This window comes from Variovorax sp. OV084 (assembly GCF_900111625.1).
Classification (GTDB): Bacteria; Pseudomonadota; Gammaproteobacteria; order Burkholderiales; family Burkholderiaceae_C; genus Variovorax.
The window spans coordinates 112915-168366 of sequence record NZ_FOII01000012.1 but is presented as its reverse complement, the minus strand read 5'-3'; the positions used below and the strand labels follow the sequence as shown (position 1 = coordinate 168366).

53 protein-coding genes and 3 pseudogenes (2 of these 56 cut by a window edge) are annotated in these 55452 nt (G+C 64.6%); 24 read left to right on the top strand and 32 right to left on the bottom strand.

Annotated elements, in window-relative coordinates; translation table 11 throughout:
* The 3 genes in view from BMW87_RS25040 to BMW87_RS25030 are tightly spaced (at most 55 nt apart) and all read right to left on the bottom strand, a layout consistent with a single transcriptional unit that may run on beyond the window.
* On the bottom strand, positions 1-954 hold the 5' portion of the coding sequence (locus BMW87_RS25040) for an acyl-CoA dehydrogenase family protein (protein ID WP_256216902.1). It extends 192 nt beyond the left edge of the window; 954 of the gene's 1146 nt are visible here — the first part of the coding sequence; it begins with the start codon at positions 952-954; the stop codon falls past the left edge of the window.
* A 55-nt stretch (positions 955-1009) separates the two neighbouring features.
* On the bottom strand, positions 1010-2173 hold the full coding sequence (locus BMW87_RS25035; protein WP_093079384.1) for a CaiB/BaiF CoA transferase family protein: 1164 nt from the start codon (positions 2171-2173) through the stop codon (positions 1010-1012).
* On the bottom strand, positions 2164-3804 hold the full coding sequence (locus BMW87_RS25030) for a carotenoid oxygenase family protein (RefSeq protein WP_218149775.1): 1641 nt from the start codon (positions 3802-3804) through the stop codon (positions 2164-2166). The genes BMW87_RS25035 and BMW87_RS25030 overlap by 10 nt, the downstream gene beginning before the upstream one ends.
* Positions 3805-4319: 515 nt before the next feature.
* On the opposite strand from BMW87_RS25030, the gene BMW87_RS25025 reads away from it, so the two are divergent.
* The gene (locus tag BMW87_RS25025; RefSeq protein WP_093079382.1) at positions 4320-5141 is read left to right on the top strand and encodes an IclR family transcriptional regulator domain-containing protein; all 822 of its coding nucleotides are present in this window, start codon (positions 4320-4322) and stop codon (positions 5139-5141) included.
* Between the two features lie 228 nt (positions 5142-5369).
* Here the strand turns inward: BMW87_RS25025 and BMW87_RS25020 are convergent, their stop codons facing one another.
* Genes BMW87_RS25020 through BMW87_RS25000 form a run of 5 tightly spaced genes read right to left on the bottom strand, consistent with a single transcriptional unit; the run spans position 5370 to position 10515 of the window.
* Complete coding sequence (locus BMW87_RS25020) at positions 5370-6602, bottom strand: CaiB/BaiF CoA transferase family protein (protein ID WP_093079379.1); 1233 nt, start codon at positions 6600-6602, stop codon at positions 5370-5372.
* Between the two features lie 25 nt (positions 6603-6627).
* A complete protein-coding gene (locus BMW87_RS25015; protein ID WP_093079376.1) occupies positions 6628-7599 on the bottom strand; it encodes a Bug family tripartite tricarboxylate transporter substrate binding protein in 972 nt (323 codons plus the stop codon).
* A 31-nt stretch (positions 7600-7630) separates the two neighbouring features.
* Positions 7631-8779 carry an acyl-CoA dehydrogenase family protein gene (locus BMW87_RS25010; RefSeq protein ID WP_093079374.1) on the bottom strand — a complete coding sequence of 383 codons (1149 nt, stop codon included), beginning with the start codon at positions 8777-8779 and terminating at the stop codon, positions 7631-7633.
* A gap of 51 nt (positions 8780-8830) precedes the next feature.
* Positions 8831-9763, bottom strand: a complete 933-nt coding sequence (locus tag BMW87_RS25005; RefSeq protein ID WP_093079371.1) for an electron transfer flavoprotein subunit alpha/FixB family protein — start codon at positions 9761-9763, stop codon at positions 8831-8833.
* A 2-nt stretch (positions 9764-9765) separates the two neighbouring features.
* Positions 9766-10515 (bottom strand): electron transfer flavoprotein subunit beta/FixA family protein, encoded by a 750-nt coding sequence (locus tag BMW87_RS25000; RefSeq protein ID WP_093079368.1) that lies wholly within the window; start codon positions 10513-10515, stop codon positions 9766-9768.
* Positions 10516-10618: 103 nt separating this feature from the next.
* Here BMW87_RS25000 and BMW87_RS24995 point away from each other — a divergent pair, with 103 nt between their 5' ends.
* Positions 10619-11533 (top strand): LysR family transcriptional regulator, encoded by a 915-nt coding sequence (locus BMW87_RS24995; protein WP_093079366.1) that lies wholly within the window; start codon positions 10619-10621, stop codon positions 11531-11533.
* Positions 11534-12042: 509 nt separating this feature from the next.
* Here BMW87_RS24995 and BMW87_RS24990 read toward each other — a convergent pair.
* From BMW87_RS24990 to BMW87_RS24970, 5 genes are read right to left on the bottom strand one after another with little or no spacing between them, the layout of a single operon-like run.
* Positions 12043-13068 (bottom strand): 2Fe-2S iron-sulfur cluster-binding protein, encoded by a 1026-nt coding sequence (locus BMW87_RS24990; RefSeq protein ID WP_093079363.1) that lies wholly within the window; start codon positions 13066-13068, stop codon positions 12043-12045.
* Entirely contained in the window at positions 13065-14015 is a 951-nt protein-coding gene (locus BMW87_RS24985) for a PdxA family dehydrogenase (RefSeq protein WP_093079361.1), read from the bottom strand. The genes BMW87_RS24990 and BMW87_RS24985 overlap by 4 nt, the downstream gene beginning before the upstream one ends.
* A gap of 2 nt (positions 14016-14017) precedes the next feature.
* Positions 14018-14482 carry an aromatic-ring-hydroxylating dioxygenase subunit beta gene (locus BMW87_RS24980; RefSeq protein WP_093079358.1) on the bottom strand — a complete coding sequence of 155 codons (465 nt, stop codon included), beginning with the start codon at positions 14480-14482 and terminating at the stop codon, positions 14018-14020.
* A gap of 36 nt (positions 14483-14518) precedes the next feature.
* Positions 14519-15763: an aromatic ring-hydroxylating dioxygenase subunit alpha gene (locus BMW87_RS24975; RefSeq protein ID WP_093079356.1), complete on the bottom strand. Its 1245-nt coding sequence runs from the start codon at positions 15761-15763 to the stop codon at positions 14519-14521.
* A gap of 21 nt (positions 15764-15784) precedes the next feature.
* On the bottom strand, positions 15785-16765 hold the full coding sequence (locus tag BMW87_RS24970; protein ID WP_093079354.1) for a Bug family tripartite tricarboxylate transporter substrate binding protein: 981 nt from the start codon (positions 16763-16765) through the stop codon (positions 15785-15787).
* Between the two features lie 83 nt (positions 16766-16848).
* On the opposite strand from BMW87_RS24970, the gene BMW87_RS24965 reads away from it, so the two are divergent.
* Genes BMW87_RS24965 through BMW87_RS24955 form a run of 3 tightly spaced genes read left to right on the top strand, consistent with a single transcriptional unit; the run spans position 16849 to position 19048 of the window.
* On the top strand, positions 16849-17670 hold the full coding sequence (locus tag BMW87_RS24965) for an IclR family transcriptional regulator domain-containing protein (RefSeq protein ID WP_093079352.1): 822 nt from the start codon (positions 16849-16851) through the stop codon (positions 17668-17670).
* Complete coding sequence (locus BMW87_RS24960; protein ID WP_093079350.1) at positions 17639-17890, top strand: SDR family oxidoreductase; 252 nt, start codon at positions 17639-17641, stop codon at positions 17888-17890. Before BMW87_RS24965 ends, BMW87_RS24960 begins: the two co-directional genes overlap by 32 nt.
* A gap of 24 nt (positions 17891-17914) precedes the next feature.
* Complete coding sequence (locus BMW87_RS24955) at positions 17915-19048, top strand: AraC family transcriptional regulator (protein WP_218149774.1); 1134 nt, start codon at positions 17915-17917, stop codon at positions 19046-19048.
* A gap of 41 nt (positions 19049-19089) precedes the next feature.
* Here BMW87_RS24955 and BMW87_RS24950 read toward each other — a convergent pair whose 3' ends face one another.
* Positions 19090-20352: a cytochrome P450 gene (locus BMW87_RS24950; protein WP_093079345.1), complete on the bottom strand. Its 1263-nt coding sequence runs from the start codon at positions 20350-20352 to the stop codon at positions 19090-19092.
* Positions 20353-20581: 229 nt separating this feature from the next.
* Between BMW87_RS24950 and BMW87_RS24945 the strand changes: the two genes are divergently transcribed.
* Positions 20582-21685 (top strand): NAD(P)-dependent alcohol dehydrogenase, encoded by a 1104-nt coding sequence (locus BMW87_RS24945; protein WP_093079343.1) that lies wholly within the window; start codon positions 20582-20584, stop codon positions 21683-21685.
* 414 nt (positions 21686-22099) lie between these two features.
* Here BMW87_RS24945 and BMW87_RS24940 read toward each other — a convergent pair whose 3' ends face one another.
* On the bottom strand, positions 22100-22726 hold the full coding sequence (locus BMW87_RS24940; protein ID WP_093079340.1) for a LysR substrate-binding domain-containing protein: 627 nt from the start codon (positions 22724-22726) through the stop codon (positions 22100-22102).
* A 93-nt stretch (positions 22727-22819) separates the two neighbouring features.
* Between BMW87_RS24940 and BMW87_RS24935 the strand changes: the two genes are divergently transcribed.
* Positions 22820-23284, top strand: coding sequence for a helix-turn-helix domain-containing protein (locus tag BMW87_RS24935; RefSeq protein ID WP_093079338.1), 465 nt, complete (start codon positions 22820-22822; stop codon positions 23282-23284).
* Positions 23285-23737, top strand: a complete 453-nt coding sequence (locus BMW87_RS24930) for a PIN domain-containing protein (RefSeq protein ID WP_256216900.1) — start codon at positions 23285-23287, stop codon at positions 23735-23737. It abuts the gene before it with no gap.
* A 481-nt stretch (positions 23738-24218) separates the two neighbouring features.
* Here BMW87_RS24930 and BMW87_RS24925 read toward each other — a convergent pair whose 3' ends face one another.
* Both BMW87_RS24925 and BMW87_RS24920 read right to left on the bottom strand, forming a co-directional pair.
* Positions 24219-26177, bottom strand: coding sequence for an aconitase family protein (locus BMW87_RS24925; RefSeq protein WP_093079335.1), 1959 nt, complete (start codon positions 26175-26177; stop codon positions 24219-24221).
* A gap of 14 nt (positions 26178-26191) precedes the next feature.
* On the bottom strand, positions 26192-27175 hold the full coding sequence (locus BMW87_RS24920; protein WP_093079333.1) for a Bug family tripartite tricarboxylate transporter substrate binding protein: 984 nt from the start codon (positions 27173-27175) through the stop codon (positions 26192-26194).
* A gap of 92 nt (positions 27176-27267) precedes the next feature.
* Between BMW87_RS24920 and BMW87_RS24915 the strand changes: the two genes are divergently transcribed.
* Entirely contained in the window at positions 27268-28155 is an 888-nt protein-coding gene (locus tag BMW87_RS24915) for a LysR family transcriptional regulator (RefSeq protein WP_093079453.1), read from the top strand.
* Between the two features lie 166 nt (positions 28156-28321).
* Positions 28322-28480, top strand: a pseudogene (locus tag BMW87_RS24910) (IS5/IS1182 family transposase); the annotation flags it as partial.
* Between the two features lie 766 nt (positions 28481-29246).
* Here BMW87_RS24910 and BMW87_RS24905 read toward each other — a convergent pair.
* The 3 genes from BMW87_RS24905 to BMW87_RS35555 all read right to left on the bottom strand — a co-directional run bounded on the left by BMW87_RS24905 (position 29247) and on the right by BMW87_RS35555 (position 30538).
* The gene (locus BMW87_RS24905; RefSeq protein ID WP_093079328.1) at positions 29247-29585 is read right to left on the bottom strand and encodes a hypothetical protein; all 339 of its coding nucleotides are present in this window, start codon (positions 29583-29585) and stop codon (positions 29247-29249) included.
* A 375-nt stretch (positions 29586-29960) separates the two neighbouring features.
* Complete coding sequence (locus BMW87_RS24895) at positions 29961-30284, bottom strand: helix-turn-helix domain-containing protein (RefSeq protein ID WP_371258853.1); 324 nt, start codon at positions 30282-30284, stop codon at positions 29961-29963.
* Positions 30281-30538 carry a hypothetical protein gene (locus BMW87_RS35555; RefSeq protein WP_256216907.1) on the bottom strand — a complete coding sequence of 86 codons (258 nt, stop codon included), beginning with the start codon at positions 30536-30538 and terminating at the stop codon, positions 30281-30283. Before BMW87_RS35555 ends, BMW87_RS24895 begins: the two co-directional genes overlap by 4 nt.
* On the opposite strand from BMW87_RS35555, the gene BMW87_RS24890 reads away from it, so the two are divergent.
* The 4 genes and pseudogenes from BMW87_RS24890 to BMW87_RS24875 all read left to right on the top strand — a co-directional run.
* Positions 30468-30989, top strand: coding sequence for a helix-turn-helix domain-containing protein (locus BMW87_RS24890; protein ID WP_256216899.1), 522 nt, complete (start codon positions 30468-30470; stop codon positions 30987-30989). The genes BMW87_RS35555 and BMW87_RS24890 overlap by 71 nt on opposite strands.
* A 361-nt stretch (positions 30990-31350) precedes the next feature.
* The gene (locus BMW87_RS35550; protein WP_256216898.1) at positions 31351-31932 is read left to right on the top strand and encodes a hypothetical protein; all 582 of its coding nucleotides are present in this window, start codon (positions 31351-31353) and stop codon (positions 31930-31932) included.
* Between the two features lie 55 nt (positions 31933-31987).
* A complete protein-coding gene (locus tag BMW87_RS24880; protein ID WP_256216897.1) occupies positions 31988-33031 on the top strand; it encodes a relaxase/mobilization nuclease domain-containing protein in 1044 nt (347 codons plus the stop codon).
* A 370-nt stretch (positions 33032-33401) separates the two neighbouring features.
* A pseudogene (locus BMW87_RS24875) lies at positions 33402-33605 on the top strand (3-keto-5-aminohexanoate cleavage protein); the annotation flags it as partial.
* A gap of 141 nt (positions 33606-33746) precedes the next feature.
* On the opposite strand, the pseudogene BMW87_RS35755 reads toward BMW87_RS24875, so the two are convergent.
* From BMW87_RS35755 to BMW87_RS24855, 5 genes and pseudogenes are all read right to left on the bottom strand, one after another.
* Positions 33747-33839, bottom strand: a pseudogene (locus BMW87_RS35755) (prephenate dehydratase); the annotation flags it as partial.
* Between the two features lie 181 nt (positions 33840-34020).
* Positions 34021-34470 carry a low affinity iron permease family protein gene (locus BMW87_RS24870; RefSeq protein ID WP_093079323.1) on the bottom strand — a complete coding sequence of 150 codons (450 nt, stop codon included), beginning with the start codon at positions 34468-34470 and terminating at the stop codon, positions 34021-34023.
* 284 nt (positions 34471-34754) lie between these two features.
* Entirely contained in the window at positions 34755-35186 is a 432-nt protein-coding gene (locus BMW87_RS24865) for a hypothetical protein (protein ID WP_093079443.1), read from the bottom strand.
* Between the two features lie 147 nt (positions 35187-35333).
* Positions 35334-35744, bottom strand: coding sequence for a PaaI family thioesterase (locus BMW87_RS24860; protein ID WP_093079320.1), 411 nt, complete (start codon positions 35742-35744; stop codon positions 35334-35336).
* Between the two features lie 73 nt (positions 35745-35817).
* Entirely contained in the window at positions 35818-36600 is a 783-nt protein-coding gene (locus tag BMW87_RS24855; protein ID WP_093079318.1) for an IclR family transcriptional regulator, read from the bottom strand.
* 108 nt (positions 36601-36708) lie between these two features.
* Between BMW87_RS24855 and BMW87_RS24850 the strand changes: the two genes are divergently transcribed.
* Genes BMW87_RS24850 through BMW87_RS24830 form a run of 5 tightly spaced genes read left to right on the top strand, consistent with a single transcriptional unit; the run spans position 36709 to position 41090 of the window.
* Positions 36709-37719 (top strand): TRAP transporter substrate-binding protein, encoded by a 1011-nt coding sequence (locus BMW87_RS24850; protein WP_093079314.1) that lies wholly within the window; start codon positions 36709-36711, stop codon positions 37717-37719.
* A 22-nt stretch (positions 37720-37741) separates the two neighbouring features.
* Positions 37742-38188: a type II 3-dehydroquinate dehydratase gene (locus BMW87_RS24845; protein WP_093079312.1), complete on the top strand. Its 447-nt coding sequence runs from the start codon at positions 37742-37744 to the stop codon at positions 38186-38188.
* A gap of 15 nt (positions 38189-38203) precedes the next feature.
* On the top strand, positions 38204-38785 hold the full coding sequence (locus tag BMW87_RS24840; protein ID WP_093079440.1) for a TRAP transporter small permease: 582 nt from the start codon (positions 38204-38206) through the stop codon (positions 38783-38785).
* Complete coding sequence (locus BMW87_RS24835) at positions 38782-40062, top strand: TRAP transporter large permease (RefSeq protein WP_093079309.1); 1281 nt, start codon at positions 38782-38784, stop codon at positions 40060-40062. The genes BMW87_RS24840 and BMW87_RS24835 overlap by 4 nt, the downstream gene beginning before the upstream one ends.
* Positions 40063-40082: 20 nt before the next feature.
* Positions 40083-41090 carry a TRAP transporter substrate-binding protein gene (locus BMW87_RS24830; protein ID WP_093079307.1) on the top strand — a complete coding sequence of 336 codons (1008 nt, stop codon included), beginning with the start codon at positions 40083-40085 and terminating at the stop codon, positions 41088-41090.
* A 29-nt stretch (positions 41091-41119) separates the two neighbouring features.
* On the opposite strand, the gene BMW87_RS24825 is transcribed toward BMW87_RS24830, so the two are convergent.
* Complete coding sequence (locus tag BMW87_RS24825; RefSeq protein WP_093079303.1) at positions 41120-41815, bottom strand: aspartate/glutamate racemase family protein; 696 nt, start codon at positions 41813-41815, stop codon at positions 41120-41122.
* A 43-nt stretch (positions 41816-41858) separates the two neighbouring features.
* Positions 41859-43277 (bottom strand): MFS transporter, encoded by a 1419-nt coding sequence (locus BMW87_RS24820; protein ID WP_093079300.1) that lies wholly within the window; start codon positions 43275-43277, stop codon positions 41859-41861.
* Between the two features lie 252 nt (positions 43278-43529).
* Here BMW87_RS24820 and BMW87_RS24815 point away from each other — a divergent pair, with 252 nt between their 5' ends.
* The 4 genes from BMW87_RS24815 (at position 43530) to BMW87_RS24800 (ending at position 48653) form a co-directional block, all read left to right on the top strand.
* Positions 43530-44891: a dicarboxylate/amino acid:cation symporter gene (locus tag BMW87_RS24815; RefSeq protein ID WP_093079297.1), complete on the top strand. Its 1362-nt coding sequence runs from the start codon at positions 43530-43532 to the stop codon at positions 44889-44891.
* A 93-nt stretch (positions 44892-44984) separates the two neighbouring features.
* A complete protein-coding gene (locus BMW87_RS24810) occupies positions 44985-46838 on the top strand; it encodes a sensor histidine kinase (protein ID WP_093079294.1) in 1854 nt (617 codons plus the stop codon).
* Between the two features lie 7 nt (positions 46839-46845).
* Positions 46846-48213, top strand: coding sequence for a sigma-54-dependent transcriptional regulator (locus tag BMW87_RS24805; RefSeq protein WP_093079292.1), 1368 nt, complete (start codon positions 46846-46848; stop codon positions 48211-48213).
* 53 nt (positions 48214-48266) lie between these two features.
* Positions 48267-48653, top strand: coding sequence for a hypothetical protein (locus BMW87_RS24800; protein ID WP_093079289.1), 387 nt, complete (start codon positions 48267-48269; stop codon positions 48651-48653).
* Positions 48654-48657: 4 nt separating this feature from the next.
* On the opposite strand, the gene BMW87_RS24795 is transcribed toward BMW87_RS24800, so the two are convergent.
* The 5 genes from BMW87_RS24795 to BMW87_RS24775 form a co-directional block, all read right to left on the bottom strand.
* Positions 48658-50058, bottom strand: a complete 1401-nt coding sequence (locus tag BMW87_RS24795) for a coniferyl aldehyde dehydrogenase (protein ID WP_093079285.1) — start codon at positions 50056-50058, stop codon at positions 48658-48660.
* A gap of 279 nt (positions 50059-50337) precedes the next feature.
* The gene (nadE, locus tag BMW87_RS24790) at positions 50338-51177 is read right to left on the bottom strand and encodes an ammonia-dependent NAD(+) synthetase (protein ID WP_093079283.1); all 840 of its coding nucleotides are present in this window, start codon (positions 51175-51177) and stop codon (positions 50338-50340) included.
* 25 nt (positions 51178-51202) lie between these two features.
* The gene (locus tag BMW87_RS24785; protein WP_093057216.1) at positions 51203-52378 is read right to left on the bottom strand and encodes a phospholipase A; all 1176 of its coding nucleotides are present in this window, start codon (positions 52376-52378) and stop codon (positions 51203-51205) included.
* Complete coding sequence (locus tag BMW87_RS24780) at positions 52378-52839, bottom strand: hypothetical protein (RefSeq protein WP_093079280.1); 462 nt, start codon at positions 52837-52839, stop codon at positions 52378-52380. Before BMW87_RS24780 ends, BMW87_RS24785 begins: the two co-directional genes overlap by 1 nt.
* Positions 52836-54941, bottom strand: coding sequence for an ATP-dependent helicase (locus BMW87_RS24775; protein WP_093057218.1), 2106 nt, complete (start codon positions 54939-54941; stop codon positions 52836-52838). Before BMW87_RS24775 ends, BMW87_RS24780 begins: the two co-directional genes overlap by 4 nt.
* A 148-nt stretch (positions 54942-55089) precedes the next feature.
* Here BMW87_RS24775 and BMW87_RS24770 point away from each other — a divergent pair, with 148 nt between their 5' ends.
* Positions 55090-55452: the start of an AEC family transporter gene (locus BMW87_RS24770; protein WP_093079438.1), read on the top strand. 663 nt of this gene lie beyond the right edge of the window; only the first 363 of its 1026 coding nucleotides appear in the window; its start codon is at positions 55090-55092; the stop codon falls past the right edge of the window.

Below are 55452 nucleotides of genomic sequence, written 5' to 3'. Positions count from 1 at the left end.
GGCCATCGCTGCGGTCGGCAGATCCAATTCGCCATTGAGTAGCTTGACCGTGCAATGGTCGATGAAGACGGCCGCCAGGCGGGTCTTGGTTTCGCATTCGGCGAGCGTGAAGCGGGTGTTCTGCATGTCCAGCACGGTGCTGCCGAAGACCTGGCGCTGCGAGGTGTAGTTCAGCGTCTCCTCGATAGCGCGCTCCATCGCCCCCAGCGCAGCACAAGCCGTCACCAGTCGCTCTCGCGGTAACTCCTTCATCAGTTGCTTGAAGCCTTCTCCCTCTTTCGGCCCCAATAGGTTGGCGCATGGCACGCGCATATCATCGAAGAAGAGCTCGGACGTGTCTTGCGCGTGCAGGCCGATCTTGCCCAATGAGCGGCCGCGACGGAATCCTTCGACCTTGTCCGTTTCCACCACCACGATGGAGATGCCCTTGGCTCCCGCGTCCGGGTCCGGATTCGTCTTGACGACCACGCATACCAGGCCGGCATGCTGGCCGTTGCTGATGTAGGTCTTGGCGCCGTTGATGACATAGTGGTCGCCGTCGCGCACTGCGCGCGTGCGGATGCGCTGCAGGTCGCTCCCCACGCCCGGCTCTGTCATCGCGATCGCACCGACCAGTTCGCCGCTGGCCATCTGGGGGAGCCAAGCGCGCTTTTGTTCTTCGCTGGCCCAGTTGTCGATGTAGTGCGCCACCATGCCGCTGTGCACCGCGTTGCCCAGACCGGAGGCGACCATGCGTGCCTGCTCCGAAAAGGCAACGGCCTCGTGCAGGAAGTTGCCGCCGCCGCCGCCGTATTCTTCAGAAATGCCCGGGCACAGCAGTCCGCTCGCTCCGGCCTTCAGCCACGCCTCACGGTCCACCATGCGCTGGGCGGCCCAGCGCTCTTCATTGGGAAGCAACTCTTTTTCGCAGAAACGTCGTACGGTGTCGCGAAAGGTTTCGAGTTCTGCGGTCATCCAACTGGGTCGGTACATGGTCTGTGTCTCCAATATGTCGTTGTGGGTTATCAGTTCAAATCGCACCGGACTGGCGCAACTGTGCGATCGCTTCGGGCGACAGACCCAGTTCGGCCAGGACGTCTTCCGTGTGCGAACCCGGCCGTGTCGGTGGCCCCTGCACCGCCCCTGGAGTGCGGCTGAAGCGCGGCGCTGGTGCAGGTTGCGTGACGCCAGCCACCTCGGTGAAGACGCCTCGAGCGCGGTTGTGGGCGTGGTCGGGCGCCTCGTCCAGGTCAAGCACCGGCGCAAAGCAGATGTCGGTACCCTCCATGAGGGCGCACCATTCGTCGCGCGTGCGCGTTGCGAAACGGTCCGCGAGCAATGCTCTCAGCTGTGGCCACCCGCTGCGATCCATCTGAGGCAGGCTCGCTGCCTGCTCCTCTAATCCAACGGTCTTCATCAACAACGCATAGAACTGCGGTTCTATCGATCCGAGTGCGAGCCACTTGCCATCCGCGCATTCGTAGCAGGCATAGAACGGCGCGGCGCCATCGAGCACGTTGCTGCCGCGGGCTTGCCATCGTCCACGTGCCTTCATGCCGTAGAAAAAAGCCATCAACAGCGCGGAGCCGTCCACCATCGCTGCGTCAACCACTTGGCCCAGGCCGGAGCGCTGCGTCTCAATGACAGCGCATGCGATGCCGAAGGCCAGCATGGCGGCGCCTCCGCCGAAGTCGCCGACTAGGTTCAGTGGCGGCAGCGGTGGCCCTTCCGCATTCCCGATCGAATGCAAGGCGCCTGTCAGCGCGATGTAGTTGATGTCATGGCCGGCTGCCTTGGCCAGTGGACCGTCCTGTCCCCAGCCAGTCATACGGCCGTAGACCAGGCGAGGGTTGCGCGTGTGGCAGTCCTGTGGGCCCAGACCCAGACGCTCCATTACGCCGGGGCGAAATCCTTCGATCAGCACGTCGGCGCTGGCGATGAGGTCACGGGCAACCTCCAGCGCCGTCGGCTCCTTCAGGTTGAGTGCGATTGAACGGCGGCCCCGACCCATCACGTCGGTTGCGGGGTCGCCGGTGGTATCCGACCCACCCTTGCGGTCGATGCGGATGACATCGGCCCCCATGTCCGACAGCATCATGGCGCAGAAGGGGCCCGGCCCGATCCCGGCCATTTCGACAACACGGAACCCTCTCAGCGGTCCTGAGACCGTGCGCTGCGACTCCGTCACACGCATAGTGCAGCCAATCTGGACTTGTTGATCCAGCAGGCGTGCACGCCGAACGGTACGCGACGCGGAAGGTGCACGCGTGCTAGTTCTGTCATGCTCTTCGCGTCGATGATCACGAAGTCAGCGGTCTCGCGGCCCATCAGCAATTCGAGGAGGTAGCCATCATCTTCCCCCGTGCTCCCCTCGCGCGGTACGAAGAGCGCCTCCCCGCCGTAAAAATCGCCATAGTCGAAAGTGGCGATTTCCTTTTCCTCGAGCTGGTCGTACTTCAGGACGCCGCGGCCCATGTACCCACTCTTCTCCTCGTCCAGCAGATAGGCGTAGCGGTTCTTGCGGCCTACGTAATCGAGGTTGAAGCTCGGGCGCTCGTAGCCATGCTCTATCAGTGTCTTGTCCACGGTGCATCGGCCGCTTTCAAGGTCCAGCACCCACTTGTTCAGTTTGCTCGGTGGCTCCTCAGGGGTATGAATGGGCATGTGGTCCGGATACTCGTGGAACATCGGCGCGTACAGAACGATCTCGCGGCCACCATCTGCCCGCGTCTGCTCCCACGCGTTGATGTTGTGCCAGACGAAGCCGGCACGATGGGTCTCGAACCAGCGTGCCTCGGTCTCCGGACCGAAGTTTCGCGGTATTACGCCGAAGCGCAGTTTGCGGTTTGGATCGAAGCGGAACATGCTGCCGGAAGGACCGGCAATCCAGTCGCGCGACTGGCGCAGCGATGCATCTGCGAAGATGATGTAGTTCTCTGTCAGGAAGCAGTCGTGCAGGTTTGCCATGCGCCCCGTGCTTTCGTCCTGCCGATAGACTGCGGCAGCTTTGGCGATCTCATTCTTGGATAGGTGCGTGAGATTGACGCTCCCGGTCAGTCGGTCCACGGTCGCGCTGTAAAAGTCGCCGGTTTCTGGATCGATTCGGCAATGCGCCGAGAACGCTGTTTTCAGTTTTCCGCCCCAGTCCTCAAAGTGCCCGGTTCCGTCTAGCGTCAGAAGCCCGCTGTCTTCGCGCTTGGCGTTGAGCACGAAAGGCAGCCCCACCTCGGCCAGGGCCATGATTCGACCCTCGTGGACCTGCACTGCAGTAGAGGCCTGCACGGTTTCCAGATAGCCGATATTGGGAATGCGACCCTCTTTCTTCTTGCGCTCGATGTGCTCGATTTTCTTGAGCGCTAGCTTCCCGCCGTTGGCGATATCGCTGAAGCAGGAATAGAGTTCTCTGCCGGCGTGCTTCTCTGCCTCGTACACCGGTGTGCGGATGTATGTATTCGAGTAGGTAGCTGTGCCATTGAGGAACTGCACCTGGTGCAACATGCCGGCACCGTTGAAGCAATGCAGGTACTGATGGGTCTTGTCGAACTGGGTGTTCGTGCCGTTGCGAAGATAGACTCCGGTCAGATCCTTGGGAATCATGCCAGTCACACTTAGCGGCACATGACGCAATTCGTCCTTGACCGGCTCGTAACCGTAGTAGTTGTACGGGCTCTTTTCGTTGTGCGCGTCGATCTCCATGGCCTGCTCGATCGCCAAGTCTTCAGTGTCGATGGCAGCGGTGGGATCAAAGGAAAAGTTAGTCATCGCAATGTTTCCTGTAAGTCCGTGGGTGTCCTTTTGCCAGTGTGACGCGGCAACGGCTGCCATGGCCGTGGCTTTTTCTGACACCCCTGTGATCTCATGCTGTGCGCTTCAAACTTCCCGCGCATCGTGCATGGCACGCGCAATCGATCGTCGGCGTCCTCTGTGTGAATTGACGGCCCAAAGCAATCGGCAGCCAGGACTCCACAAACGAACTGGCAGGCTTGATACGCATGGCGCGCAGCCATTCACTCAGCGGCACATCGGCCGGCGGCCGCTCAGCTCAGCGTCACCTTGGCTTGGGCGCTGCTCATCGGCGGTGCGTGCCCATGAGCGCGGAGGGTTTTCTGCCCGCCTTTACGGGCTCAATTAGCCAGCATCCTCTTTTCGACTTCTACATTTGCAGCCAATTGGCGGTCAGGGTGAGGTGCCGGAGGAAGACCATTGGTTCGGGCCAATTGCGCGGCGCGCCTGCAGTTTGGGGCAGGGGAGGCGCGTGTCCGATCATCGGCTAACATGCCCGATTCATCCGCTGTGCGGTTGCGCGCGGCGTCATCATCCGAGGACTTAATTCTGCTTGCATGGTCACTTCCAAAAAGAAAGCAGCGCCCTCCAGGCCCGTCGAACCTGCACCGCTGCTGATCGACGAACTCGACGCCTACGAGGGCGATCCGAACTTTATGACCTCGTTCGCCCGCGGTCTCGCCGTGATCCGTGCGTTCGACGAAAGCCACTCGCGCCTGACGGTCGCGCAGGCGAGCGAGCGTAGTGGTCTGCCGCGTTCGGCAGCGCGGCGCTGCCTGTACACGCTGCAGTGCCTGGGTTACGTGGGTGTGGACGGCAGTTCCTTCTATCTGAAGCCGCGCATCGTCACGCTCGGCCATACCTACCTGCTCGCTGTCCCCCTGACCGCGACTGCACAGCCGATCCTTGATCGTCTTGCACGCGAGGTGCAAGAGACTTGTACGCTGGCGGTGCTCGATGGCGAGGACATCCTGTTCGTCGGGCATTCGTCGAGGGTGCCTATGGTTTCGGTCAACATCGCCGTGGGCAGTCGCCTGCCGGCGTACTGTACGGCCAATGGGCAAGTGCTTCTCGGGACGCTGCCCGCGGCCGAACTCGATGCTTACCTGACCGACGTACGCCTGGTTCGCTTAACGCCCAGCACCCTCACCACGCGCAAGCAATTGCTTGCACGTATTCAGCAAGTGCGCGAAGTCGGGTACTCGATCGTGGATCAGGAATTCGACGAGAAGGTGCGATCGGTCGCAGTGGCGATCCGCAGCGGCGGCAAGGTGGTCGCAAGCATGAGTGTGGCGGTGCCATCGGATCGAGTGAGCTTGCGCGAGATTAAGTCGCGCTTCCTGCCTCTGCTGCGGGCCGCAGCATCCGAATTTGCATGACTGCGTGCAGTGTCCGCCGAGCGGGCCGCTCTCCGCGTCGGTTCGCAAGGATATGGGCTGCAAGCTTCGACCGTGCGCACATCGGGTTAATGTCAGCGCTCGCTGAGAATGCTCGTGGCCCGAGACGCGCGTCGACATGATCAATCACGACGCGCTCGCTCGGCGCCCATGCGAGACCGGCACGACCCGGCGATATGCCAGGGTCTGGTGAGAACGTTGGGGGTCTTTTCACTCGTGAAGGGCTTGTACGCTTTTTGCGTCTGTCGCGACCTGAGCCGAGCCCTCTGCCAAAAGCTCCTGGATGCGTTCCGTGGTGTAGCCGAAGCTGCGCAGAATCTCTAGGGTGTTCTCGCCCGCGCGGGGTGCCGGGTGGCGAAACTCGGGCACGGATTGTGACCATTCCGAAGCAACAGCCGTGTCGAGAATTCGGCCTTCGGTCGGATGCTCGACCTCACGGAAGTAGCCTATGGCACCCAGATGGGGGTCAGCCAGGATGTCGTCGATGCTGTACATATGCGCGGCTGGGATGTCGGCCTTTTCCATCAGCGCCAGCCATTCATTCGTACTGCGCGTGCGAAACACCTCGCTAAGAAAGCCGTACACGTGGCCGATGTGCTTTAGACGCATCCCCTGGCTGGAAAAGCGTTCGTCATTCTCGAACAGTGCGCCCTGGCCAATCGCTGCGAGAAAGTTGCGCCAGTGCTTGTCGTTGTAGACCAGCACACAGATGTAGCCATCCGTCGTCTCGTAGGGCCGTCGATCGTGCGCTAGGCTTCGTTGGTACCCGGTGGGCGCGATTGGCGGCTGAAACAGGTGTCCTGCCAGATGCTCGCCGAGCGTCAGCGCCAGCATACCTTCAAACATCGGCACGTCCACTCGCTGACCGATGCCAGTTCGCTCGCGGTACAGGAGTGCACTCGTGATCGCGTTGCACAGTTGCAGGCCCAGGACCCGGTCCACCAACACCATTGGCGCATAGCGCGGGCGCTCTCCACTCGCTTCGCCGGCCAACCATGGAATTCCCGCCATGCCTTGGATGAGGTCGTCGTAAGCGGGTCTTGAAGCGTAGGGGCCGCGTTGGCTGAAGCCGTATGCACCGGCGTAGATCAACTGCGGTGACACCTTTTGCAGTGCCTCGTACGACAGACCCAACCGCGCCATTGCCTGAGGGCGGATGTTGTACATCAACACGTCTGCGTCGCGCGCCATGTGCAGTAGCACGTCGCGCCCGGCCTCCTGTTTGAGGTCCAAAACGATCGAGCGCTTGTTGCGATTGGTCGTGAGGTATAGGTGGCCCATCCCGGGGTTGCGCATCGGACCTGCTTGCCTCATTACATCGCCGTCCGGTGACTCGATCTTGATGACGTCCGCCCCCAAATCCGCAAGCTGTTGACTCGCGTATGGCCCCATGACCACCGTGGTGAGATCCAGTACGCGAATGCCAGAGAGTGGTCCGCTCATATTCTTTTCCCTACGTGGTTCTGCATCATTCGACCTTGGCGCCGGCGAGCTTCACTACCTTGGCCCACTTGTCGTAGTCGGTGCCAATGAAGGTCTTGAATTCGGCGGGCGAGAGCGCCCATGGCTCGTAGGCCATCCCGCGGATCGCTTGCTTGAGCTCGGTGGTCTGCATGGCGCTCAGCGTGGCGTCGTGGAGGCGATCAAGTATTGGCTGCGGCAGCTTGGCAGGTGCCACAAGACCGAACCACAGATCGCTGCCCACTTCCTTGAAACCGGGGACGCCAGCTTCAGCCATCGTCGGAACGCCGGGTAGATACGAACTGCGCTTCTCACTGGTGACGGCAAGCGCGGTCAGCCTGCCGGCCTTGATTTGCGGCAGCGAAGTCGAAGGAATGTCGAACATCGCGGAGACATTGCCACTCATCACGTCTACCAGGGCAGGCGCGTTTCCCTTGTACGGGACGTGAGTGAGGTCTGCACTCGTGAGGAACTTGAGCAGTTCGGCCGACAAATGGTTGGTGGCGCCGTTTCCCCCGGAGGCAATGGTGGCGCCGCGGTTTGCCTTGGTCCACGCGATGAACTCTTGCAGGTTGCGCGCCGGCACCTTGGGGTTGATAACCAGCACATTCGTGTATGAAACCACTGGCGTGATCGGCGTGAGGTCCTTGCGAGGATCGTAAGGATGCTTCGTGTAGATGTGAGGGTTGATGGCCGTGGACCCCGTGTGCGCCAAGCCGATGGTGTAGCCGTCTGCGGGCGACTTCACCACCATGTCGATACCGATGCTTCCACCCGCTCCCGTGCGGTTGTCCACGATGACCGGTTGGCCGATCGAGTCGCTCAGGCCTTTGGCCAGTGATCGCGCGAGAACATCCGCTGGCCCCCCTGCCGCAAACGGCACAATCATTCGTATCGGCTTGCTCGGGAAGTCCTGTGAAAGCGAGGCAATCGGTACGCTCATCATCAGCACTACGAGCAGCAGGTGCTTGAGCCTCATCGTGGTGTCTCCTTGGTTTTTTTCGATGAACTTAAGCGTGTTCGCGAATCAGTTCCCTGGCGGTGATTAATTGCATGATCTGGCTGCTGCCTTCGTAGATCCGCAAGAGCCTCACGTCACGATAGAGCCGTTCGATCGCATATTCCTTGATATAGCCGTTCCCGCCGTGTATTTGCAGCACGCGATCGGCGATTCGCCCAGCGGCTTCAGTTGCAAAGTATTTGCAGCATGCTGCTTCCTTCGTTGTTTTTCGGCCTGCGTCCTTGTCGTTGGAGGCCTTCTCCACCATGGCACGGGCGGCATAGGTCTCGGCCTGACTGTCGGCGAGCATCGCCTGGATGAGTTGAAAGTTCGCGATGGGTTGCCCGAACTGCTTACGTTCGGTCGCATAGCGCACGCCTTCATCGAGCAGGCGTTGGCAAAGCCCGACTGCAACGGCGGCCATGTGCAGCCGAGCGTGATCCAGAGAACGCATCGCATTCTTGAAGCCGGTGCCTTCTGCACCCAGCAGCGCGCTCGCCGGCACGCGGACATCTTCGAAGATCACGTCAGATTCATGCGAGCCCGCAAACCCCATCTTGCTGTACGGCTTAGCCACAGTGATGCCCGGTGTGTCGCGGTCGACAAGGAATGCCGAGATGCCTGCGGATCCCGCCTCCTTGGGCGCCGTGCGTGCAAAGACTGTGAACACGCCGGCATGAATGGCGTTTGTGATGAACCGCTTGGTTCCATTCAGTACATAGTGATCGCCGTCGCGAACAGCGCGCGTGGTCAATGACGCGGAATCCGAACCCGAATCGGGTTCGGTCAGGCAGAACGACGCCATCATCTCGCCGGTCGCCAGCTTGGGCAGATACTTACGTTTTTGCTCTTCGGTGCCTTCGTTGACGATGCCCAATGTGCCGACGCCATTTGTCGTGCCGAAGTAGGACCGAAATGCGGGCTGCGCGTAGGCAACCTCGAACACGAGCCGGGCTTCTTCGTACATGCTCAGTCCAAGACCACCATATTCCTCGGGAATAGTCATCCCGAACAATCCCAGCTGCTGCAGGCCTTCGACCACGTGGTGAGGGATCTCGTTGGTTTCGGCAACTTCGGTTTCAGCAGGGATCAGTACTTCGCGTGCGAATCGACGCACAGCGTCAACGAGAAGTTCAAGGGTGTCTTCGCGGTCGGTCATTTTTTTGATCCAGTGGATATAGGGGAGAAATGAATCTGAGATTGCAGAGCTTTAAAGAGTCCGCGAGAGCTCAGGCACGGCTGTGAACAGGTCGGCCACGAGGCCGTAGTCGGCCACCGAGAAGATCGGTGCCTCTTCGTCCTTGTTGATCGCCACGATCACCTTGGAGTCCTTCATGCCGGCCAGATGCTGGATCGCACCCGAGATGCCGGCTGCGATGTACAGCTGCGGTGCGACGATCTTGCCGGTCTGGCCCACTTGCCAGTCGTTCGGGGCGTAGCCCGCATCAACGGCGGCCCGGCTGGCGCCCAGGCCCGCGTTGAGCTTGTCGGCCAGCGGCGCCATCACTTCGGTGAACTTCTCGGCGCTGCCCAGAGCCCGGCCACCGGAGACGATGATCTTGGCTGCCGTCAGTTCGGGGCGTTCGCTCTTGGTGACCTCGCGGCCGACGAAGCTCGATTTGCCGCTGTCTGCCACGCCTTCGGCGGTTTCGACGGTGGCGCTGCCACCGGTGGCGGCTGCGGCATCGAAGCCAGTCGTGCGGACAGTGATTACCTTGGTGGCATCGCTGCTCTGCACGGTGGCAATCGCGTTGCCGGCGTAGATCGGGCGCTCGAAGGTGTCGGGGCCGACAACCAAAGTGATATCGCTGATCTGGGCCACATCCAGCTTGGCGGCCACGCGCGGGGCGACGTTCTTGCCGTTGGCGGTCGAGGGGAACAGGATGTGGCTGTAGTTGCTGGCAATGGCCAGGACTTGGGCTGCTACGTTCTCGGCAAGGTTTTCAGCAAGGCTCGGGCTGTCGGCTGCGATGACCTTGGTCACGCCTGCGATCTGCGCTGCAGCCTTCGCAGCTTCGGCGGCGTTGGCGCCGGCCACGAGCACATGCACTTCGCCGCCGCAAGCCAGTGCAGCAGTCACGGTATTCAAGGTAGCCGGCTTGATGCTGGCGTGGTCGTGTTCGGCAATAACAAGTGCGGTCATGTTCAGATCACCTTCGCTTCGTTCTTCAGTTTGTCCACCAGCGTTGCAACGTCAGGCACCTTGATGCCGGCGCCGCGCTTGGGCGGCTCGCTGACCTTCAGGGTCTTCAGGCGCGGCTTCACATCGACACCCAGGTCTTCGGGCTTGAAGACATCGAGCTGCTTCTTCTTGGCCTTCATGATGTTGGGCAGCGTCACGTAGCGCGGCTCGTTCAGGCGCAGGTCGGTCGTGATGACGGCTGGCAGCGTGAGGGAGATGGTTTCCAGTCCGCCGTCCACTTCGCGGGTGACCGTGGCCTTGTCGCCAGCGACTTCGACCTTGGAGGCGAAGGTGGCCTGGGGCAGGTCAGCGAGAGCAGCCAGCATCTGGCCCGTTTGATTGGCGTCGTCATCGATGGCTTGCTTGCCCAGGATGATGAGCTGGGGCTGTTCCTTGTCGACCAGCGCCTTCAGGAGCTTGGCGACAGCCAGGGGCTGCAACTCTTCAGTGGTCTCGACCAGGATGCCGCGATCCGCACCGATGGCCATCGCGGTGCGCAGCGTTTCCTGGCACTTCGCATCGCCGCAGGAGACGGCAATGACTTCAGTCACAACGCCCTTCTCCTTCAGACGCACAGCTTCTTCGACAGCGATCTCGTCGAAGGGGTTCATGCTCATCTTGACGTTGGCAATATCCACCCCGGTGCCGTCGCTCTTGACGCGCACCTTCACGTTGTAGTCAACGACCCGTTTCACGGCTATCAGAATCTTCATGTTTTGTCTCTCGTACTGGTTGCCTAACCTTGGCTCGAAATTTAGGCCCCCTTAGATATCAAGTCCAATACCGATTAAAGAGTGGGTGATATCCTTTTGGTAAATGAACTTTCGACAGCTCAACCAATTTCTGACCGTGGTCGAGATGCGCAGCTTTCGCAAAGCGGCCGAACGCCTGCACATCGCTCAGCCACCGCTGTCGACGGGAATCCGCCGTTTGGAGGAGGACTTGGGTGCGCGACTGTTCGATCGGAGCCGCCGAGGCGTGTCTCTGACCGATGCGGGCCTAGCGGTCCTGGCCGACGCACAGCAGATTGCTTTCCATGTTGAGCATCTGCGAGCGGCGGTTGAGGCGCAGAAGACCGGCGTTGGAGGCACGCTGCGCGTCGGCTTCGTCGGTTCGGCGACTTATCAGTTGTTGCCCAAAGCTCTGCCGGCCTTTCGAGAGCGCTATCCCAACGTGGTGCTGGAGCTCCACGAAAGCACCACAGTGCAGATACTCAAAGACATTGAGAACGGAGCGCTCGACCTGGGTCTCGTGCGCTATCCACTCATCGAGTCGACAGTGCTGGAAGTGGAGCCGGTGGAGCGAGATGTGCTGGTGGCCGCGCTGCCCGCTGGACATCGTCTGAGCCGGCGGCGGACCCTCAAACTCGCGGATTTGGCCGGCGAGCCATTCGTTCTGTATTCGGCTTCGGGGGCGCCCAACCTCCAGGCGCAGGTGATGCTTGCGTGCCAGACGGCCGGCTTCGCGCCACGGGTGGTTCAGGAGGCGGTTCAGGTGCAGACCGTGGTGAGTCTCGTGGAAAGCGGTATGGGAGTGGCTCTTGTACCCTCAATGAGCGGCGCTCACTCGTCGCGGCAGGTCGTGTTTCGAAAGGTGGTGTCAGAAGTCCCGCTGGACGTGGCCATTGCAATAGCGACTCGGCCTGGCGCCCAAACCAGCGCCAGCGGCAAGTTCAGCGCAGTGCTCAGGTCGATGCGCGGCGCGCGAGGTGCCAGCGAGACCAAGCGCTGACGATCATGTCAATGACGTGCGCTGGTTTGAAGGCGCGCAAGCGGGGGCAGGTCTTGCCTACCGATTCGAGGGAGGCAGTGAATGCAATCCGAGCATCGATGGATATCGTGAACGTCCTTTGCGTTCTGATTTCGGCAAGATCGACCTGAAGGGAGGCACTAGGCGACTCGCCATCACAACCCGCCGTTCCTCCGGCAGGGCAGTAATTCCGCGCCGCAGTATTTGCGAAGACCGATCCGATATTCTGGCCGCTTTCAAGAAGCGGCCAAGCTTAAGAACCAATATTCGCTCAGCCACTTCTGTCGCGATCAACCATTGAAGTTCTCAGTCGGCTTGTCCGATCGCCGCGGGTGGGTGCTGTACCGCGTTCTCGTACGGCGCCAACTTGTCCATCGGCTTCCAATCAATTCGCCGCCGTTGTCGGGCTTCACTACTCGCGGCGGCATCTTTCACGTGCGATTCCTTCGAGCACGCCAACAACGTCAGTCGCAAGCCGATGATGAAGGAGCTCAGGAAGCCTTCACTGAAGTCATGGTGGGTCCTTCGACGAATACGTCGGAGTGAAAGTCCCTCGCGTCGAGTCCGCGATGCCGCAGGGCCGCATCGCGCACCGCGTTCACCATCGCCGGCGAGCCGCAGCAATACAGTTCGTGTCCCTTCAGGTCCGGGCATGCCGCCAGCAGCGCCTCATCGGCACGGCCCGCGAAGTCGCCCTCGCCCGCCGCACCTTCGTCGCTCAATGCGCAGACGAAGCGCATTTGCGGCCACTGCTTCTGCCAGCGCGCGACCGCCGTTCGCAGGTAGATGCCTTCGGCCTGCCGCGACGCCCAGATCAGCGTGATGGGCCGGTCGATGCGCCGCTTGAGCATGTCGTCCACGATGGACTTCACCGGCGCGAAGCCTGTGCCGCCTGCCACGAACACCACGGGCCGCGCCTGTTCTTCCTGCAGCGAGAACGCGCCGAAGGGCAGCTCGATGTCGACGAGCTCGCCGGCCGTCAGCCGCGGCACGCGCCCACTGAAGGCGCCGCCGGGCACGTGGCGCACATGCAGCGTGACGGCATCACTCTCGTGCGGCGCATTGGCCATGGAGTAGCTGCGCGTGCTGCCGTCGGGCAGCGAAAGTTGCAGGTACTGCCCGGCCCTGAACCTGGCGCGTTGCCCCGTGGGCAGGCGAAGCTGCAGGACCGACACGTCGGGCGCGGCCAGTTCGTTGCGAAACACCTTCGCCGTGAAGCGCTTGCGTGCGGTAGGGTCGATGCGGCGCATCGCGGTCGGCGCGATCTCGATGTCGCCGCGCGGCGCGCACATGCAGAACAGCACCTGGTCCGGCAAGCAGGTCTCGTTGGTGAGGGCGCCCGTGCCGACGGCCGCCACCTCGCCGCGCACCACCGCGCCGGCGCAGTTGCCGCAGACGCCCTTGCGGCACGAGTAGGGCAGCTCGATGCCGGCGCGCGCGGCGGCGTCGAGCACGCTCTCATGGCCGGCGCATTCGAAGGCGACGTCGCTGCCCGCGATGGCGATGCGATGGTTCATGGCCGGCCTCCAGACAGCAGCGCGATCGTGCGCAGCAGGGCCTCCGGATCGGCGATGCCGCGCCCCGCGATGTCCATGGCGCTGCCGTGCCCGACGCTCGAGAGCAGCGCGTTGGCGCCGATGCTGAGCGCACTGGCAGCCTGCGGCGCGAGCAGCTTGACGGGGATGTGGCCCTGGTCGTGCAGCATCGCGACGTAGAGGTCATGACTGCGTTGCGCCAGCAGCATGTCGGCGCCGGCCGGCCCGTCCACGCGGAAGCCTTCGGCACGCAGCGTGTCGACAGCGGGCACCACGATGGCCGCGTCCTCCGGCCCGAACAGTCCGCCTTCGGACGCATGCGGGTTGATGCCGAACACGCCGATCGACGGACCGGCCACGCCCAGCAGCGCGCAGGCCTGCGCCCCCGCGCGAACAGCATGCGCGACCAGTTCGGGTGTCAACCGGTCGAGCGCGGTGCGCACGCTTTCATGCAGCGTGACATGCACGATGCGCAGCCCGCCGCCCACCAGCAGGAGGAACACGCGGTCTTCGGGCACGCCGCACACGCGCGCGACCAGCGAGGGGTAGCCGCTGAACGCGATGCCGGCCTGGTGGATGGCGGTTTCGTGGTGCGGGCAGGCCACCACCGCATCGACCTCGCCGCGCCGGCACGCTTGCAGCGCGGCGGTGGCGGAGGCGACGGCCGAGGCGCCTGCCGCCGCATCGATGCGGCCGGGCACCGCGGCGCTCGCGGGCAGTTCGCCCGCGTTCATGAGCCGCACGTCGCGCAGCAGCGCGGCCATGCCGAGCGCTGCCGCCGTGCGCTCGAGCACGCTGGCCGGGCCATAGAGCGTGATGTGCGCGCGGTCGGCCTCGGGCAGCGCGGTGAGCGCCTTCAGCGCGATCTCCGGGCCGATGCCGTTGGGGTCGCCGGCCGCCAGCGCGAGTTGCAGTGAAGGGGCCTGCATGGTCACAGCGGCAGCGCGAGCAGCGTGTCGGTCACGGTGCTGTCGCACACGGCCACGCGCGATTGCAGGCGCAGTTGCCCGTCCTGCCGCGCGAAGCGGTCCTGGTAGACGCCGGTGGCGAACACCTCGGTCTGCCCCGTGGCCATGATGCGCGCCACGAGGAAGGGCGTGCGCGCCTCCGCGAGTTCGGCGTCCGCGCGCTGCACCAGCGGCATGCCCAGCAGGTGCCGGTAGCGCTGGCGCTCGTAGATGTTGGCTTCGCGCAGCGCGGCGATGCGGTCTTCGAGCATCGCGCGCGAGTCGGCGTAGACGATGCCGGCCGCGAGGCCCTCACGCTCGTTCTCGATGTGGGTGATGCGGTAGTGGCAGTCTTCGGTGAAGAAGCCAGGCCATTGCTCCAGCGCATCGCTGTCGATGGCATCGGCGTAGGCCGCGTTGAAGGCGCACAGCGCCAGCAGGTCGATCATGTGGGAGTCCTCGTTCTTCGGATGCGGCTCAGGGGCTCAGGCACCCATGTGCTGGCGGTAGGCCTTCCAGAAGCCGCGCACCGAGGCCTCCGTGGCACGACCCTCGCCGGAGACGGCCGCATCGCCGCCCATCTCGACAACGGCCTCGTGGTCCGCGGCGCCCGCGATGCCGCGCTGCACGAAGCCGCCGACCGCGCCGTCTTCCATCGAGATGAAACCGGCGGGGCCCACGAGGTTCGACTGCTTCAGGCGCACCTTGCGCTGCGCGGGGGTGTCGTCAGCGTAGCCGATGTAGGTCCAGTTGAGCTCCGTGCGCGCGGTGCCCTTGGGCAGCACCTGGCGCACGGCCAGGCAGTTCTGGATCTGCTGCAGCACGAAGCCGGGGAACACCGAGAGGATCTGCAGCGTCACGCCGTCGCCGTACTCCTTGAAGCCGGCCAGCACGCTCGGGTCCTTCAGGCGGTAGCGGTCGTTGTCGGAGCGAAGGGCCTGTTCCTTGTACGAGGCGTCCTTCTCGGCGGCAGCGTCGATCATCGAGAAGCTCACATGGTGGCCGCCGGTCTCGTCCACGATCACGCCGCCTTTCTGCGACAGGCGGTTGAGCTCGAAGGTGGTGAAGAACATGTGCAGGAGGCTCGCGTGATAGCTGTCCTTGACGTTCTCCACATAGAGCTTCCAGTTGTTGGGCAGCGCCTGCGTGAAGCGGCCGATGACCTCCACCGGCTTGTGCAGCACGCGCTCGATGCGCTGGCAGATCTCCTCGCCCAGGTACTCCTCGACCGAGGGAACGTCGTCGCTGAAGCTGCCGAACACCAGGCCCGAGAAGCTCGCGATGCGCAGCTTGCGCGGGCCGTGCGCTTCCTTGCAGAAGCTCGCGGGCATGCCGCCCTGACCCTTGACGCCCTTCTCGAAGGCCACGCCCGTGAGGTCGCCCTGGCGGTTGTAGCTCCACGCGTGATACACGCACTGGAAGTTGTCGCTGCGGCCCGATTTCTCGAGCGCGATCAGCGCGCCGCGGTGCGCGCAGCGGTTCTCGAAGGCGTAGATCTCGCCGTCGTCGTCGCGCACCACCACCACCGGCGTCTCGCCCGCGAAGGTGGTGCGGTAGCTGCCGGCGTCGGGCAGCTCGGCCTCCAGGCAGAGGTAGTTCCACACCGGGCCGCGGAAGATGCGCACCTGCTCGTCGGCGGCCAGTTGCGCGTCGCTGTACACCGCGAACGGAATGCGCGTGAGGCCGGGGCCGGACCAGTGGACCGGTTGGGGTTGGATGTCGTTGTGCATGAGGGTTCTTCGCTGGGTCGCTTATTCCATGGTGACCTTGGCGGCCTGGATGACCTTGTGCCACTTGGCCGATTCGGCCTGGATGAACTGGCCGGTGCGCGCGCTGTCCCAGCCGCGCGGCTCGGCGCCTTGCTCGGCGAATTTCTGCTTCACGTCGGGCAGCGCGAGCGCCGCGGCCATCGCCTTCTGCGTGGCATCGACCGTGGCCGCGGGCGTGCCCGGCGGCGCAACGACCGCGAACCACGTGACCGCGTTCATGGCCGGCAGCTTCTGCTCGGCGAAGGTGGGCACGTTGGGCAGCGCCTTGGAGCGCTGCTCATCGGCCACCGCGAGGATGCGGACCTTGCCGGTGCGCTCGAACTGCAGCGAGGAGGAGACGTTGTCGAAGAACACGTCCACCTGCCCGCCGATGAGGTCGACCAGCGCGGGCGCGGTGCCCTTGTACGGCACGTGCGTCATCTCGGTGCCCGTGAGCTGCATGAACAGGCTGGCCGTCAGGTGCGAAGTGGTGCCGTTGCCCTGCGAGGCGAAGCTCACCTTGCCGGGGTTGGCCTTCAGGTAGGCGATGAACTCGGCCACGTTGTGCACCGGCAGCTTGGGGTTGACCACCAGCACGTTGGGCACGGTGGCCAGCACGGTCACGGGCACCCAGCGCGTCGGGTCGAACGCGAGCTTCTTGTACAGGTGCTGGTTGATGGCGATGGGCGCGGGCGGCGAGGCCAGCAGCGTCTTGCCGTCGGGCTCGGCGCGGTAGACCACGTCGGCGCCGATGTTGCCGCCCGCGCCGGTGCGGTTCTCGACCACCACGCCCGCGGGGTACAAATCGCGCAGCTTGTCGGCCACCTCGCGGGGCAGGATGTCGGCGGTGCCGCCGGCGGGGAAGGGCACGATCAGGCGTGCGACCTTGTTGTCGTTCTGTGCGTGGACCTGCGCCTGGAGCAAGCCTGTCAGGCAAGCGCAGGCCAGCAGCGCAAGCGTGCGCCGGGTGAGTCTCTGGAACATTGGCTGGTCTCCGAGTTCTTCATGCGTCGAGGAGATTCCAGTGTCTCTTTGCCTCTGCGCGCGCAACAAGCTAGATTTGCGCGATGCGCAAAAACCAGGCGAGTTCTCCCAGCGAGGAGGCGACACCCGACAAGAACTTCGTGGCCTCGCTGCAAAAGGGCCTCGACGTGCTGACCTGCTTCGGCCGCCAGCACAGCCGGCTCACGGTGTCGGAAGTAGCGCGGCTCACGCAGAGCTCGCCCGCGTCTGCGCGCCGTGCGCTGCTCACGTTGCAGACGCTGGGCTATCTGGACAGCGACGGCAAGCGGTTCTGGATGTTGCCCAAGACGCTGCTGGTGGCGCACGCATACCTCGCCTCGCGGCCCGCGCCGTCGCTCGCGCAGCCGCTGCTCGATGCGCTATCAGAGCGCACGCGCGAGTCGGCGTCGCTCGCGATGCTGCAGGGCGACGACGCGATCATCATTGCGCGCTCGACCGCCCGTCGCAGCCTGAGCACGGGGCTTGGCATCGGCTCGCGGCTGCCTGCGTATTGCGCGGCATTGGGGCGCGTGTTGCTCGCGGGCTTGCCGCCCGACGAAGCGGCGCGGCGCGTGCACGCCATGCCGCGCCCACGGCTGAGCCCGCGCACCGTCACCGATGCGGATGAGGTGCTGGCGCTCGTCGCGCATTGCCGCAAGGAGGGCTACGCCACCAACGACGGCGAACTCGAACTGGACGTGCGCTCGATGGCCGTGCCCGTGTTCGACCGCTCAGGCCAGGTCATGGCGGCGATGAGCATCGCCGTGCGCGCCGAGCGTATGACGCTGGCGGAGGTGCGCGAAACCTTCCTGCCCGCACTGCGCAAGGCCGCGGGTAGCCTGTTTAAACGACTGCATGTGGGATGGGATGCGACACGGGGAATCTGAGGGAAATATGTTGAATTCCGCCGATCACGGACCCAAAATGGTCCAGCCCGGCCTGCCAGAGGAAGTCGAAGAGGTGATTGCCTTCCTCGCGTCCAACAAGGCTAGCCACGTTACGGGCGTGACGCTCCCGGTCGACAGCGGTTGGTTGGTCTTCGGCGCACCAACCGCCAAACTGGGGACGGTGGTTGAAAAGCGTGTCGCACCACCAGACAGCCTGTAAGCTGCTTCACCGAGCATGACTTTCGTGAATCGCAACACCATCAAGTTTTCGGGCTGTCACGACATGCCGTCTTTTCGCGACACGTTCGGCCCCGAGGACGACCCCTTGAGTTGCAGCCTGCCGCTTTGGGGCGTGATGGGCTTGCTCGAAGGGGCGCAGTCTTGCGGCGTCTCACGTACCGAATTGCTTCGACGTCTGGACGTGCCGGCCGTGGCAGGCGTCGAAGACCAGTGGCGCGTTACGTTGAAACGCACTGCACATGTCCTTCGCTGGGCGAGCCGTCGCGCCCGCGATGAGTTGGCTGGCCTATGGCGTGAGCGCGTGCCGCTCGGAACCGTCGCGCTGGTGACGGCCCAGATGCTGCGCTGCGCAACGGTGGGTGAGGCCTTGGCACTCGGGCTGCGGCTTTATCGCTTGGCCGCGCCGGGATTCCCTCTGCGGCTGCGTATCCGGGGTCAATTGGCGTGGCTCGAAATTCCGCGCAGCAAGGAAGGGGCACTCCATTTCAACATGGTTTGTGTTTATTGGGCGCTTTGCACGACGCGCTGGCTGGCAGGGCGGCCCATACGCATAGCCGCCGCGTCAATGACCCAACCTGCCATGGATGCTCGTTATCACGAGCCGCAACCGTTCTTCGAGATCATGGCTCACTACGATGCTGCGGCCACGGGGGTGGCTTTCGATGCAGGCTGGCTGTACCGGCCGATTGCGCGAGGCGCGGACGACCTGCCAGCTTTCCTGCATGCAGCCCCCGCCAACCTGCTGCGCAGCCAGGGCGTCCCGGTAGCGGCCGCCCAGCAAGTGCGAGCCCAGATCAAGCAGCAATTGCGCGGCGAGCGCTTGACGAGCCTGCCCTCGCTGGAATGCGTGGCAAGCAGGCTCGGCGCGAGCCCTCGCGCGTTGCGCCGTCGCCTCCACGCTGAAGGGGTTAACTTCCTTCGTCTGCGCGAGAACGTGCTGCAGCAACTCGCGCTTCAGTGGGTGTCGGCCACCGAGCTGTCGCTGGCGGAGATCGGCGCCCGGCTCGGGTTTTCCGATGCCAGCACGTTTCATCGCGCATTCAAGCGCTGGACGAGCGTCGCGCCCGGTGAATGGCGGCGCCTGCGCGGCGGCTCGCCATCCGTGACGGATCGTCGTGCGCGTACTTTGGCGCCCTAGGCTTCCTGCAACTGGATCACACGTAACCGCCCCTACTTTTCTCAGGCGCGTAGGGGCCCATACCGCACCGGCAGGTGCTTGATACCTCCAACCTCGTTGCTGATCACCAACTCTGGTTCGCCGGCCATTTCGATGCGCGGGAAGCGTCGCATCAGTTCGGTGAAGAAGATCTTGAGCTCTTGCCGCGCCAGGTGCTGACCTAGGCACACGTGCGGGCCGAAGCCGAATGCAATGTGCTTGTTCGGCTTACGGTCGATTCGAAACTGATTTGGGTCTGCGAAAACCTCCTCGTCGAAGTTGGCGGAGGGATAGAACAACAGGACAATGTCTCCCTTGCGGATCTGCTTGCCCCGCAACACGTAGTCTTCGGCAGCAGTGCGGCAGAAATGCTTGACGGGCGTGACCCAGCGGAAGATCTCTTCCACCGCCGAAGGCAGCAATGCAGGCTCGCGGCGCAGCCGCTCGAATTGGTCGGGATGTTCCATCAGCGCGAGCAAGCCGCCACCGAGGGAAGCGGCCGTGGTGTCGTGACCCGCTGTCGCGAGAATCAGGAAATAGGACATCAGTTCGAGTGGTCCGATGGGCTTTCCGTCGGGCTGTGCCTGCACGAGAAGCGTGGCGAGGTCGTCGCGAGGATTGACGCGGCGGTCCTGCGCCACCTTGCCGAAGTAGCCCAGGTACTCGCCCGCCAGTTGCTTGCTGACCGACGCGGCCCCGGCCCTATCCGCTTCGTCGCGCTTCAAGTCGGGATCGGTCGGTGCCAGCAGCTGCTGCGTCATGCGCAGCAGCCACGCGTGGTCCTCATCTGGAATTCCAAGCAGCGTCATCATCACCCGCAGGGGAAACCATTGCGCCACATCCATCGCGAAATCGCAGCTGCCACCGGCCGCTTCCATCTGATCGAGCAGCTCGGTTGTCTTCTCATGGATCAGTTGCTCGACACGCTTGAGGTTCGGCGGCATGAACCATGCCTGGGCGATCGCGCGGTGGGCGCGATGGTCGTTCCCGTCCATCGCCACGAGAAGGCGGAAGTATTGACCTGTGCCCTCGGTCTCCTTCATCCGGATCTCTTGCTCGGCCTTTGGGCGAATGAAGGTTAGCGGTGCATTCACGAAACGCTCAGATTGTCGTTCGATCTCTATGATGTCCGCGTGCTTGGTGATCGCCCAAGCGTCAGGGTAGCCGGGAGCCCGAGTGTGGTGCACGGGATCATCCCGGCGAAGCTGCGCGAATAGCGCGCGCGCCTGCCTCGCGTCGGCAAATAGGTGGTGGCTGACAATTTGTGCGTCTAGGCTGTGCGGCATGGTATGTCTCCTTCTTGATGGCTGTGGCGTCGGTGCCGCGGCAGCATAGGTACGCGCGAGCAGAAGACGCGATGGCCGGCCCGCCCACCCCGCTTGGCTGCGGCGGCCAGCCTAGGCACTGCCAACCCATGGCCGCTGCGGCCATGCCGGTAGGGCGCCGCGGCCATTGAAGGTGCTTGGTAGCTGCGAAGAGACTCTCGGCCACAAGAACCCTGTCCAGGAGACAACCATGCGTATCACCGCCGCCCTTGCGCTTGAGCCGCGCGCGCCTTTCCAAATCGTAGAGCTGGAGCTCGACGAACCTCGTGAAGATGAAGTTCTGGTGCGAATCGCGGGCGTAGGCATGTGCCACACCGACTTGGTGGCGCAGGCCGGTGGCTTACCCTTGCCATTGCCGGCCGTGTTGGGCCATGAAGGTTCGGGCATCGTTGAGCGCGTCGGCTCGGCGGTACGGAAGGTCAAACCTGGCGACCGCGTCGTCATGACCTTCATGGCTTGCGGGCGGTGCCCGGCGTGCGCTCGCAGTGCCTCCGCGTACTGCCAGTCCATGCGCGAGTTGAACTTCGGCGGCTCCCGAACAGATGGCTCTGCAACGCTACGCCGTTCCGGCTCAGCTGTAAGCGGGGGCTTTTTTGGACAGTCCTCGTTCGCGAGCCATGCGCTGGCTCACGAATCCAATGTCGTCAAGCTGTTGGATGGCGTCCCTCTGGAGATTGCCGGGCCGCTGGGCTGCGGCGTCCAGACCGGTGCAGGCGCGGTCATGCGCTCGATGCATTGCGAGGTTGGCTCGTCCCTGGCCGTGCTAGGCGGTGGCTCAGTGGGTCTGAGCGCTGTGATGGGCGGCTTGGTGCAGGGATGCGAGACGATTGTGGTGGTGGAGCCGCACGCCGGGCGGCGGGACTTGGCCCTGTCGCTGGGCGCTACACATGTGATCGACCCAGCCGCTGCGGGCTCGCTCGCGGCAGCTATGCGCGCAATAAAGCCCTTTGGGATGGACTACGTTATAGATACCAGCGGTCACGCACTGGCGCTGGAGGCAGTGCCAAAGATGTTGGCCGCTCGCGGCACGTTTGGCTTTGTGGGCCTGCCATCCTCGCGCGAAACGGTCTTGCCCGGCTTGTTGGTGGAAGTGATGCGCGGCGGCTTCACCTATCGCGGCATCGTCGAGGGAGACAGCGAACCCGATGAGTTCATTCCACAGCTGATGCGCCTATATACGGAGGGGCGCTTGCCCTTCGATCGCTTGGTGACGACCTATCCGCTCGCCGCCATCAACGAGGCTATCGAGGATCAGCATCGCGGTGCCTGCATCAAAGCAGTTTTGCTTCCGTGAGAAAACCGAAAGGGCACATTCACACGCGCATCGCAATACCGATCCTACATTTCACAGCCGACAGTCTGCTTGGCTCGCCCGACAGACGACGGTGTCGGCCTTGGTGATGAGCGTGAAGCGTCGTGACTGCCGTCGATCGTTGCGCAACGCGCGGCCTCTGGGAACAACATATTTATTGCGCTTGGGCTGCCACTGGAACTCGCCGATTGACAGCCTTCAGTCCTTGCGGATTGTCTTCCTATACAGGCACGCTAGGTCATCGTCGGCGGCTTAAGGCACAAGGAGAATATGTGGCCGATGTGAAAACGCCGGTTGCCCACCCGCCTGGGCGAAGCGGCCCATGGCAAGGACACAGAGTGCAGCCACAAAGTGTCTGCGCGCGCTTTGCGTTGCCCCGACGAACAGACCGGAGTGTCAAGACGGAGCCCATTCTTGGAGCCCTCGGATTGTTCGTGCAAGTGCTGATGACGTTTGCGTTTCGAGCCCGCGGCGCACCACATAGCCGAGCGGCGCCAGCACGATAGCAGGGGTGCGCAGCACGGCGATACGCCCTTCTTCACCCAACCGCCGGATCAGGTCGTAGGGCGCGAGCGCGAGCATGTCGCTTTGGCTCAGCAAAGCGTTGGCCAGCATGACCGAGCGGGTGGACATCTGACAGGTTGTCGGTGTACCGCCCAACCGAGCAAACAGTTCCGCAAACTCGCGTGGTGCGATGCCGGTCAGGGGCGGTGTGATCCACCTCTGTGCGGCCAGCAACCGGTCGGACACGCCGTCAAGCGCAGCCAGTGGGTGGTCCGGACGCGCGACGACGACAAACCGATCTTCAAGCACGGGCGTGAAACCATGGCTGGTTGGCAGCGACGCAGGCTCCTGGCACAAAAGAAGGTCTGCAAAGTCGTGTTCGATCAGGCGCAAGATGTCGTCGGCCGTGACTTCTTGGATGTCGAGTGCAATGTCCGGATGCGCGGTGGCGAAGGGCGGCAAGGCAACGGTCAACCAACCTGAGACTGCTGAATGATGACGCCAGTTGCAAAGAGCCATCTTCCCTCCGATGCCTCGTCCCTGCGAATATTGCGGTTTGTGCGCATGCTCTCTTAACGTGCCGGCGTTGCGCCAGCTATGAAAGGACTCAGCATGACCCAGATACTCGGCCCCGCCAGCGAAATAGAAGCCGAGATGGCCGGCGCGGCGACGGCGTGCTTGGTTGCGGCCCTGGATCACTCCAAGGCAAAAGCCGTCAAGGTGACCATCGAAGTGGAGGGGGATACCAAGGGTCAGGCCCCAGTGCTGCTCCTGCCTCCGCATGCGTTGCGCTTCTTTGCCGATGTGCTGCGCCAGATGGCCAAGCGCGAGCCGATGATGCTTGTTCCGCAGAAGCTGGAGCTCACGACGCAGCAAGCGGCGGCACTTCTGAATGTGTCGCGTCCCTTCGTGATCAAGGAGATCGAGGCTGGCCGGCTGAAGTGCCGGCTCATCAACCGGCACCGCCGCATCGAGTTCGAAGAACTCATGCGCTACAAGGACGAGCAGAAGCAGCGGTCGGCCGGCGCCCTCAAACGCTTGAACGACCTCTCCCAGGAGATGGGCGAGGAGCTGTGAGTGGCCGGAAGCGCCCAGTACACGGCAGTGCTCGATGCCAACGTCCTGTATCCGGCGCTGCTGCGCGACGTGCTGCTCAGCCTAGCCGACGCGGACCTCTATAGCGCGAAGTGGTCCGTCCACATTCGTGATAGGTGGACGCGCAGCTTGCTGCGGGACCGGCCCGGCATGGGCGTCCAGATTGCCGCTGCTGCGCGGGCCATGGAGGACGCCATTCCGGACTGCCTCGTCTCCGGCTACGAACACCTGATCGAGGGCCTGAAGCTGCCGGACCCCGATGACCGCCACGTACTGGCTGCTGCGATCACTGGGCACGCGGATGCGATCGTGACGTGGAACGAAAAGGACTTTCCCAGGGAGGTGCTGGACCCGTTCGGCATCGAGGTACAGACCCCTGACGAATTCGTTCTCAACCAGTTGATGCTGGAGAAGCTCACCGCTCTCGCGGCCTGAAGCGAATGCGCGAGCGCTGGGCCCGGCCGCGGTACGACGCGATCGCGTTGGTCGCCCTGCTCGAGAAGCGCGGATTCCCTCCGCAGCAGCGACGGGCTCGCATGTCTGCGTTCCTCCGGGCACGACTATTCTTGGCCGGCGATGAAGACCGCAGCGTATGCAATGCGTTTAGCTGCAAAGGAGATTGCCGGACACACGCCAAGCCAATGGTGTGCGATAGCTCGGATCTTCTGTCGTGGCAACTGGCTCTTGGGGTCTCAGGTGACCTAGTTGTCGTCTATTGATGCTGCGCCGCCGAAGGCATTCCTAGTGCGGTTTTGATCTCGATCGCTCGGTGTCGTCCGATGCGAGTCGACAACCCGTTCTGCAGCAATGAAAAGATCGCTTCGGGTCCATTCACGACGGTCCCCCGACTGGCTACAGTCGGCCCTGAGGAGACCTTCAGCTCTCTCAATAGCGGACGCTGCAAACGACGTGGTCGTCAGCTCCAGCCAATGCTCACCTCCTCTTTAAGGCTGGAAAACGAAACGATGTAGCCAGCCAGAGCGCTTGCTGCCACGGTAGAAGGACTGCCCAACCACAGCGACCCTGGACCTGAGCGACCTGGGAAATTGCGGTTGATGGCACTGATGGTGACTTGTTCAGTCCTCTTCGATGCGCCGGGTCCGGCGTTGATACAAGCACCGCAGCCTGGTTCAACGAGCTGGACGCCCATTCGCAGAAAGACCTCTGTCATTCCTGCGCGATCGCTTCGTTCCCGCACGTCCTGGCTGCCGAATTGAAGGAAAAACTCCACCGCTGGCGCCAGTTGCAAGCCGTGGTCCGCGCCCCATTTCATGACTTCATGGTAGGCCTCGATGTCTTCAAGCTTGCCACCGGTGCACGATCCGCCATAGGCAATGTCGATTACCACCTTCTCGGACAGATCGGATACGGCCAGTCCCCTGCCAGGATCCCCCGGCCGCGCGACCATCGGCTCCAGGGCCGAGCAATCGACTTCGATCTCGTGGTCGTATTCAAATCCTTCGTCGCTATGCATCCAGTCTGCCACCTGGAAGTCGATGCCTCGACGCTCGCGCAGAAAGCGCGCCGTCTCCGCATCTGGCGCGACGATGCCGGTGAATCCGCCGATCTCGGCCACCATGTTCGTGAGCGTCGCGCGCGCGTCGGTCGTCATCTGGGCCAACGCCTCGCCTGCGTACTCGAACACCTGGCCTACGAGTTCACCGCTGCGAACCGCCTCGAGACGCAGAAGGTGCAACACGACATCCTTGGCGTCGACGTTTGATGGCAGCCTGCCATTGAGATGCACCCGGCACACCTTGGGCGGCGCGACCCGCACGTCGCCGTTGATCCATGCATTCGCCATCTCAGTGGCTCCGATGCCAAAAGCGAGGGCGCCCACCGCACCGCAGTGCGGTGTATGCGAATCGGTGCCCACGGCCACTTGGCCCGGCAGCACGTAGCGCTCGACCATGATCGAGTGGCAAATGCCCTCCGCGCCTGTCTTGCCGGGCACGTGGTGGTGCAACTGCACGCCGTAGCGTTCGCAGAAGCGCTCCTGCATCGCACCCATGGCCATGGCGGAATCCAGCAGGCCCATTGCGCGCTTTTCCGCCGACATCGCTTGCGGCATATAGACCAGGTGATCTGCAAAGCACTTGATGCTCGCGGCATCGTGGAGCTGGACGCCTTCTCCCATCGCGTCTTCCATGAAAGCGGCGCACATGCCGGTCACATAGTCGTGCGAATAGCGCCAGTCGGCGCGAACGAAGCGGATATCGTCTTGTGCAAAGGGGCCGGAAACAGGACGCCTTGCCGTGCGGGCCATGATCTTGTGGACATAGCTCATCGGGCCGGTCGAGGCGGGAACTGGCGCCATGCCGATCTCGCCCGACAAGCGGGCCTTGGTGTAGTTGAAGAGCCCGCCTCTTGCCAGGATCTCGGTGGTCACCGGATCGCATCCCTCCACGAGCTCTGCCAGCGGAATCGATTCGCCCGCCCGTATGCGGTCGATCAGGCCGAAGTCGTTCGAGGTGAAGATGCCCAGGTTGTGGCAGTTCTGCCGATAGATGCGCTCGAACTTCTTCGCGATGACGAGCCGGATGCCTGCTACCCGTTCGGCATACGGGCTGGCTTCGCGAGACGATCCCTTGCCATACCGGGTGCCGGCCACCGTGACGGCGAATCCGCCGAGCCGGATGGCGTCTGTGCCAACGGGGCGGCGGCCTCCGCAGGTCAGGCCTACATACGGATAACGGCCAAGTGTCTCGTCGACGTGAAAGCATGCCCAACCCGGCGTGATCTCATCGGTCGAGACGTCGTCGCGCAGCTTGCCTGCTTGCGCCAGCGTCAGGTCCTCGCCGCGCAGCTGGCGGTCGATCTGCTCGGGATCCTCGGACAGGAAGAGGACTCGCCCGGCGAACTGGATGCTGTTCATGGCAGGCCCCGCTCTCACTCGACCAGCTTGACGTTGGCGTCGCGGATGATGCCTTCGCGCTGCGCCCGTTCTGCCGCCATGCGCTGGGAGAACGCACCGGCCGTTCCACCCGTCCGGGTGAGGCCGAGTTCCGTCAGCTTGTTCGCCACGACGGGGTCGCTGAGGGCGGCGTTGAATGCCTCGTTGAGCTTGCTCACCACGGCCGGGGGCGTACCGGCCGGGGCCATCACGCTGTAGCTGACCAGCATGTCCGTCCCCTTGAGCGTCTGGCTGGTGCGCGACAAGCCGGGCATTGCCGCATAAGGCTGATTCGAAGCCACGGCGATCAGCTTGATCTTTCCGGCGGCAATCATGGGCTGCGCAGTGCTGACCAGCGTGATCAGCGAATCGATCTGTTGGCCGGCGATGTCCGCCAGCGCCGCGCCAGCGCCCCTGTACGGCACATGGTTCAGCGAGATGCCGCCGTTCTTGGCGATGAGTTCGCCGAGCAAATGGTGGTCGGTTCCCACGCCAGGCGTGCCGAAGCTGAGCGCCCCGCGCGACTTGGCCCAGGCCATGAAGCCGGGAAAGTCGTTGGCGGGCGATTCGGTGTTCACCGCGATCACCAGCGGCGCTTCGGCCAGATGAACCACCGGCATCAGGTGCGCCATGGCTTCCTCGGCCTTCTTGCCGTAGAGCGCTGGATTAATCGCGTAGAGGCTGTCCGTCGTGAGCAGCAAGGTGTAGCCGTCCGGCGCGGCTTTTGCGACCAGCGAAGTGCCGACCAGGCCCCCGGCGCCCGCGCGCGTGTCAACGATAACGGGCTGTTTCAGGCTTGCGGTCACGGCCGCGCCGGCCACACGCGCAAGGATGTCGGCGCTGCCACCGGCGGCGAACGGAACCACCAACGTGATCGGCTTGCTCGGGTAGGCGGTCTCGGCGGCGGCATGGTTGGCGACCGCTGCGTTCAGCGCCAACGCAGCGCACGCCGCAGCGGCGGTGCGAATAGGTTTTTTCATCGTTGTCTCCGTTATGGAGCCGTCAATGTAGGGTTCCGAACGGGGCGGGAAGATGGTATTTGGCGCATCATGTTTTCCATTTGGGAAAACTCATGCGCCAGCCCTACGACCCGCAAACGCTTCGCCTGTTTCTCACCGTGTGTGAAGAAGGCAGCATCGTTCGCTGCGCCGAGCGCGAATGTACCGTTCCATCCGCAGTCAGTAAACGGATGGCCGCGCTGGAGGAGCGCGCGGGCATGCAGCTATTGCGGCGAGGTGCACGCGGCATGGAGCCGACCGATGCCGGCTTGGCACTGGCCCGCCAAGCAAGGGAGGTATTGGCAAGCCTAGAGCGCATGCAATCGACCATGGAGGTCATCGCAAGCGGCGGGGAGGGGAGCGTGCGTATCCTTGCGAGCCTGGCTGCACTTTCGAGTTCACTCCCGGCCGACATGGTCAAGGTGCTGAGGAAACATCGCTCCATCAAGGTCAGCCTGAAGCAGGCCTCTTCGGCAGAGATGGTGAAGCAGGTGCGCGAAGGCAGCGCCGATCTTGCGGTTTGCTGGGACGTTGCGGACCTGACAGGGCTGGCGGCGCTTCCTTATCGTTGCGACCACGCGTGCGCCATCGTTCCCGCCAACCATCCATTGGCGCTGCGCAAATCCGTACGGTTTGTCGAAGTGCTGGCGTACGACTACATCAGTGCGATGCCCGGAAGCATGATGGAAACCAAGCTGCACCAGTACGCGGGAGCTGCCGGCATGCCGATGGCTCCCCGTATCGAGGTTCAGAGTTTCGACGGCGTGGCGCGGGTGGTGGCGGCAGGGCTTGGTGTCAGCGTGCTGCCCCGCGAGGTTATCGAACCGTTGGCAAACTCTCTGGCGCTGCGGATCGTGCCGCTAGCGGATGCCTGGAGCACTCGGCAGTTCGTCATCTGCTTCAGAGAAGAACCCTATGTGTCGCGTGCAGCCCTGGCGATTGCCAACGGCCTGAAGCAATAAGTAGGTGGCGTTTGGCCGATGAGCTCATTGCGAGTCATGTGGGCAGGTTGCGTGCGAACGAGAGGGCGCGGCCGACCGACCGCTTCTAGCCGAGGCTGTGTGAAAACGCTTCGCCGTCGGCACTCATCTAAATAAAATCATGGCACCCGTTCTCAGCGAGGTGCCCATGAAGCGATTCATCGAAGGCGAAGACCGACAGCAGGTCGCGTTGTTGCCGGAGTGTCTTGATGACTACATCGGCGAAAACAACCCGGTGCGAGTCGTCGATGTCTTTGTTGAAGAGCTGGACCTTCAAGCACTCGGCTTCAAGGGCGTGAACCCCGCCGCCATCCGATGAGCTCCGCGAGTTGATTTCCAACACACGCTGGTTCGAGCGGGCAGGCTCCTTTCCATCCGGATTTGGTTTCCTCGCGATAACGTCCTTGTCGTTCTGGGATGACGAGGACTCAAGCACTGGCATCCCGGCTCTGGATATGACTCTGGGCTCGATGGTCTCGCTGCCCCCGTCACCCCAAGATCCCACCCCACTTGAGATGCCTCCACAGGTCTCAAGCACCGCCGGCAACGATGAATATCGGCTTGCTTTGGCTTGCCCCAGACTGCAGCGCACCTGCGCGATGTTGTGGCCCCCATCTAGCTGGCTTGGGCACGGCCGCGCGTAGCTTGGTGCGCCGATTCGCAAGTGGGATAATCCTGTTTCGGTGGCCCGTTTGTCTCTGGTGTGATGCCTGAAACTTGGGGCTGCTTCCGGCAGTTTTGGTGTACCCAAACGTGTACCCGGCAGATTGGACAAATTGGCGAAAGCGAGTGCTGGTGCGGGTTGACGGCGATCTTGAGATTCCGCCCCAGCCACCACTCTTCTAAGCCTTTGATTCTTAACGGAATCAGGGGCTTTTCAGTTTGTGGTGCCTCGCTATCCGCCTGATTTGTTGCACCAAGTAGGTGCGCCGTGGCATCTACGCTTCATAGAATGGGCGGCGCATCAACTGTTCGCCGACGCTCGTTCATGGTCCAGCCTGTGCTGCTGAACGCGCATCAATCGAATCGTGTTCGCCTCGCTGTCGATCTGCGGGAGCGTGAGGCGCAGGAACTCAATGCGCCGTGACCCGACCATCGCAGCGAACTCCACCATCAGCCCGATGACCTGACGCTGTGGCCCCCTGAGTGTTGAGCCACGCGAGGAGCGCTGGGAACGTCTCAGGCTCCGGTGCTTCGGTGCGCGGCCGTTCAAGGTGGCGCTTCACCTGCTTGCATAGGTTGACGTCGATGTCGCCGCGCTCTACGGCGACGGTCATCAGGTTGACCAGCAGCGCGACCTCGCGATTCGCGCGCACCGGCGCCGCAGCTCTTTCGACGCGCAGGAATCTCGCAATGTCTGCCGGCCGGAGCACGCGCGCCGACACCTTGCCCATCACCTCCAGCAGCTTCACGCTGTACGCGGTGTAGTCGCTCTTCGTGCGCTCGTCGAGTCGCGTTCATTGCGGCACGCGGCCGGTTCGTGCACCATTCATCGTTGTGGTCAGCCGTCGATAGCACCCTGCGCGGCGTGCAGAGACCGACGATGAGAAGCGCGACCTAAGCTCTTAGAGTTGCGCCTTGGCCTCCAGTTCGGCTACGAACACGTCGATCCCTGCGGCGCCCTGCCCAACACTCATCACGCCAGGATTTTGTATCCCTCTTTCGAGGCTGCTCATGTATGAGCGATCAATGTAGCTGCGGTGCTCGAGCTCTTCATGCGAGATGCCACTAACCTTGCGCAGCGTCTTGATAGCGTTTCCGATCACTCTTATGCGAGATTGATCGACTCAGCTTGATCTCAACTTCTTACGCGGTTTGTCGAGCACCTGAAAGAACTCAGACGGCTGGATCTCCAAGGTTACGATGATTTTGAGGATGTTGATAAGGGCGAGATTGTGCTCACCTCGCTCTATGCCGCCAATGTAGCTGCGGTCAATTCCACACGCGTCACCAAATGCCTCCTGGGAATAACCCAGTTCCTTTCGGCGCTCGCGTACCGCCTCGCCAAAAAGCACGAGCTCTGGCACTTTCTTCCTGCGAACTGAAACCCCATTCACCATGTGGAGATAGTCAGTTTTAAAGGAATAAAGCACCACGGGATAAAATATCACGGGATATAGTTATCAAAACGGAAGGCGAGCCAGATGTCTCTGAGATTGCTCCCGTCGCCATTGCCGACTGCGCGACCGATACGACTACCCGCTTCTGCGTTGCCCGCAAAGCTGCGGCGATCAGCACCTGTGGTGCGCAGCGCGTCTGCGTCGCGCATCGGTGCGCAGGTGAGGGCGCTTCGCATGGCGGCGGAGATGTCTGGCGGTGCGCTGGCGCAGGCCTCGGGGATTTCCTCCTCGATGCTCTCGCGCATCGAGCGCGGGCTGGTCTCACCTTCGGTAGAGACCTTGGAGCGCCTCGCTCAGGGGCTTCATGTGCCTGTCTCGCGCTTCTTCGGCGACCAGGCGCGCCGCACGGACTTCTGCCACGTGCGGGCTGGCCGTGGTGTCCTTGTCGACCGCATCGGCGCCGTGGCGGACTACCGCTACGAACTGCTGGGCCACCTGCTGTCGGGCAACCTGTTCGTCGAGCCCTACATGGTCACGCTGCTGCCCGGCGCCGACCCCTACGTGACCTTCCAGCATCCGGGCCTCAAGTTCCTGTACTTCCTGTCCGGGGAGGTCAGCTACCGCTACGCTGGCAAGACGGTCGAGGTGGGGGCAGGGGACTCGCTGCTGTTCGATGCGACTGCGCTGCATGGCATCGATACCATTCATTCGGGGCCTGTTTCGTACCTCTCGGTGGTTTTCACGCTGCGCGAGTAGGCCGCTTGCGGCGACGCTGTCGTGTTGTGGAGCGAGGTGGATGTCTAACCAACCGATCGCCCGCGCATTCGCTATGTGCCGTATTCCCCTTCCCCATCCTTTCCTCAATGTTCGGCATGCCGAACATTGAGGAAGCTTTGAACGGCTATCAACAGTGGGGTCTTCTTATTTGATGAAGGGCCAGGAAATCTGTGAGGCGGCGGTGTGGGGGGCTGTGCGTGAACGGGATGGATGACCAAGCGCGAGCAGTCTGGAAGTGGCCGTTGCAGGGGGGCATTGAAATTTCGAGAGCAGAGTCCTTGCGCGGTGTTGAGGGCAGGCCTAGTCTGCCCTCAGACATTGTTTACTCAACGGCGTTGCAATGGTCAAAACCTCCCGATCAAGCTGCGTGATCAGTACCCGGTTGTCGTCCGATACGAGGACGCGGTTTGCCGCGCTGGCCGCGCGGCATCAGCTCAGCGCGTCGGATCTGCTTGCGAAGATGGTCGACGAAGTGCTCAAGACCAATGGCGCAATCTCGCTCGGGTCGGATGGACAACGGTCTGCATGCGATTCAGAGAGTGGCCTTGGCGTAACGGATCTCATCACACTGCGACTTCGTCCCGGCGACCGGATGCTGGCCGCAAAGCGGGCCGATGCTCGTGAGATGAAGACCAGCAGCTACCTGACCATGCTGGTCCACAACCATGTTCGGCGCTCGGCGGTGCTGCCTCCGAAAGAGCTGGATCAGCTTCGAGTGACCTGCGCGCAGCTGGCCGCGCTCGGGCGGCAGCTTCGAAGGTTCGGCATGCCGAACACTTTGGCGGAGCCAGTGGCATTGGACCTGGGCGATGCGATCGCGCTGGCACGGCGGGAAGTCGAGGTGGCACGCGAAGCCACAGCGGCCGTCGTGCGCCGGAACCTCATCAGCTGGGAGACCGGCATCGAGACGGACCATGCCTGAGCAGACTGTGCGCTTGGGCCGAAGCAGCCGCGGCTCGGCTGGCGCAGCGCGCGACATGGCCTTGGACATCGTGAGCTATGGCCGGCGGGGGCCGGGCGGCACCCTGCGCTTGGGTGCCGCCCAGATCGCACAGATCCAGCGCACGGTGGGTCGCACGCCCGAGGTGATCGTGAAGGTCTCCGGCGGTGGGCGGGATGTGGGCGGGGTGGGAGCGCACCTGCGCTACATCGGCCGGCATGGCAAGCTGCCGACGGAAACTGACGAGGGACTGATGCTGCAGGGCCGGGGCGCTGCCAGGGAGATCACGGCCGACTGGCAACTGGACCTTTGCAGAAGCCAGTACAAGCCCAAGCCGGCCGAGGGGCAGAAGGACCCCCGGGCCAAGCTCGTCCACAACATCGTGCTGTCGATGCCGGCCGGCACGCCGCCGCAGAAGGTGCTGGCCGCGGCCCGCTTGTTCGCGCGCGAGAACTTCGCGCTGCGGTATCGCTACGCCTTGGTGCTGCACACCGACCAGCCGCACCCGCACGTTCACCTGGTGGTCAAGTGCGAGCACGAGTTCGAGCCTGGCCAGCGCCTCTACATCCGGAAAGACACGCTGCGGCAATGGCGCGAACAGTTCGCCGCGCTGATGCGCGAGCAGGGCGTGGCGGCCAATGCGACGCCGCGTCAGGTGCGAGGGCAGATCCGCAAGCCGTACAGAGACGCGATCCATCATCGGCTCCGTGCGCTTCGGGCGTTCTGGCAACTGCCGATCGGCGAGCGGACCAAGCGGAGGATGCCGAAGACTTCAACCTTCGTGCGCGCCAAGCTGGAGAGCGTGCTCCAGGTTCTCAGGTCTGGGTGGGGCACCTTGGATGCTGGCCTGAAGGCGATGCAGGGGACCCGGCAGGAGGTGGCGGCGGACTGGCGTGCAACGGCGGAAGCACTTCGAAGGCAGGGCGAAGGTGATCTGGCTGCCCAGGTGGATCGTTTCGTCGCGCGCATGCCGGAGGTACAGACCGATGCGCAACGAATGGCTGGCCGCTGGAAAGAGCAAGCCAGAAGCCGGGCGCCAGAACGCACGATCACCGGTTTGCAGAGGTCGCAAGTCCGATGAACACGCGAGAGGTCGTGATTGCCTCGCCGGCAGCATCGATAACGTTGCGCAGACGGTCGAGGAGCCGAGTGCGTTTGCACGGGGCAAGCAGCTGGTCGAATGCCACCCGTTCCTGACAGGGCGACTCGGGCCTGGCCGGCGATTGTTCGAAAGCTGTTCGGCCGGTGAAGAGAAAAGGCTCGATTGGGGGGCTGAGGGCCGCTGTTGATACGCGAGCTCCTGCAGGCCTAGTAGATTTGGCAGTTGTCTAAAGTCGAGCCTCGTCGCACGCTCGGCAGAAGTTCATGCTGAAGACGATCTTGAGGGTGAGGGCTGCGATGTCGAAGCAGCGCAGATGGCGTTGTCTGCGGTTTTTTCGATTGCGCCCCAGCTGTGGAACCAGACGCGCTGCGCCAAGAACGGCACCGTCGCGCAGATCGAGCAGCTGGTGCGCATCGCGCGCGAGTTCGGCCGGCCGATGGCGACGGCGCAGCAGGCGCGCGAGATCTCGAAGATCGGCGTGTTCTACAAGACCACCGAAGAGTCGCTGCTGGCAAACGGTTTCGCCCCGAACCGCAACGGTGCCAACCAGGGTTCCTGCGCAAGGCCGTATGACTCCTCGTTGACGCCGTTTCGCATGGCCTTCGCTATGAGCACGGGAACGCAAATCACCGCGGCCTGTCGACTGGCGATGGCCTCGTGGCACGCCTTGGTTCTTGAGCATCCACCCGGACGGATGGCCCGCCGCCTCGACGAGGTAAAGGTGCGTGCCCAGGGTCTTCCTGCTCGGCCGTTCGTAGATCGTCAGGATCTGCACGCCAGCCTGGGCGGCGGCGCCACCGCTGGCGGCATCGGTGCGGCGCCAGCACGGCGGATGTAAAGAAGTGAACAGTCTACGAACAGCGGGCTGAACACACTGACGCGATCAAACCTGGTGGGCATCGGAGCGTGGCCTGATACTGCGCAGCAAACAGCTCGTCACCATATTGGATATAGCCGCTTGCCGGCGGCTACGGATCGATTGAGCGGGCGCTGCTGCCTCGGTCCGCGCGGTGGTCGTGGTGGCCGCGGCGCTTGCGCTCGGTCCGGGCTTTCTCCAGCGTCTCCTGGCTTTTCTTCGCAGCCGCCTCGCAGCGCTCGTGCAGCGCAATCAACTCCCTGTCCGTGAGCTTCTCGATGCCGATGAAGTCATCCTCCGCGTTGGAGGAGCGGATCAATTCGTCCAGCTTGGTCTGCAAGGCGACACCGTCGCGGTTCTGGGTGTTCTGAATGAGAAAGACCATCAGGAAGGTGACGATGGTGGTACCCGTGTTGATCACGAGCTGCCATGTTTCCGAAAAGCCGAAGAACGGCCCCGAAACCGCCCAAGCCACGACCACGGCCACGCAGATCAGAAAGGCCGCCGGGCTGCCGGCCATGCGGGCGAAGGTGTTGGCGAAGGAGTCGAAGAGTCGTTCCATGGGTTTGCCTGTGTCTTCCGATGCGCTCGGCGATGCCTGCACCGCCGAACGCTCTATCTGCCCGGAAGAACGCCGGGCATTTCGCTGAGAGCGCTCTGCGCGGGCGGCATCATCTCTGCCGGGATTTCGAAGCGTTTCTGGAGTGCATGGAAGTACGCAAGCGCGCCAAGCAGCACGACGATGACCGCCACGACGCCCTATGCCGATACGCGGCGGCTGTCGTCACGCTCGTCGCTTCCCGCCCGCTGCTGCTTCATGCTCAGGGCTCCTTCTGTCGCCCCGATCTACTTTTTCATCGCCTTGATCTCGGCCTTGCCCTTCTCTTCGTCCGTCTTGGCCTGCTTCATGCACGCAGACTTGGCGTCGCCCTTCTGGTCGTCGCACTTTTCCTTTGCGATGCTGTAGGCAACGTCCACCTTGGCTTCCGCCACCTTGCGAGCGTTGCCGTCACTGGGCTTGAGCTTCTGGTCCAACTCGGCCTTGGCGATCTTTTCCTTGCCCTTGGCCTCTTCGACGCAGACGTCCTTGGCGTTGTCCTTCATGGCGTCGCAGGCCGCACGGTCGGCCTTGTAGTCGGCCGCAATTTTGTCGCGACCGGCCTTGAGTTCGGCAATGGCCGGATCGACGGTCGCCGCCGGAGGCGGGTTCATCTGCGCGTGGGCTGAGAGCACCGTGAGGCACGACGCGACGGCGCAGGTCCATATGAGTTTCTGCATGGTCATCTCCTTTGGGCACCGTGTTCGTTGCACAAGGATGTCCGGTGCCTGGAGTCCAGACTAGAAACCATGGGCGATGCGTCGATAGGACGCTGCGCGAACTGGCCGTAAGCGCATGCCGACGCCGTCGGGATGGGGCTTGCCCGGCTATGCGCCTTCGCCCAGCACCAGTTGCGTCTGCGTGACGACCGCGCACAGCTTGCCATCGGCATTGGTGATCGAGGTTTGCCACACATGCGTGGTGCGTCCGCGATGCAGCGCCAGGCAGGTGCCCGTGACGGTAGTGCCCAGGCGCGCGCCAGCGATGAACTTGGTGCTCGAATCGGTGGTCGTCGTGCGCTTGCCTTCTGGCAGGTTGGCGATGGTGCCGACCGCACCCAGAGTGTCGGCGAAGGCCATGTAGGCGCCGCCGTGCAGGATGCCGCCGGCGGTGCACAGGTCCTGCCGCACCTCCATCTGCGCGACCACGCGGTCGGGTGCGAGCTCGGTGAGCCGTACGCCCATCAGGCCGGGGAAGATCGTGTCCAGCAGTTTCTGGAGCGCGGCGATGTCGTGCATGAATGTCTCCTTGGCTTGTCGGGGAGGATCCATTCTGAATAGATAAGCACCATGGCCGCCGCGCGATGTCCGGTCAGGCCCTTCGCTTGAACATCGCGGAAGCCCCGCTGGCCTGCGCCACGTCCTCGGCCGACGACAGCAGCACCGGTCCCAGTTCGAGCATGCGTTCCTCGGTCAGTCGCACCAGTGGCCCTGCGATGGTGATGACGCCGATCACCGCGCCGTTGCCGCTGCGCACCGGCGCGGCCATGGCGGTCATTGCCGGCGCGAACACCTCGCTGATCATCGCGAAGCCGCGCTTGCGTGCCGCGCGCAGATACGCCAGCAGCGCTTTCACTGTGGTCGGCGCCTTCGGGCCGTAGTCCTCGGGCTTGCCGAAGCCCTGCTTCGCCACGAGTTGCAGCGCTTGCTCGTCCGTCATTGTCGACAGCCAGGCGTGGCCGGCGGAGCTGCAGGAGAGGTTCACCGACAGGCCCATGTCCGGGTCGTAGCGCAGGCCGCGCGTTGCACCTTGCGCCTTGGCGACGAAGGTGAGCTCGTCGCCGTCGACCACCGCCAGCCGCACCAGTTCGCCCGATTCGGCGGCGAGCCGGTCGAGCAGCGGCTGCGCCACGTCGACGATGCCGCTGTTGCTGAGAAAGCTCAGGCCCAGCGACACCAGCTTGATGGTGAGCATGTAGTCGCCGTGGCTCTGGTCCTGCCGCACATAGCCGCAGCGGATGAGCTCGGTCAGCAGGCGGTGCGTGGCGCTCAGCGGCATTTCCAGCTCGGCCGACAGTGCCGACAGCGCGCGGCCTTCGGGGTGGCCGGCCAGGTGTTCGAGGACCTTGAAGCTGCGTTCGAGTATGGCTGTCATGACGTCACTCTAGCGCTTTTGCCAAGTGTTTTCACTAGTGGAAATATTTTCCAATTCCGCCCTAAGATCGCGCCGCCCTTGCACCTTCACACAGCTGGAGATCACATCTTGAGAACGCTTCATCGCCAGCTGGCAGCGGCCGGCCTGACCCTCGCCCTGGCCATTCCCGCGTTCGCGCAGGGCGTGCAGGACCGTGTGATCCGCTTCGGTCACCTCAACAACGCAGACCATCCGGTGAGCTTCGGCGTGAAGCGTTTTGCCGAACTGCTCGCGGCCAAGAGCGGCGGCAAGATGAAGGTGCAGGAGTTTCCGGCCTCGCAGCTGGGCAACGAGATGCAGCAGCAGTCGGCGCTGCAGGGCGGTGTGCAGCAGATGTCGGCACCGGCCACCACGTCGCTCGCAGGCATCGTCAAGGAGTTCGGCCTTGTCGACTTCCCGTTCGCGGTGGGCAGCTTTGCGCAGGCCGATGCGCTGCTCGACGGCCCGCTGGGCCAGGCGTTGATCGCGAAGCTGCCGGAGAAGGGGCTGGTGGCGCTGGGCTATTGGGACCTGGGCTTTCGCAACGTCACCAACAGCAAGCGGCCCATCACCAGGCCCGAGGACCTCGAAGGCCTGAAGATCCGCGTCATTCCGAACCCCGTGTTCCTCGAAACCTTCAAGGCCTTCAAGGCCAACCCGGTGCCGATGCCTTTCGCCGAGCTGTACGGCGCGCTCGAGTCGAAGGCGGTCGATGGCCAGGAGAACCCGTACGCGGTGATCCTGTCGAACAAGTTCTACGAGGTGCAGAAGTTCGTGAGCGCCACGAACCATGTGTATGCGGCCAACATCGTGCTGGTCAGCAAGAAGTTCTGGGACTCGCTGAGCCCCGCCGAGCAGAAGATGATGCGCGAGGCCGCCGACGAAGCGCGCGGCTATCAGCGCCAGGTGAGCCGCGCCGCCGCGCAGCGCGCCGTAGGCGACTTGCAGGCCAAGGGCGCGCAGTTCAACGAGCTCGCGCCTGCCGAGCAGGCCCGCATGCGGCAGATTGCCAAGCCTGTCACCGAGCGTTTCGCCGCGAGCTATGACCCCGCCATCGTCAAGCTCTACACCGACGAACTCGCGCGCATCCGCAAGCAGTAAGACCTCCGACCGAAGGCGCCTCATGAAGATCCTCGTCCTGCACGGCCCCAATCTCAACCTGTTCGGCCGCCGCGAACCCCACATCTACGGCAAGACCACGCTGGCCGAAATCAATGCGCAGCTGCAGCAGCTCGCCACCGAACTCGGCGTGACGCTGGACATCCTCCAGTCGAACCACGAAGGCGACCTGATCGACTTTTTGCACACCCACATCGACGAGGCTCAGGGTGCGCTGGTCAACCCGGCCGGCCTCACGCAGCACGGCGTGCCGCTGCACGACGCGATCAAGGCGATGCCGTTCCCCATCATCGAGGTGCACATGTCCAACATCGCCGCTCGCGAGACATGGCGCGCGCATTCGATCATCTCGCCGGCGGTGAAAGGCACGGTCCAGGGCCTGGGCCCGCAGTCTTACCTGGCTGCGCTGCGCGCGCTGGTCGAGATGCACAGGCAGGCCGCGCCGGCCTGAACGCAGAGCATGGCCATGAACCGATGGATCGACCGGTGCTGCGCCGGCATCGAAGCCCTGATCGCAGCCGCGCTTGCGGTCATGGTCGTGCTGGTCTTCGGCAACGTGGTGCTGCGCTACGGCTTCAATTCGGGCATCACCCTGTCCGAGGAAGTCTCGCGCTGGCTCTTCATCTGGATGACCTTTCTCGGCGCGGTCGTCGCGCTGAAGGAGCACGGCCACCTGGGCGTCGACATGGTGGTGCAGAAGCTGCCGCCCATCGGCAAGAAGATCTGCCTTGCGATAGGGCACGTGGTAATGCTCTACATCGTGTGGCTGCTGTTCCAGGGCAGCACGGCGCAGACGCGCATCAACTGGGACGTGACAGCGCCGGTCACCGGCGCCTCGATGGCGGTGGTGTACATGTCAGGCGTGGTGTTCTCGGTGCTGGCTGCGTTCATCCTCATGCTCGACCTGCTGCGCCTGCTCACCGGGCGCATTGCCGAGAGCGATCTGGTGATGGTGCAGGAGTCTGAAGAAGCGGTGCAACTGCAGCAGATCCTCGGTTCGCAAGACAGCACCGCTCAAGGCGATGCACAACAGGGAGCACGCAAGTGACCATCGTCGTCTTCGTGGGCTCGCTGCTCCTTGCCATGGCGATGGGCATTCCCATCGCGTTCTCGCTGCTGGCCAGCGGCGTTGCGCTGATGTGGCACCTCGACCTGTTCGACGCGCAGATCCTTGCGCAGAACGTGATCGGCGGCGCCGACAGCTTTCCGCTGCTGGCCGTGCCGTTCTTCATGCTGGCCGGCGAGATCATGAACGTGGGCGGCCTCTCCAAGCGCATCGTCGATTTCGCGCTCGCGCTGGTCGGCCATGTGAAGGGAGGCCTTGGCTACGTGACCATCATGGCGGGCTGCCTGCTCTCGGCGCTCTCGGGGTCGGCCGTGGCCGACGCGGCCGCGCTGACGGCGCTGCTGCTGCCGATGATGGTCAAGGCGGGCCACGACAAGGCGCGCGCGGGCGGGCTCATCGCGGCCACCGGCGTGATCGGCCCGGTGATACCGCCGAGCATCGGGCTCGTGATCTTCGGCGTGGCGGCCAACGTCTCGATCTCCAAGCTGTTCCTCGCGGCCATCGTGCCGGGCCTGCTGATCGGCGGCGCGCTGTGGATCACCTGGGCCTGGCTGGTGCGGCGCGAGAAGATCGTGCCTCCGCCGCGCAAGTCGGGCGGCGAAATCTTCACCGCGTTCCGCAAGGCGCTGTGGGCGCTGATGCTGCCGGTGATCATCCTCGTAGGTCTGCGCATGGGCGTGTTCACGCCGACCGAGGCGGCCGTGGTGGCCGCCGTCTATGCGCTTTTCGTGTCGACCGTCGTCTATCGCGAGCTGAGCTGGAAGGACCTCTACGCGGTGTTCGTGGGTGCGGCCAAGACCAGTGCCATCGTGATGTTCCTGATCGCCGCGGCCATGGTGAGCGCGTGGCTCATCACCGTGGCCGACCTGCCTTCGAAGGTGGTGGGGCTGCTGCAGCCCTTCATGGGCAACCAGATCCTGCTGATGATCGCGATCATGGTGCTGGTGATGATCGTGGGCACCGCGATGGACATGACGCCGACCATCCTGATCCTCACGCCCGTGCTGATGCCCATCGTGAAGGCCGCGGGCATCGATCCGGTCTACTTCGGCGTGCTCTTCATCATCAACAACTCGATCGGCCTGGTCACGCCGCCGGTGGGCACGGTCCTCAACGTGGTGGCCGGCGTCGGAAAGATCTCGATGGACGACGTCACGCGCGGCGTGGTGCCGTTCATGATCGCCGAGTTCGCCGTCATGTTCCTGATGGTGCTGTTCCCGTGGCTGGTGACGGGGCCGGCCAGGTTGTTCCACGGATAGACATACAAGGAGACGTTGCCATGAAGAAGCCCTCGATGCTGAAACTGCTGGTTGCCGCCGTTGCGTTGTTCGCCATGTGTGGCGCCGGTGCGCAGGTCAAGGAGCGAACGCTCAAGTTCGCGTTCCAGAACCAGACCGGCCATCCGCAGGCGCAGGGCGCGCAGAAGTTCGCCGACCTCGTGGCCGCTAAGTCGGGCGGCAAGATCACCGTCAAGCTGTTCGCGGGTGGCGCGCTCGGCGGCGATCTTCAGACCGTGTCGGCGCTGCAGGGCGGCACGGTTGAACTCACGGTGCTGAACGCGGGCATTCTCTCGGCGCAGGTGAAGGAGTTCGCGGCCTACGACTTTCCGTTCCTGTTCAACAGCGGCAAGGAGGCCGATGCGGTCACCGACGGACTCTTCGGCCAGAAGCTGATGGCCAGGCTGGAAGACAAGGGCCTGCATGGCCTGGGCTACTGGGACCTGGGCTTTCGCAACCTCACCAACAGCAAGCGGCCGATCGTGAAGGCGGACGACATCGCGGGGCTGAAGATCCGCGTGATCCAGTCGCCGATCTACATCGACCTGTTCAGTGCGCTGGGCGCCAATGCCACTCCGCTGCCGTTCCCCGAGCTGTATCCCGCTCTCGACCAGAAGGCGGTCGACGGGCAGGAGAACCCGAACACCACCATCCTGTCGTCCAAGTTTGCCGAGGTGCAGAAGTACATCACCCAGACCCGGCACATCTACAACCCGCAGGCGCTGCTGATCAGCAGGAAGACCTGGGACGGCATGAGCGCGGAAGAGAAGAAGATCATCACCGAGGCGTCGGCCGAATCGACCGCGTTCCAGCGCGAGGCCTCGCGCGGCGCCGCCGACAGCGCGCTCGATGCATTGAAGAAGGCGGGCATGACCGTGTCGGAGCTGCCGCCCGAGGAGATGGCGAAGCTGCGCACGAAGGTGAAGCCGGTCATCGACAAGTACTCGGCCTCGGTCGGCGAGGCCACCGTGAAAGAGCTGATGGCCGAGATCGACAAGGTGCGCAAATAGGCGGGGTACGGCGAGACGGGCGAGGCGCCTCAGCCGGCCGTTGCGCGCCGCAGTGCCGCGCGCGCCAGCAGGCGCGTCGAGTCGAGTGTCGGGAGTGCCGAGTTGCCATCGTTCAGCACCAGTGGCAGTTCGGTGCAGCCCAGTGCTACTGCATCGCAGTCGCGCGCCTTCAGGCCTTCGATCATCTGTTGCAGCACCGCGGTGGACTCGGGCTGGACCACGCCGCGCACCAGTTCGTCCATGATGATGCGGCCGAGCATTGCACGCTCATCGGCATCAGGCCGCACGGCTTCCAGCCCGGCGGCCGATAGCGCCTGCGGGTAGACCTCGCTGTCGACCAGCCAGCGCGTGCCCAGCACGCCCACGCGGCGAAAGCCCCGCGACACCGCCTCCGCCGCAACCACCTCGGCAATGTGCAGCCAGGGCAGCGGCGACTGCGGCAGCACCTGATGCATCCCCTGGTGGATCGTGTTGTCGGGGCAGATCAGAAAGTCAGCACCAGCCGCCGCAAGCTTGCCCGCCGACGACAGCATCAGTTGCGCGACGCCGTCGACGTCGCCGCGATCGAGGCAGTCCACGTACGCGGCGAGCGAGTGCGTGTGCATCGAAACCTCGGGGTGCGCGTGGGCCTGGCCCATGTGCTGGGCGCCTTCGACGCACAGCGTGCGATAGCAGAGCGCAGCGCCTTCGGCCGAGCAGCCGACGATGCCGATGTGCAGTGGCATGGAAGAAATCTCCGAAAGGGAAACAGCAGGGCGAACGATGTTCTCACGGCCGCTGCGACACTGCCATGCCCGCATGGCGGTCGAGCCGCAGCGTCATCAGCGTTGCGATGGCCATCATCAGACCGACCACATACCAGGCGTGATGGAAATCCGCGAGCTGCACCGCCGGCGCGCCGCGCAGCGCCTTCGAAGCGCCGAGCACCATCGCGCCCAGCGCGACGCCGAGCGCGAGCGAAACCTGCTGCAGCATCGTGCCAAGCGTGCTTGCGCCGGCGCGGGATTCGTCGGGCACGTCGGCAAAGGCCAGCGTGTTGATGGCCGTGAAGTTCATCGAGCGCGCCATGCCCGCCACGAAGAGCAGCACGCACACCCACGGCAGCGGGTCGCCCGGTGACAGCAGCCCGCAGCCGAACAGCGTGGCGGCGCAGATCGCGCCGTTCACCGTCAGCACATTGCGAAAGCCGAAGCGCCGCAGCACTGCCGTGGTGGCGCTCTTCATCACGAGGTTGCCGCCCATGTACACCAGCAGCATCGAGCCCGCCTGGAACGCGTTCATGCCGAAGCCGATCTGGAACATCAGCGGCAGCAAAAAGGGCGAGGCGTTGATCGCGATGCGCGAGACGAAGCCGGCCGTCGCGGTGGCCAGCGCATAAGTCGGCACCGCCAGCGCGCGCAGGTCGAGCAGGGGCGCCGTCGTGCGTCGCGCATGGCGCACCGCGGCGGCTGCCGCCACGGCGCCGGCGGCCAGCAGGCCAAGGGTGGTGGCCGAGCCCGGCTGCGAGCCGCCCAGGCGCGTGAGGCCTTCGACCAGCGCGGCCAGCGCAACGGCGGTGAGCACGAAGCCGATTGCATCGAAGCGCGTCGGAGCCACGTCGGTGCGGCGCGGGAACAGCCGCATGATGAGCCACAGGCCCACGAGGCCCAGTGGCACGTTCAGCAGGAAGATCCAGCGCCACGACGCGTGCGTTGCGATGAGCCCGCCCAGCGGCGGGCCGATCACCGGCGCGATGAGCCCCGGCCAGGTGATGGTGCCGATGGCCTCGATCAGCCGGTGCTTCGGCGTTTCGCGCAGCACCACGAGCCGCCCCACCGGCGACATGAAGGCCGCCGCCGCGCCCTGCAGCACGCGCGCCGCAACGAACACCTCGAAGGTGGGCGCCAGCCCGCAGGCGAGCGAAGCCATGGTGAAGGTGCCGACCGCGAGCGCAAACACCCGCCGCGCCCCGAAGCGCCCGGCGCACCAGCCCGCCGCCGGCACCAGCGCCGCCATCGCGATCAGGTAGACCGTGACGCCCAGGCTCGCGTCCAGCGCGCCCATGCCGAAGCCGGCTCCGATGGCCGGCAGGGCGGTGACGATGATGGTGGCGTCCAGCGTCTCCATGAAGAAGGCGGCCGCCACCGTGAGCGCGATGCGCTTGGAGGCGCTGTCCGTGGCCGCTGCCGGCTGGGCGTTGTCGTTCATGCAGCAAGTCTGACATCGTTGAATGAGGGCTAGGGTTTTCCCCGAGGTGTTGATCCGGTGGATCGGACGGGCGTTGCCCGCGCCATCCGGATCGTCGGCGGGTCGCGGTTCGCACGCTCACCAAAAGGTCCATCAAATCAAGGACTTAGCGCGCGGTGCGACCGGTGCCGCGCGTGGCATGTCGATTGCTGAACCACGGGGCCGGCCGCGCGCCCCGCTGCGGAGCCTGGCCACGAAATTGGAGACAACCCGATGAGCCACCCCGTGGAACACACCACCGCACCCAAGCCCTTCTACAAATCCCTGTATTTCCAGGTCATCACGGCCATCGTGCTCGGGGTGCTGCTGGGGCATTTCTACCCCGACACCGGCGCTTCGATGAAGCCGCTGGGCGACGGCTTCATCAAGCTGATCAAGATGATCATCGCGCCGATCATCTTCTGCACGGTGGTGGTGGGCATCGCCGGCATGGAAGACATGAAGAAGGTCGGCAAGACCGGCGGCCTGGCGCTGCTGTACTTCGAGATCGTGAGCAGCATCGCGCTGGTGGTGGGCCTGGTCATCATCAACATCGTGAAGCCCGGCGCGGGCATGAACGTCGACGTGAGCCAGCTCGACACCAAGAGCATTGCGGCCTATACCGGCCCGGGCAAGATGCAGAGCACCACCGACTTCCTGCTCAACATCATCCCGAACACGGTGGTCGATGCCTTCGCCAAGGGCGAGATCCTGCAGGTGCTGCTGATCGCGGTGATGTTCGGCTTTGCGCTGCACAAGTTCGGCGGCCGCGGCACGCTGGTGTTCGACGTGATCGAGAAGGGCTCGCACGTGCTCTTCGTGATCGTCGGCTACATCATGAAGGTCGCGCCCATCGGCGCCTTCGGCGCCATGGCCTTCACCATCGGCAAGTACGGCGTGAGCTCGCTGTTGCAGCTGGGCCAGCTGATGGCCACCTTCTATGCCACCTGCCTGTTCTTCATCTTCGTGGTGCTGGGGCTCATTGCAAGGTTCCACGGCTTCAGCATCTGGAAGTTCATCAAGTACATCAAGGAAGAACTGCTGATCGTGCTGGGCACTTCGTCGAGCGAGTCGGTGCTGCCGCGCATGATGGCCAAGCTGGAGAACCTGGGCGCGAAGAAGTCGGTGGTCGGGCTGGTGGTGCCCACGGGCTACTCGTTCAACCTCGACGGCACCTCGATCTACCTGACGATGGCGGCGGTGTTCATCGCCCAGGCGACCAACACCGACATGACGCTGACGCAGCAGCTCACGCTGCTGGCCGTGCTGCTGCTCACTTCGAAGGGCGCGGCCGGTGTCACGGGCAGCGGCTTCATCGTGCTGGCGGCCACGCTGTCGGCGGTGGGCCATGTGCCGGTGGCGGGGTTGGCGCTCATCCTGGGCATCGACCGCTTCATGTCGGAAGCTCGCGCGCTCACCAACCTGATCGGCAACGGCGTGGCCACCATCGTGGTCGCCAAGTGGACCGGCGACCTCGACACCGTGCGCATGCATCAGCACCTGGACCAGGAAAGCACGGTGGAAGCCGACGAGCCCGAGCGCGTGCTCGACGCAACCGAGGCGCATATGCCCGCCAGCCCGGCACGGCAGGCCTGACCCCTTCCTTACCGGCCCCGCGAAAGCGGGGCGGCGCGGGGCCATCGGGCTGCCACCGATGCGGACGGCCCGGCCTTGTGCAATAACGCTCCCATGATTTCAAGGGAGCCGGCCCGGCGTTTCGATGGACCTTCCGACAATGCCAGGGGATGGCGCGGCCTGCCGCGCTGGTGCGGCGCACTGGCCCTGGTGGCCGTGGCCGCCTTTGCCGGCCACCAGATCGCCATGCAGGCCGGCCTGGCGCGTCTGCGCGAGGCGGCCGAGCACCGGCTCGACATGCTCGCGACCGGGCTCGACGCCGACCTGGCCCGCTTCGACTACCTCCCCGCGCTGCTGGAGATGACGCCCGTCGTGCCGGCGCTGCTCGGCACGCCGACCGACACTCGCCTGCGCGACGTGGTCAACCGCTACCTCGACGGCGTCAACGCCACCGCCGGTGCCGAGATGCTCTATGTGCTCGACGCCGCCGGCACTTCGCTGGCGGCATCGGACTGGGACAAGCCCGGCACCACCGTCGGCCAGGACCTGTCGTTCCGGCCCTACGTGATCGATGCGCTGGGTCAGGGCAGGGGCCGCTTCTACGGCGTGGGCATCACCAGCAAGCGGCCGGGCTACTACCTTTCGTATGCGCTGCGCCGCGGCCAGTCCGCGCGCGGCGTGGTGGCCGTGAAGATCAACCTCGAAGAGACCGAGCGCGCCTGGCGCAAGCTGCCCGGCGACGTGGCGCTGATCGACCAGCGCGGCGTGGTCATTCTTTCCACGCGCGACAACCTGAAGTTCCGCCCGCTGCTGCCGCTCGATGCGCTGCAGCGAGCCGAGGTGCTGCGCTCGCGCCCCTACGGCGAGGCCACCCTGCAGCCGCTGCAGTGGACGCAGAAGGAGGCGCTCGACCGCGATGTGCAGGTGATCTCGCTCGACGGCGTGGACCAGCTCGCTTCGGCCCGCACCCTGCGCGGCGCGCCGTGGCAGCTGGTGGTGCTCGACGACCTGGTGCCGCTGCGCGTGGCGGCGCGCAATGCAGCCATTACCGCCAGCCTCGCGATGGCGGTGCTGCTGCTTGTGGCCGTCGCGCTGTGGCAGCGCCGCCGAGCGGTGCGCCAGAAGCTGGCCAACCAGGCCGCGCTGCAGGCGGCGCACGACACGCTCGAATCGACCGTGGTGGCGCGCACTGCGCAGCTGCGCGCCGCACAGGGCGAGTTGGTGCACGCGGGCAAGATGGCCGCGCTGGGCCAGATGTCTGCCGGCGTGGTGCACGAACTCAACCAGCCGCTCACGGCCATGCGCACGCTGTCGGAAAGCGCCACCATCCTGCTCGACAAGAGCCGCCTGGACGACGTGCGCGGCAACCTCGAGCGCATCCGCGGCATGGTCGACCGGCTCGCGCGGCTGACCTCGCAGCTGCGAACCTTCGCCTACAAGGGCGAGCTGCCGCTGGCGCCGGTGCAGCTGTCGCATGCCATCGCCGACGCGCAGGTGATCGTCGCCGAGGCCTCGAAGAAGCAGCGCGTGACCATCGAGGTCGACGTGCAACCCCCGGCGCTGAGCGTCATGGCCGAAGACGCCGCGCTGGGCAGCGTGCTCGCCAACCTGATGCGCAACGCCATCGACGCCATGCAGGACGCGCCGGTCCGCACGCTGCGCCTGGAGGCGCGGCCGAAGGAGGGGCGCGTGCTCCTGTCGGTGACAGACACCGGCCCGGGCATTCGCCCCGACATCCTGCCGCGCCTGTTCGAACCCTTCGTCACCGGCAAGGCCGCGGGCTCGGGGCTGGGCCTGGGGCTCGTGATCTCGGCACAATTGGTGCGGTCCATGGACGGTTCGCTGCGCGCGGCCAACCTGGACGGCGGCGGGGCATGCTTCGTCATCGACCTGCCCGCTGCCATTGCCGTGATCCACAACCCACCTGTCCCCTCCCATTCCCCCCTTTCCATTGCACAACAGGAGTGACCCCCAAGTGAGCGAAGCCCCTGCCATCCGGGTGCTGCTGGTCGAGGACGACGAAGACGTTCGCATCAGCACCACCCAGGTGCTGACCCTGGCCGGTTTCGAGGTCGAATCTTTCGCCAGCGCCGAGCGCGCGCGGCCGCACATCGGCTTCGGCGTGCCGGCCGTCGTCATCAGCGACGTGCGCCTGCCGGGCCTGAGCGGCACCGAGTGGCTGCCCGAGCTGCGCAACGTCGATGCCGAACTGCCCGTGATCCTGGTCACCGGCCACGGCCACATCGCGATGGCCGTGCAGGCCATGCGCGAGGGCGCCTACGACTTCATCGAAAAGCCTTTCAGCTCCGAGCGGCTGGTGGCCATCGTGCGCCACGCCATCGAGCGCCGCCAGCTCAGCCTGCAGGTGCGCGCGCTGCGCGACGCGCTGGAGAACTGGCAGGGCATCCAGTCGGTGCTGATCGGCCGTTCGGCGCAGATGCAGCAGGTGCGCCAGACCGTGAAGACGCTGGCCGAGACATCGGCCGACGTGCTGGTCTACGGCGAGACCGGCACCGGCAAGGAGCTTGTCGCGCGCTGCCTGCACGACCACAGCGCGCGCCGCCGGCAGCATTTCGTGCCGCTCAATTGCGGCGGCCTGCCCGAGTCGCTGGCCGAGAGCGAGCTGTTCGGCCACGAGGCCGGCGCCTTTACCGGCGCCAGCCGCATGCGCGTGGGCAAGTTCGAATACGCCAGCGGCGGCACGCTGTTCCTCGACGAGATCGAGAGCATGCCGATGGCGGTGCAGATCAAGCTGCTGCGCGCGCTGCAGGAGCGCAGCATCGAGCGCATCGGCTCCAACAAGACCATTCCCTTCGACTGCCGCGTGGTGGCCGCGAGCAAGGACGACCTGAAGGCCATGAGCGACCAGCAGAAGTTCAGGGCCGACCTGTACTACCGCCTGGGCGTGGCCTTCATCGAGCTGCCGCCGCTGCGTGAGCGGCGCGAAGATATTCCGCTGCTGTTCGAGCACTTCACCCTGCAGGCCGCAAGCCGCTACGAGCGCCCCGCGCCGCTCTTGAGCAATGCGCAGCTCGCCGACCTGATGGCCTACGCCTGGCCCGGCAACGTGCGCGAGCTGCGCAACGTGGCCGACCGCTTCGTGCTGGGCCTGCTCGGCGAGCGCCTGACGCAGACGCGTGGCGGCAACAGCGCCGAAGGCGTCCCCGCCCTGCCGCGCGGGCTGCCCCAGCAGGTGGAGTCGTTCGAACGCGCGGTGATCGTCGAGGAGCTGCGCCGCCAGCACGGCGACCAGCCGGCCACAGCCGCCGCGCTGGGCATTGCGCGCCAGACGCTGCACGACAAGGTGCGCAAGCTGGGCGTGACTGTGGACGAGTTCAAGTGAGTAGCTCGAGTCTTGTGGGGTCAGGATTCCGTGGAAATCAACAGCTCGCCGGCATGCGGGGCGCATGCCAGGGCGTCTTTGCGGACATCGCGGGCGACATGCGTGCGTACCTGAAGAGCAAACTGTTCTGCGCCCGCGACGCTGACCAGCACTTCCTGCGGCATCGCGTCCGGAAGGTCGCCGAGCGCAGCATGCTCGCGCATGACGAATGGTTCGACCTGCCCGGCTACCAGGCCTTTTCGCCCCATGTGCCCATGACCGTGGACGCGCGCTATGCCCACGTTGGCGCGAACATCGACGCGTCTTCGATGCAGGTGGCGCACGCGGCGCCCGACGGCACGCGGGTGCGCTGGCCCCTGTACGACGCAAGGGGCCAGGCCGTCTGCAGCTACGTCGTCGTCCGCGACAACGGCGACGGCGCCAGCATTCCCGCACCCTGATTCTTCAGCGCACCAGCAGCTTCATCATCCGTTCGAAGGTCTTGCCGTAGGGCGGCTTGAACAGGCCCAGGCCATTCAGCGCCGACTGGTGAAAGATCGGCTTCATCTTCGAGAAGGTCTCGAAGCCGTGCTCGCCGTGGTACGCGCCCATGCCGCTGGCGCCTACGCCGCCGAAGGGCAGGTTGTCTTGTGCGACATGCAGCAGGGTCTCGTTGATCGACACGCCACCGGTCACCGTGTTCTCCATCACCCGCTCGATGGTCGCGCTGTTCTTCTCGAACAGGTACAGCGCGAGTGGGCGAGGGTGTGCGTTGACGTACGCAATGGCTTCGTCGATGCCCTTGTAGGTCAGCACCGGCAGCAGCGGGCCGAAGATTTCCTCCTGCATCACACGCATACCGTCGTTCACGCCGGTCAGCAGCACGGGTGGAAAGCGGCGCGTCGCAGGGTCGGGTGCCGTGTCGGACAAGGGCAGGGCGCTGGCGCCCTGCTCCTGCGCCAGCGCCGACAGCTCCTGCAGCCGTGCGAAGTGGCGCGGGCTCACGATGCTCGTGTAGTCGGTGTTGGTGGCCAGCGCCGGGTACATCGAGGCGAACAGGCGCCGGGCGCTGTCGGCAAAGCGCTGCTGCTGGCCTTCGGGCAGCAGCACGTAGTCGGGCGCGATGCAGGTCTGGCCCGCGTTGAGCGTCTTGCCGACCAGGATGCGTTCGACGGCCTTGTCGAAGTTGGCATCGGGCCCGATGATCGCGGGTGACTTGCCGCCCAGCTCCAGCGTCACCGGCGTGAGGTGCTCGCTCGCGGCGCGCATCACGTGGTGGCCGACAGCGGTCGAGCCGGTGAACAGCAAATGGTCGAAGGGCAGGCTGGAGAAGGCGCGCGCGGTTTCTGCGTCGCCGTTGACGATGGCGATCTCGTCTTCGGCAAACTGCTTTCGCACCAGCGCGGCGAACAGCTCGGCGAAGCGCGGCGTGAACTCCGACTGCTTCACCATCAGGCGGTTGCCCGCCGCCAGCGCCGCGGTCATCGGCCCCACCGCCAGGTACAGCGGGTAGTTCCACGGCACCACGATGCCCACCACGCCCAGCGGCTGCGGCATGATCCGCGACGACGCGGGCTTGAACCACAGGCCCGTGGAGCGGCGGCGCACGCGCATCCATGCCTTGCCATGCGCGAGCGCGTGCTGCAGGCCCTCGATGCTGGGGAACACTTCGGCAAGCTCGGTTTCCTGCGCAGCCCGGTGATGGAAGTCGGCGCTGATGGCGGCGGCGATTTCCTGGCGGCTGTCTTTCACCAGCGCACGCAGGCGCTTCAAGCGGTCGGCGCGCTCGCTCCACGGCGGCGTCTGCGCGCGCAGGCTCGCGGCGCGCATGGTGTCGAAGGTCTGTCGCATGTCGTCGTGTGTCATGGTTTGTTGCGAAGGCCTCAGCCCGTTTGTTGATACACCGCCCAGCGATCCTGCACTGTGCCGCCGCGCTGCGCGACGAGGTCGCCGAAGTGCAGCAACACGCCTTCGGTGATGACGGGCCGTTCACGCTCTCCTGGTTGGCACTGTGCCCGAGGATGCCATTGAACTGCAGCCCCTGGGCGACTCATGCTCGGCCAGCGCCAAGTAGCGCCCTGGGCAGGGCGCTATGCGTTTCGAAAAAAGAAAAAAGGCCGCGGGCGAACCCCGCGGCCGCCGCCGTCAGAAGGGCTCGACGGGCAGCGCGCGCTTGTGGGCGCTCTTGCGATGCGTCGCAAGAATGATCTGTCGGGCCGCGGCCGACACCGGCTTGCCTTCGAGGAAGTCGTCGATCTGCTCGTAGGTGACGCCGAAGGCGTCTTCGTCGGGCTTGCCCGGCACCAGCGACTCGAGGTCGGCGGTGGGCACCTTGTAGACCAGCGCGTCGGGCGCGCCCAGCAGCTGTGCCACCGCGCGCACGCGGCGCTTGTTGAGGCCGGTGAGCGGCGTGATGTCGGCCGCGCCGTCGCCGAATTTGGTGAAGAAGCCCATCAGCGCCTCGGCCGCGTGGTCGGTGCCGATGACGATGCCGTCGTGCGCGCCGGCCACCGCGAACTGCGCAATCATGCGCTGGCGAGCCTTGATGTTGCCGAGCACGAAGTCTTCGTGCGCCGCGTCGCGGAACGTCAGGTCGCCGGCCTTCAGGGCGGCGAGCATGCCGTCGGCGGCGGGGCGGATGTCGACGGTGATGGTGCGGTCGGGCTTCATCACCGCGAGCGAAGCCTGCGCTTCGGCTTCGTCCTTCTGCACGCCGTAGGGCAGGCGCATCGCGATGAAGGCGGCGTCGTAGCCCGTGGCGCGCAGCCGCTGGACGGCGCGCTGCGCGAGGCAGCCGGCGGTCAGTGAATCGACGCCGCCGCTGATGCCCAGCACCAGCGTCTTCAGGCCGGTGCGCTTCAGGTAGCTGGCGAGAAAGTCGGTGCGGCGCTCCAGCTCGTGGGCGGCATCGAAGACGGGCGCGACATGCAGCGCCGCGATGATCTCGCGCTGCGTGTCGTCGACGGGAGTGAGGTCTGCGCTCATTGTGGGATACGACGTGTGAAGTGAATCAGAAATCGACGAGGCTGAGACCAATGCTCAGCACCGTGCGCTTGCGGTTGTAGTCCACCAGCGTGTCGCCATATCCCGAGAACAGCTGCGTGTGGAAGCGCAGGTTGCTCTTGGTCGGGTCGCCGATCGCCTTGAGCCATTCGAGGCGCACCGAGCCGCGGCCGCTGTCGCGCAGGTTGTTGCGCACGGTCACGGCGAGCTGGTTGTCGCGGTTGAGGTTCCAGCGGCCGGTGATTTCGGCGCGGCCGTAGTAGTCGGCGATGTCGGGGTTGTCGTCCTTGGCGGCATTCTCGGAAATGCGCTTCCAGATGCGGCCGGTGATGGTGAAGCGGTCGTCGAGCTCGGCGCCGCCCATCAGGTACACGCGGTTCCAGCTGCGCGACAGCGGCAGGGTCTGGCCGTTCGACTGGTGCACGATGCCCAGGCCCGAATAGCGCCAGCGCCAGCCACCCGGCAGCTTGAAGTCGGTCGGGTAGACATACATCAGCTCGGGCTCGTGGTCGGTGGTGCGGAAGGGCCGCGAGATGGCGCCGTTGAACAGCTGCCAGGTCGACTGCTGGCTGTAGGCGAACCACAGCGAGTCTTTCTTGGTCGGGTCGTCCTGCGTGAGCATGCCTTGCGCGAGCTTGGTGCGCACCGACAGGCCGATGCGCATCTCGTTGGCCTGGTAGGCCACCGGGTCGGCGGTGTGGCCGGCCGAGGGCGAGGTCGGCGTCTCGGGCTTCTTGGTGGCAGCCGAGACCGACACGTTGAGCGGGCGGTAGCCGCGGAAGCCGAAGGTGCCGCAGTCGGTGGCGTTCTCCAGTTCCCAGAAGCGCGAGAGCGCCGAGTACTGGCGGTCGCGGCAGCCTTCGGTGGTGGCGACCGAGACGATGCGCGTGGCCGGGATCGATGAGTCCACCGGCGGCTGCGTGGTCGCCAGCACGGGCGGCGCCACGGGCACCGACACCGAAGGCAGCGTCTGCTGCTGCGCCCAGCGGTCGAAGCAGGCCAGGCGTGCTTCGTTGTTGGCGCCGAGCGCGGCGCACTGCTGCCAGGTGAGCTGGGAGTCGGCCAGCGGGCTCGCTGGCTTGTCCACGGCCTGTGCGTGCACCGCGGCGCCGCCGCCCAGGCAGGCGGCCACGGCCGCGAGCGCGCGGAGGTTGAAACGGGGTTGTCGTCGTGTCGTCGTCATCATTGCTTTCCTTCCTGGGCAACCGTCTTGCTGAGCACGAAGGGATGCGTGCTTTCGTCCGCGGCGTTGCGCCACGTGCCCCTGAATTCGCGCCCGCAGGAGCCCGCCTGCAGCTTGCCCGACCACACGCCGCTGATGGCGCGGCCGTCCTGCGATTCGTCGATGGAGAGCGCGCCTTCGTCGTCCACGTCGCCCGCGAGCTGCGCGACCGTGGCCTTCGCCGGGTTGGCGCCGTTGCGCGTGATGGTGCCGCGCACGCCGTCGTAGTCGGGGTGCTTGCCGAGCTGCACGGCGGCCACGGCCGGCAGGTTGTCGAAGCGTGCTTCCCAGCGGCCGTAGAGCGATTGCACCGGCAGGTCGCGCGCGTCGGCGGGGCAGTCGGCGCTGCCCCTTACGGAGGCGCAACCCGACAGTGCGAGCAGGGTGCCGGCCAGCAGCGCGGCAGTGGCAGTCGTTCTCATGGCGCCGCTGCGGCTGCCGCCGCCTTTGCCGCGCTGTCCTGCGCCTTGCGCGCGAATTCGGCGCGCAGCGCCTTGAGTTTTTCGCGCGGGTCTTCCTTGATGGTCTCCTTGTCGAGGCCCATCTCGGCGATGAAGCGGCTGGGTATGCAGGGTACCATTTCGCGGCCCTGCTTGCGCTTCTTGGTCCAGCTCACGGCCAGGCTGCGTTGCGCGCGCGTGATGCCCACGTACATCAGGCGGCGCTCTTCCTGCAGCCGCTGCAGCGTGTCTTCGCTCACCTTCTGCTGGCGGCCGTTGTCGTCGTCGAGCTTGAAGGGCAGCAGGCCCTCGCTTACGCCGATCAGCATCACGTGCGGCCATTCGAGGCCCTTGGAGGCGTGCAGCGTCGAGAGCGTGACCACGTCCTGGTCTTGCTCGCGCTCGCTGATGGTCGACAGCAGCGAGATGGTCTGCGCCACTTCGAGCAGGCTCTTGCGTTCGGTTTCGATGTTGTCGTTGGCGCCCGAGGCGTCGTCCAGCGTGCCGCCGGCGCGCTGCGACATCCAGTCGACAAACTCGAGCACGTTGGTCCAGCGCGAGGCCGCGGCGGCTTCGCTGTCTTCGCCGTCGTAGAGGTGCTTCTCGTAATCGATCTCCTTCAGCCAGTCGAGCATGAAGGTACGCGAATCTTCCGCGCCCATGGTGCGGCGCGCGCGGTATTCCAGGTCGTTGATGTAGCGGCCGAACTCGTGGATTCCCTCGAGCGTGCGCTTGGGCATCACGCTCGGCAGCGAGGGGCTGAACAGCGCCTCGAACAGGCTCAGCTTGTACTGGCTTGCGAAGGTGCCCAGGCTCGCGAGCGTGGTGTGGCCGATGCCGCGCTTGGGCGTGGTAATGGCGCGCAGGAACGCCGGGTCGTCGTCGTTGTTGACCCACAGGCGGAACCAGCCGCACAGGTCCTTGATTTCGGCGCGGTCGAAGAAGCTCTGGCCGCCCGAGACCTTGTACGGAATCTGCGCCTTGCGCAGCGCCTGCTCGAACACGCGTGCCTGGTGGTTGGCGCGGTACAGGATGGCGAAGTCGCGGAACTCCTTGTGCTGCTTGCCCTGCGTGATGGCGTCGCCCGCGCGGATGCTCACGATGCGCGCCACCGCGCGCTCGGCCTCGTGCACTTCGCTGTCGGCATCGACGATGCGCACCGGCTCGCCTTCGCCGAGCTCGGAGAACAGCGTCTTCGGAAACAGCTTCGGGTTGGGCCCGATCACGTTGTTGGCCGCACGCAGGATGGCGCTGGTGGAGCGGTAGTTCTGCTCCAGCTTGATGACCTTGAGCTTTGGGTAGTCGACCGGCAGCTTGCGCAGGTTGTCGAGCGTGGCGCCGCGCCAGCCGTAGATGGACTGGTCGTCGTCGCCCACCGCGGTGAAGTGGCCGCGCTCGCCGGCCAGGGCCTTGAGCACTTCGTACTGGGTGGCGTTGGTGTCTTGATACTCGTCCACCAGGATGTGGCCGAGCGCGGCCTGCCACTTGGCGCGAACCTCGGGAAATTCGTAGAGCAGCTTCAGCGGCATGCCGATCAGGTCGTCGAAGTCCACGCTCTGGTAGGCCGCCAGGCGCTCTTCGTAGCGGCCCATGATCTTCGCGGTGATGCGCTCGTTGTCGTCCGCGGCCTGGGCCTCGGCCTGCGCGGCGTTCAGGCCCATGTTCTTCCACTTGCTGATGGTCCACTGCCAGATGCGGGCGGTGGCCGCGTCGGTGGTGCCGCCGGCGTCTTTCAGGATCTTGGTGACGTCGTCGCTGTCGAGAATGCTGAAGGCCTTCTTCAGGCCGAGCACGGCGCCGTCCTCGCGCATCATGCGCACGCCCAGCGCGTGGAAGGTGCAGACAACGACCTTGCGTGCGTCCTTGCCGATCAGGTCTTTTGCGCGCTCGCGCATTTCTGCGGCTGCCTTGTTGGTGAAGGTGATGGCCGCGATGCGCTGGGGCGCGATGCCCGACTGGATGAGGCGGCCGATCTTGTGAGTGATCACCCGCGTCTTGCCCGAGCCCGCACCGGCAAGCACCAGGCAGGGACCGTACATGTAGTTGACAGCTTCGAGCTGCGCGGGATTGAGACCGTGAGACATTGGAGAAAAAGAGAACCGGAAAAAGGCCGTGAAGAACGCCGTGGGGAACGGCAGGCGCAAAGCGGGCAATGATACGGGGCCGGCCCCCCGCGGGGTTGTAGGCCAGACACGCCGATGCAGCCTGCTGGTGGGCAACGACAATGGTCCGGTGCTGTCTGTATTCCTTGTTACCTTCCCTTTCTTCGCGTTAATCGCGGCCGGCTATGGCGCGGCCCGCGCCCGCATCCTGCCGCTGGATGCCATTCCCGGCCTCAACACCTTCGTGCTGTATTTCGCGCTGCCGTGCATGCTGCTGCGCTTCGGCGCGGGCACGCCCATCGGCCAGTTGCTGGACGGCAGCGTCGCACTGGTCTGGGGCATCAGCGCGCTGGCCGTGGTGGCGGGCGTGGTGACGTTCACGCGCAATGCGCGCATCGGCTGGAACGACGCGGCCTTCGGCGCGCTGGTGGCGGCGTTTCCGAACACCGGCTTCATGGGCGTGCCGCTGCTGGTGGCCATTCTTGGGGCTCAG

What these genes read in the sequence shown, in the direction of transcription:
- BMW87_RS24775 (WP_093057218.1), bottom strand. Translation starts at nt 54,941, where the DNA reads ATGTCTCACGGTCTCAATCCCGCGCAGCTCGAAGCTGTCAACTACATG.
- BMW87_RS24830 (WP_093079307.1), top strand. Translation starts at nt 40,083, where the DNA reads ATGAAGAAGCCCTCGATGCTGAAACTGCTGGTTGCCGCCGTTGCGTTG.
- BMW87_RS24810 (WP_093079294.1), top strand. Translation starts at nt 44,985, where the DNA reads ATGATTTCAAGGGAGCCGGCCCGGCGTTTCGATGGACCTTCCGACAAT.
- BMW87_RS24870 (WP_093079323.1), bottom strand. Translation starts at nt 34,470, where the DNA reads ATGGAACGACTCTTCGACTCCTTCGCCAACACCTTCGCCCGCATGGCC.
- BMW87_RS24845 (WP_093079312.1), top strand. Translation starts at nt 37,742, where the DNA reads ATGAAGATCCTCGTCCTGCACGGCCCCAATCTCAACCTGTTCGGCCGC.
- BMW87_RS25010 (WP_093079374.1), bottom strand. Translation starts at nt 8,779, where the DNA reads ATGACCGACCGCGAAGACACCCTTGAACTTCTCGTTGACGCTGTGCGT.
- BMW87_RS25015 (WP_093079376.1), bottom strand. Translation starts at nt 7,599, where the DNA reads ATGAGGCTCAAGCACCTGCTGCTCGTAGTGCTGATGATGAGCGTACCG.
- BMW87_RS24920 (WP_093079333.1), bottom strand. Translation starts at nt 27,175, where the DNA reads ATGAAAAAACCTATTCGCACCGCCGCTGCGGCGTGCGCTGCGTTGGCG.
- BMW87_RS24935 (WP_093079338.1), top strand. Translation starts at nt 22,820, where the DNA reads ATGACCCAGATACTCGGCCCCGCCAGCGAAATAGAAGCCGAGATGGCC.
- BMW87_RS24785 (WP_093057216.1), bottom strand. Translation starts at nt 52,378, where the DNA reads ATGACGACGACACGACGACAACCCCGTTTCAACCTCCGCGCGCTCGCG.
- BMW87_RS24820 (WP_093079300.1), bottom strand. Translation starts at nt 43,277, where the DNA reads ATGAACGACAACGCCCAGCCGGCAGCGGCCACGGACAGCGCCTCCAAG.
- BMW87_RS24860 (WP_093079320.1), bottom strand. Translation starts at nt 35,744, where the DNA reads ATGCACGACATCGCCGCGCTCCAGAAACTGCTGGACACGATCTTCCCC.
- BMW87_RS25020 (WP_093079379.1), bottom strand. Translation starts at nt 6,602, where the DNA reads ATGAGCGGACCACTCTCTGGCATTCGCGTACTGGATCTCACCACGGTG.
- BMW87_RS24960 (WP_093079350.1), top strand. Translation starts at nt 17,639, where the DNA reads ATGTGGGATGGGATGCGACACGGGGAATCTGAGGGAAATATGTTGAAT.
- BMW87_RS24980 (WP_093079358.1), bottom strand. Translation starts at nt 14,482, where the DNA reads ATGATCGACCTGCTGGCGCTGTGCGCCTTCAACGCGGCCTACGCCGAT.
- BMW87_RS24780 (WP_093079280.1), bottom strand. Translation starts at nt 52,839, where the DNA reads ATGAGAACGACTGCCACTGCCGCGCTGCTGGCCGGCACCCTGCTCGCA.
- BMW87_RS25025 (WP_093079382.1), top strand. Translation starts at nt 4,320, where the DNA reads ATGGTCACTTCCAAAAAGAAAGCAGCGCCCTCCAGGCCCGTCGAACCT.
- BMW87_RS24995 (WP_093079366.1), top strand. Translation starts at nt 10,619, where the DNA reads ATGAACTTTCGACAGCTCAACCAATTTCTGACCGTGGTCGAGATGCGC.
- BMW87_RS25030 (WP_218149775.1), bottom strand. Translation starts at nt 3,804, where the DNA reads ATGGCAGCCGTTGCCGCGTCACACTGGCAAAAGGACACCCACGGACTT.
- BMW87_RS24865 (WP_093079443.1), bottom strand. Translation starts at nt 35,186, where the DNA reads ATGCAGAAACTCATATGGACCTGCGCCGTCGCGTCGTGCCTCACGGTG.
- BMW87_RS25005 (WP_093079371.1), bottom strand. Translation starts at nt 9,763, where the DNA reads ATGACCGCACTTGTTATTGCCGAACACGACCACGCCAGCATCAAGCCG.
- BMW87_RS24975 (WP_093079356.1), bottom strand. Translation starts at nt 15,763, where the DNA reads ATGCACAACGACATCCAACCCCAACCGGTCCACTGGTCCGGCCCCGGC.
- BMW87_RS24800 (WP_093079289.1), top strand. Translation starts at nt 48,267, where the DNA reads ATGCGGGGCGCATGCCAGGGCGTCTTTGCGGACATCGCGGGCGACATG.
- BMW87_RS35555 (WP_256216907.1), bottom strand. Translation starts at nt 30,538, where the DNA reads ATGCGCGAGAGCATCGAGGAGGAAATCCCCGAGGCCTGCGCCAGCGCA.
- BMW87_RS24970 (WP_093079354.1), bottom strand. Translation starts at nt 16,765, where the DNA reads ATGTTCCAGAGACTCACCCGGCGCACGCTTGCGCTGCTGGCCTGCGCT.
- BMW87_RS24825 (WP_093079303.1), bottom strand. Translation starts at nt 41,815, where the DNA reads ATGCCACTGCACATCGGCATCGTCGGCTGCTCGGCCGAAGGCGCTGCG.
- BMW87_RS25000 (WP_093079368.1), bottom strand. Translation starts at nt 10,515, where the DNA reads ATGAAGATTCTGATAGCCGTGAAACGGGTCGTTGACTACAACGTGAAG.
- BMW87_RS24880 (WP_256216897.1), top strand. Translation starts at nt 31,988, where the DNA reads ATGGCCTTGGACATCGTGAGCTATGGCCGGCGGGGGCCGGGCGGCACC.
- BMW87_RS24795 (WP_093079285.1), bottom strand. Translation starts at nt 50,058, where the DNA reads ATGACACACGACGACATGCGACAGACCTTCGACACCATGCGCGCCGCG.
- BMW87_RS25035 (WP_093079384.1), bottom strand. Translation starts at nt 2,173, where the DNA reads ATGCGTGTGACGGAGTCGCAGCGCACGGTCTCAGGACCGCTGAGAGGG.
- BMW87_RS24940 (WP_093079340.1), bottom strand. Translation starts at nt 22,726, where the DNA reads ATGGCTCTTTGCAACTGGCGTCATCATTCAGCAGTCTCAGGTTGGTTG.
- BMW87_RS24840 (WP_093079440.1), top strand. Translation starts at nt 38,204, where the DNA reads ATGAACCGATGGATCGACCGGTGCTGCGCCGGCATCGAAGCCCTGATC.
- BMW87_RS24915 (WP_093079453.1), top strand. Translation starts at nt 27,268, where the DNA reads ATGCGCCAGCCCTACGACCCGCAAACGCTTCGCCTGTTTCTCACCGTG.
- BMW87_RS24855 (WP_093079318.1), bottom strand. Translation starts at nt 36,600, where the DNA reads ATGACAGCCATACTCGAACGCAGCTTCAAGGTCCTCGAACACCTGGCC.
- BMW87_RS35550 (WP_256216898.1), top strand. Translation starts at nt 31,351, where the DNA reads ATGGTCAAAACCTCCCGATCAAGCTGCGTGATCAGTACCCGGTTGTCG.
- BMW87_RS24985 (WP_093079361.1), bottom strand. Translation starts at nt 14,015, where the DNA reads ATGCAGGCCCCTTCACTGCAACTCGCGCTGGCGGCCGGCGACCCCAAC.
- BMW87_RS24815 (WP_093079297.1), top strand. Translation starts at nt 43,530, where the DNA reads ATGAGCCACCCCGTGGAACACACCACCGCACCCAAGCCCTTCTACAAA.
- BMW87_RS24965 (WP_093079352.1), top strand. Translation starts at nt 16,849, where the DNA reads ATGCGCAAAAACCAGGCGAGTTCTCCCAGCGAGGAGGCGACACCCGAC.
- BMW87_RS24950 (WP_093079345.1), bottom strand. Translation starts at nt 20,352, where the DNA reads ATGCCGCACAGCCTAGACGCACAAATTGTCAGCCACCACCTATTTGCC.
- BMW87_RS24890 (WP_256216899.1), top strand. Translation starts at nt 30,468, where the DNA reads ATGGCGGCGGAGATGTCTGGCGGTGCGCTGGCGCAGGCCTCGGGGATT.
- BMW87_RS24945 (WP_093079343.1), top strand. Translation starts at nt 20,582, where the DNA reads ATGCGTATCACCGCCGCCCTTGCGCTTGAGCCGCGCGCGCCTTTCCAA.
- nadE (WP_093079283.1), bottom strand. Translation starts at nt 51,177, where the DNA reads ATGAGCGCAGACCTCACTCCCGTCGACGACACGCAGCGCGAGATCATC.
- BMW87_RS24925 (WP_093079335.1), bottom strand. Translation starts at nt 26,177, where the DNA reads ATGAACAGCATCCAGTTCGCCGGGCGAGTCCTCTTCCTGTCCGAGGAT.
- BMW87_RS24990 (WP_093079363.1), bottom strand. Translation starts at nt 13,068, where the DNA reads ATGAACCATCGCATCGCCATCGCGGGCAGCGACGTCGCCTTCGAATGC.